Here is a 56,932-nt window from a genome sequence, read left to right as displayed (position 1 = left end):
GCGTCACCAGCAAAACGGCGGCGTCCTCATCCTTGAGCAGGGCCAGCGTTTCGTCCCGGATGCCGTCGCGCAGCCGGTTGTCGAGGCCCGAGAAAGGCTCGTCCATCAACATGATGCGCGGGCGCGGGGCGAGCGCGCGCGCCAGTGCCACCCGTTGCTGCTCCCCCCCCGAAAGCTGGTGGGGAAAGAGATCGGCATAGCGGTGCAGGTGGACCTTGGCGAGCAGTTCCTCGACCCTGCCGCGCCGTGCCTCTTTCGGACCCTTGAGACCGAACCCCACGTTGTCGGCGACGCTGAGATGCGGAAAAAGTGCGAAATCCTGGAACATCAGGCCGATGCCGCGCCGTTCGGGCGGGACACGAAAGACGGTATCGCAGATCAGCTTGCCATCGACCCAGATCTCGCCGGTATCCTGCATCTCGACGCCCGCGATCATGCGCAGCGTCGTCGACTTGCCGCAGCCCGATGGCCCCAGCAGGCAGGTCACCTGCCCCGCCGCGATGCTCAGCGAGACGTCGTTGACCACGGCGCGCCCGTCGATACGGCGCGTGACATTGCGGATTTCCAGCCGGGGCGGATCAGTAGTGACGGTCACGGGGCACGGATTCCTTGCGATCCCGAGCGGAATTGTCGGGTCCGGGCGGAGATAACAACCCCGCCCACCGCCCGCAAGCGGGCGCGTCGCGGTCAGGTCCGGAACTCAACCGCCGCCATGCCGCTCCTCAGCGGCATCCAGCAGGTCGAACGCGGCCTCTGCGCGCACCCGGCCATTCACCTGCACCTCGATCCGGTGCGTACCAGGCACGAGGCGAAAGGTCGTCGCATCGCCCTTGAGCTTGTGGCGTTTTTCAAGAACCAGTTCGGTATCCGACAGCCGCGCCTGTTTCAGCTTGTGCGTCTTGGCCGAGATACGCCCGCCGGGCCGGCGGAAATGGATGATGTAATCGACCAGAACAGGCGTGTCTTTCGGCCCGATCAGGCTGACCGTGAAATCGAGCGCGCCCCCTATGCGGGCGGACCCGTTCAACCGCAGATCTGCCGTGATCTGCGCATCAGGGTCGAAGCCCAGATGCCGCAGGGCGTCGGGATGGCCGGATTTGACAAGGCCACGCAGGGCATGGCGCGCCATCCAGGTCAGTTCATCGGGTTTTTGCCGGCCTTGCCTGCCCCATTGCCCGAGCCGGTCGATCACGAGGTCGGGTTCGTTGCGCGTCACATCGTTGAGGTGGTTGGCCACGGACCGGGTGACATAGCGTGTCGGGTCGGCGTGCAGCCGGTCCAGCAGAGGCAGCGGCGTCGAGACCGCAAGATCCACCCCCTGCCCCCATGGCAGCCGGGGGCGTGTGCCCTCGGAGACGAGGCGGCGGACATGGTAATGCGGATGGCCCACCCAGCTTTCCATCCTTGCAAGCACCGTCTCGGGGTGATCGTTGAGTAGCGGCCGGATGGCCCATTCCATCGAGAATCGCTGCGTGATTTCCTCGATGAGGTCAAGCGCCCTGTCCGGCTCCTCGCCTCCGCGGGCGGCCACCCATTCGCCGAGCGGGGCGTAGATGAAATCGCCGAAATCGCCATCGCTGAGCGTGGGATCGCAGGGCGGCGGCAAGGCCCGCAGGATGATCGGCCCGACCCGCTCCAGCGGGCCGGGGACCGCCTCGGCGAGGCAGGTCGCGATCCAGTCCATTCGGGCCTTGAGCTCCAACTCAGGCAGGCGGCTCATCACCGCCGTTTCGAAAGCGCCGTGATCGAAGGACGGATCGGCAGCCGCAAAGCGCGCCGAGAGGCTGCGCACCTTCTCGGCGTTGAACAGCTGATCCTTGAGCAGGTCGCCGGCGGCCACGCCCCTAGACCGTGAGGTTGGTTGCGCCGCCATCGAGCAGGATGTTCTGGCCGACGATGAAACCGGCATGTTGCGAACAAAGGAAAGCACAGGCCGCCCCGAATTCCTCGGCCGTGCCGTAGCGGCGGGCCGGGATGGTCGCGGCGCGCCGGTCGCGGGCCTCGTCAATGCTGATGCCCTCGGACTTGGCCACGCCGGAGTCGAGCGCGTCGGCACGGTCGGTGGCATGGATACCCGGAAGCAGGTTGTTGATCGTCACGCCATTGGGCGCGACCTGGCGCGCGGTGCCCGCGACATAGCCCGTGAGGCCGGTGCGCGCGGCATTCGACAGCCCCAGAACCGCGATCGGAGAGCGCACGGATTGCGAGGTGATGTTGACCACGCGGCCCCAGCCCCGCTCCATCATCCCGGGCAGAAGCGCCTTCATGAAGGCGATGGGTGTCAGCATGTTGGCATCCAGCGCCTTGATGAAATCCTCGCGGTCCCAGTCGGACCACATGCCCGGCGGCGGTCCGCCCGCATTGGTGACAAGGATATCGGCCGCGCCTGCCGCTTCGATCACCTGTGCCTGCCCGTCGGGCGTGGTCACGTCACAGGCGACCGTCTGCACGTCGACGCCATGCGCCTCGCGGATCGCCGCCGCAGTCTGTTCGAGCGCGTCCGAGCCGCGTGCGTTCAGCACGAGGTCGACCCCCGCAGCGGCAAGCGCTTCGGCGCAGCCCCGGCCAAGGCCCTTGCTCGACGCACAGACCAAGGCGCGTTTGCCCGATATTCCCAGATCCATCTTCGTTTCCTCCGTTCGCGGTCTCTGTTCGCGCCGAGTTGACACTGCGCGCGGGGAAATTGCCAGCACTTCACCCGAAGGACGACCGGAAATCGCCACAGTTGCAGGATAACTCGGGTCTTGCACGCCGCGCCGCGCGGTCCCACACTCAAGATACGCCACAAAGAAAGACCTGCACGTGACCGCCGTGAGCCCCGCCCAGTCCCTGCCCGTTTACCGTGCCGAGCACGTGACGGTGACGCATGGTGCGAATGAGGGCGACCGGCTTTCGGTGATGGAAGAACTCGTCCTCGACGATATCTACGGGCTCGATGCCGCGGCCTCGCCTGCGCGGCTGTCGGTCATCACCCATGGCGATGGCAGTTTCGAGATTGGAGCAGACACGGCGCTGGGGCGGCCGGGGGCGGCACTGCATCTCGATTGTGTGCTGAGCCTGATGTCACCCGATGGCCAGACGACGGATGCGCTGGTGCTGGTCGAGGTGGATGGCGACGGCTTCGTTGCCGCGATCTACCTGTTGCCGCTGGCGCCGCTGCAGACGCGGATGGATTACACGCTTGTCGGGATGGACCGCGACGGCGCGCGGCAGAAACTCGCGCAGGTGGCGTGCGTTTCCTTCACGAGGGGAACGCATATCACGATGGCGTCGGGCGCGCAGTTGCCGATCGAGGAGCTTGCCGTTGGCGACCGGGTTCTGACCCGCGATGACGGGGTGCAGCAGGTGCGCTGGATCGGGCGCAGCACGGTGCGGGCACAAGGAGCGTTTGCGCCGATCCTGATCCGGGCGCGCGTTCTCAACAACGAGAACGACCTTCTGGTGAGCCCCGATCACCGGCTCTTCGTCTACCAGCGTCGCGACGAGATCGGCGCGGGACAGTCCGAGATCCTGGTCAAGGCGCGCCACCTGGTGAACGGCGAGTCCGTCGTGGTGCAGGAAGGCGGGTTCGTCGAGTATTTCCAGATTCTTTTTGACCGGCACCACATCATCTATGCCGAGGGGATCGCAGCGGAATCGATGCTGATCGACCCCCGGACACGGCCCGCCCTGCCGCGGGAATTGCTGGAAAAGGTCTCGCCTTTGCTGGACCGGCATGGTGCGGAGGGCGAGCACGGGGTGGATGTCGGCCGCGCGCTTCTGGACCGGCCCGACGCGATCGCCCTGCTCAAACGCGCTTCGACGCGGTAAACGCTGCGTCTTGCGAGGCTCTGCCTCGCGCTCCGGGATATTTTTCGCAAGAGGAAGGTACAGGTCGCGCGCCCGTCGAGCGCGGTGGCCTGACCCGCCGTCAGTAGAAAAACTCTTCACGCACGATCTTGCCGTCCGCAACGTGATAGATACCCACTTCCTCCATCTCGGACACCGTGCCGGTCGCCTTCTCCCGGGCCGTCACACGGAAAATCACGGCAAAGCGGTCCTCTCCGTGAAGCATCGGGCCGATGATCTCGCCGTCCAGCATTTCCATGCTGCTCTCCCACCAGTCATGCTTGGCCCGGATCGCGTCGAGGCCGGAAGCTTCGCGACCTTGTCCCATATCCGCAGCTTCCATCGACACAGCGTTGGCGGCATAAAGCCTGTCCAGATTGGCGCGTGCCCGGTTTTCGCGGCAGCCCGCCACGAGTTCGTCAGCAATGGTCTTGAGATCCATCATGCGCTCCCAATAGAAAAAATGTTCCGATAATGTTCTCATCATGGCATCGAAATCCGATTCGCGCCAGCCGCGCGCCGCAGGCGCGCCCGGCCCAACGGGAAGAGGCCCCGACAGGGGTCGATGACGGGCGGGAGCCGCTCTCTCATATTGCGTGCCGGGTGCAACCTGCTATACGCGCGGGCATGCTCGATACGCCCACGAACCGCCCCCAACTGCCGCCCGAAATTGCGCGGCGCCGGACCTTTGCCATCATCTCGCATCCCGATGCGGGAAAGACGACGCTGACCGAGAAGTTTCTTTTGTATGGTGGGGCGATCCAGATGGCGGGCCAGGTGCGCGCCAAGGGCGAGGCACGGCGCACGCGGTCGGATTTCATGCAGATGGAAAAGGACCGGGGCATTTCGGTCTCAGCCTCGGCCATGTCCTTCGACTATGGCCAGTTCCGCTTCAACCTGGTGGATACGCCGGGCCACAGCGACTTCTCCGAGGACACCTATCGCACGCTGACTGCCGTGGACGCGGCAATCATGGTGATCGACGGGGCGAAGGGCGTCGAAAGCCAGACGCAGAAGCTGTTCGAGGTGTGCCGCCTGCGCGATCTGCCGATCCTGACCTTCTGCAACAAGATGGACCGCGAGAGCCGCGACACGTTCGAGATCATCGACGAGATCCAGGAGATGCTGGCAATCGATGTCACGCCCGCGTCCTGGCCTATCGGGCAAGGGCGCGATTTCATCGGCTGTTACGACCTGCTGCGCGACCGGCTGGAGCTGATGGACAGGGCCGATCGCAACAAGGTAGCCGAAAGCGTCAAGATCGAAGGCCTCGACGACCCGAGGCTGGCCGAGCACGTTCCGGCGCATCTGCTGGAGCCTTTCCTTGAGGAGATCGAGATGGCGCGCGCGCTTTTGCCCGCGCTCGATCCGCAGGCGGTGCTCGAGGGGCATATGACTCCGATCTGGTTCGGGTCGGCCATCAATTCCTTCGGGGTGCGCGAATTGATGGAGGGGATCGGGCGCTATGGCCCCGAGCCGCAGCTGCAAAGCGCCCAGCCGCGCGGGATTGCCCCCGAAGAACCCAAGGTGGCGGGATTCGTCTTCAAGGTGCAGGCGAACATGGACCCCAAGCACCGCGACCGCGTGGCCTTTGTCCGCATGGCGTCGGGCCATTTCAAACGCGGCATGAAGCTGACTCATGTGCGCACGAAAAAGCCGATGGCGGTGTCGAACCCGGTGCTGTTCCTTGCATCGGACCGGGAACTCGCCGAGGAGGCCTGGGCAGGTGACATCATCGGCATTCCCAACCATGGGCAGCTGCGCATCGGCGACACGCTGACCGAGGGCGAAGCGATCCGCGTTACCGGCATCCCGTCTTTCGCGCCAGAGCTGTTGCAGGGCGTGCGCGCAGGCGATCCGATGAAAGCAAAGCACCTGGAAAAGGCGCTTATGCAGTTTGCCGAGGAAGGCGCGGCCAAGGTGTTCAAACCCTCTATCGGGTCCGGTTTCATCGTTGGCGTGGTGGGACAGTTGCAGTTCGAGGTTCTGGCGAGCCGGATCGAGATGGAATACGGACTGCCGGTCCGGTTCGAAGGATCGCAATTCACCTCGGCCCGCTGGGTAACGGGTGACAAGGCCGAGATCGATCGTTTCGTGAATGCCAACAAGCAGCATATCGCGCATGACCATGATGGCGACATCGTCTACCTGACCCGCCTGCAATGGGACATCGACCGGGTCGAGCGGGACTATCCCAAGCTGCATCTTTCGGCGACCAAGGAAATGATGGTCTGAGCCGGGCGCCGGGCTCTCGCCGCTTTCCAGGATGTCCTTCGCGACGTTGCTTTGCGGAGGCCGAAAAAGCAATCGTGTTCGGCAGCCGCTTGCTCTTTGGCGGGCTACGTCCCTTGCCACCCTGCCCGCCGCCGCCCTAGGGTTCGGGAAAACCGGAGAGGACGGGCAGAATGGGCGTGACATGGGGCATCGTGGCGACCGTGAAAGCGCCGGCTGGTGAGATCCTGCGCTTCGTTGCGCATCACCTGGAACTCGGCGCGCACAGGGTCTTTATCTACTTGGACGAGGAAACGCCCGAGGCGCTAGAGGCCCTGAAAGCCCATCCCAAGGCGCGGGTTTTTAACTGCGATGCGGCCTATTGGGAAAAGCGCAAGCGTGATCGCCCGGACAAGCACCAAAGCCGCCAGACCGCAAATGCGACCCATGCCTATAATCGCGCGGATGTGGACTGGATTGCGCATGTCGACGTGGATGAGTTCATCTGGCCCGACGCACCGCTGGCTGAACGCCTGGCCGGCCTGCCCGACGCGTGCCCGACGGCGCGGATGCGGCCGGTCGAGTCGCTGGCCTGCGCCCCGGACCTCTACAAGGCTTTCGTTCCCGCCGGGTCCGAGCGTGACGATACGGTGCGCGCGATCTACCCCCAGTACGGCGCCTTTGTGAAAGGTGGGTTCATGAGCCATGTCGCGGGAAAGCTCTTTGCCCGTACGGGGCGCAAAAAGGCCAGTTTCCGGATCCACAACCTTTTTCATGCAGGCCAAATGGTCGAAGGCGGAACTGAGTTGGACAATGTCGAGCTGCTGCATCGGCATGCCAAGGATTGGGGCCGCTGGCTGGCCGCCTATCGCTATCGCGTGACGCGGGGCTCGTATCGGCCCGGCATGGCGCCAAATGTGCCGGTGGCGCATGGTGGGTTGTCCATGCACGAATTGCTGACAGGCATCGAGGCTGAGTATGGCGAGGCCGGGCTGCGCGCCTTCTACGACGAAATGAATGCTGTCGATCCCGTTGTCCGGCAGAACCTGGAGGAGCGGAACATGGTGTTGTTCCGACCTCTTCATCTGGATGAGAAACTGGCGCGGCACTTTCCTGATTTTGTCTGAAACCAAGCATTTGCCCGCCTGCTGCAGCGCGGAATTTGACGCTGGCGTCGGTTTTTGTTATGTCGCGCCCACGCCGCCACGGAGCGCAGGATGCGCTCGGCCATACGGGCCCGGCTTTGACTAGGACGTGCGGGCCAAGTGAAGTGTCCGCAAACTGCGGACACATATGACAAAATTTGCAGAACTGAACCTGAATCCCAAGGTCCTCAAGGCTATTGAGGAGGCTGGGTACGAAAGCCCGACCCCGATCCAGGAGGGAGCGATTCCCCCTGCCCTCGAAGGTAAAGATGTGCTGGGTATCGCCCAGACCGGAACGGGGAAAACGGCAAGCTTCACCCTGCCGATGATCACCCGGTTGGCGCGCGGTCGTGCCCGGGCCCGGATGCCGCGCAGCCTTGTGCTGTGCCCCACACGGGAGCTGGCAGCGCAGGTCGCCGAAAATTTCGACACCTACTCCAAGCATGTAAAGCTGACCAAGGCGCTGCTGATCGGTGGTGTCAGCTTCAAGGAGCAGGACGCGCTGATCGACCGTGGCGTCGACGTTCTGATCGCGACCCCGGGCCGCCTTCTCGATCATTTCGAGCGTGGCAAGCTGCTGCTTACAGGTATCGAGATCATGGTGGTGGACGAGGCCGACCGGATGCTGGACATGGGGTTCATCCCCGATATCGAACGCATCTTTTCGCTGACGCCGTTCACGCGCCAGACCTTGTTCTTCTCGGCTACGATGGCGCCCGAGATCGAACGGATCACCAACACCTTCCTGTCCGCCCCGGCACGGGTCGAGGTCGCGCGCCAGGCGACGGCGTCCGAGACGATCGAACAGGGTGTCGTTGTCTTCAAAGGCAGCCGCAAGGACCGCGAAGCCAAGGAAAAGCGCGACGTTCTGCGCGCGCTGATCGATGGCGAGGGCGAGACCTGCAGCAATGCGATCATTTTCTGCAACCGCAAGACCGATGTAGATATTGTTGCGAAGTCTTTGAAAAAGCATGGCTATGACGCAGCGCCGATCCATGGGGACCTTGACCAGAGCCAGCGCACGCGCACCCTCGAAGGGTTCCGCGAAGGCAGCCTGCGCTTTCTCGTCGCGTCAGACGTGGCGGCGCGCGGGTTGGATGTGCCAAGCGTCAGCCATGTCTTCAACTATGACGTACCCGGCCATGCCGAGGATTACGTGCACCGCATCGGTCGCACGGGCCGGGCCGGACGCAAGGGCAAGGCGTTGATGATCTGCGTTCCGCGCGACGAAAAGGCGCTGGCCGCGATCGAGTCGCTGATCCAGAAAGAGATCCCGCGCATCGAAACACCCGCCCTGCCCGAGCCGCCCAAGCGGACCCGTCGCGGCAAGGATGCCGACGAGCGCCCGCGCGAAGAACCCGTCGCCGAGGCGCAACCCGACAGCCCGGCGCAGGAGGAAAAGCCCGCCCGCAAGTCGCGCGGCCGGAAATCCGACGGCGGCAAGCCCCGGCGCGAGGATCGCGACAACAAGGTCGTCGGCATGGGCGATCACATGCCCAGCTTCATCGCCATGAGCTTCGAGGAACGGCGCGCGAGCTGATCGCGCGCTGTCAGATCGCCAGAACCAGCGTCAGGATCGACAGGCCGAGCAGCGCTATGCCGGCCAGTTCGCGGCGGGTAACGGTTTCGCGGAAAAAGAGCGTCGAAGCGAGCAGGGAAAAGATCAGTTCTACCTGTCCCAGCGCCTTGACGTATGCGGCGTTCTGCAAGGTGAAGGCCCAGAACCAGCAGAACGATCCGCCCATGCTGGTCAGCCCTACGAAGACACCGGTCGAGCGAGTCGCCCAAACCGCTCGCAATTCTTCTCGGTCACGCCACAACAGCCAGAGCCCCATTGCAATCATCTGGAACGTGGTCACCGAGGTCAGCGTCACTGCGGCGCGGAAGACGGCCTCGGCCTCGCCCAACGCCAGTGACGCCCCGCGATAGCTGACCGCCGAAAAGGCAAACAGCACCCCCGATGCCAGCCCGAGGCCCGAAGCCCTGTTCGTGAGGTGGCGCCACCAACTGCCCTGCCCGCCGGGCACGTGAGACAGAAGCAGCACCGCAACCAGCCCGATCAGGATTGCGCCCAGCGCACCGGCCGAAACGCCCTCGCCAAGGATCACGAAACCCACGAGGGCTGTCTGGATCACCTCGGTTTTCTTGAAGGTGATGCCGACAGCGAAGTTGCGTTCCTTGAACAGGGCCACGACGCAGATCGTGGCGAGGATCTGCGCCGTGCCGCCGATCACCACGAAAGCCCAGAAGCCCGGCGAGAGTGGCGGCAGAGATCGCCCCGTCGCGCCGAGGTAGAGGAAAAGCGCGAGCGCAATGAGAGGGGCTGAATAGGCAAAGCGCGCAAAGGTTGCGCCCGCCGCCGACAGCTTTACCGTGCTCAGCGATTTTTGCAGCATGAACCGCACGGTCTGAAACAATGCGGCCGCGAGGGTGACGGGTATCCAGAGGCTCATGGCCTCTCATGACCTGAAATCAGTCGCGGGGCCAGAGCGGATGCGGCACCGGATCCTTGGCGCGCCAGAAATACTCGCGGAAAATCTGGGAATAGGAGCGATAGACATAACCATCGTTCACGGCCAGATAGCGCGCCTTTCCTACGCGATACAGTGCGGGCAAAGCATACCAGGGGGCGGCCGGGTTCATGTGATGAACGACGTGGAAGTTGTTGTTAAGAAAGAGAAAAGCGAGCGGACCTCGATCCTCTATGATCACCGTGCGCCCGCGGGCCTTTTCATGTGCGCGATGCTCGAGGAAGGTGCGTATCTTGAGCAGTGACAGGCCCAGATAGGCGGCGACAAGATAAGCCCAGACGGGCATCGGCGACAGAGCGACGATCCACAGGACGGCCACCACACCAGGCACGTGAAGGACCCAGGCCAGCAGGACGGCCTGGTCGCCTTGTCGCGCAGCGCGCCACTCATCCGCCATGAAACTCAGCTGCCCGATCACCGGTCCCAGCAGCATGCGACCGGCAAGCGTGTTGTTCAGCGCGAGCAAGCGCCGCTGCCACCGCGAGAGAGTCTGCCAGCGCGCAGGGTCGAAGTAGTTGCTTTCCGGGTCGTCATAAGGGTCGGTCAGGTTGGAGTCGAGGTGATGGGCAAGGTGCAGATCGCGGAACCTGTTGTAAGGGATCGCAAGGGACAATGGCAGCGCCATCATTGCCTCGTTCAGGCGACGCGAACGGAATGGATGGCCGTGCACCACTTCGTGCGTCAGCGAGGAATGAAGAGCGATGAGAATGGCGGTGGCGGGCAAGGCCAGCACCAGTGACCATGCAGCAAGCCATGTGACGGCTCCGGCCCAACACGCATAGGTCGCAGCGATCAGAAGGAATGTCCCCCATTCGGGGTTTTCGACGACGGGAACGCGGTCGGCAACGGGCTGTTCGGCCTCGGGAATCTGGACACATGTCGATTGGTCCCGCGCTGCGGGGTTTTGGGCCGAACCCATTCTGCCTCCTGTCGCATTTGAGTGGTCACAAAACCGTTACCGCGCTTTTTCAGCGCTGAGAATTCCGAATGTGATTAACAAGTTTCACCATCTGTGATAATTATCACAACATGACGGATACTATCGACAAACGGGTTCGCGCCGAACAGTTTCGTACCAGGCTGGCCGAGGCAATGCAGGCCCGCGACGAAACGCAAAGCGGGCTGGCCCGTGCAGTGGGCGTCGACAGGTCGACCATATCGCAATTGCTGACCGACGACGGGGCGCGGCTTCCCAATGCGCATGTTGTCGGTGCCTGTGCGGCGGCGCTGGGTGTATCTGCGGACTGGTTGTTGAGCCTGTCGGACCGGCCCGAGCGCGCCGCGGAACTTTTGGCAGGCGCCCTGTCCGTCACCGAGGCGCCCCGTGCGCTGGTGGATGAACGGATATTCGAGTGGCATCGCGAGGCGGCAGGGTACAAGATTCGGCATGTTCCGGCGGCGCTGCCCGACATGCTCAAGACCCGCGCGCTGCTGGAATGGGAATATGCCCCCCATCTGGGTCGCACCGCGAACCAGGCGATCGGCGCGTCGGAGGACCGGCTGACCTGGATGCGAAGCTCGCAATCGGATTACGAGATCGCCCTGCCCCTGTTCGAAATGCACAGTTTTGTTCATGGCGAGGGGTATTACGATGGGCTTCCGCTTGAGACCCGGCTGGAGCAGATCGACCGGCTGATCGACCTGACCGAGCAGCTATATCCGCGCCTGCGGCTCTATCTTTTCGATGCCAAACGGCTTTACTCGGCCCCGATTACGGTGTTCGGGCCGCTGTTATGCGTGTTCTATGCAGGCAGCCATTACATGGCTTTTCGTGACCGGGACCGGATCGAGGTCTTTACCGGCCATTTCGACCGATTGGTGCGCGAGGCCAGCATGACGGCCAGGCAGTTGCCCGATCACCTGCGGCAAGAGCGGGCGCGGATCGCCGGTTAGAGCTTGGGGTCCGGGTTGACCGTGTGCCCGTCCACCGCGATCACCTGTCCGGAAACGAGCCGGGCAGCGTCCGAGGCCAGGAAGACCGCCATCGCGGCGACATCCTGCGCCTCGATAAACCGGCCCATCGACGTGCCCGAGGCATAGCCTTGATAGACCTGATCGCGCGTCATGCCCTTTGCCACAGCTTCGCGCGCCAGAACACCCTCCATCCTTGGCCCCTCGACTGCGCCGGGGCAGATCACGTTGCAGCGGATGCCATGCGGGCCGAGTTCCATCGCAAGCGTCTTTGCCAGCCCGATCACGCCCCATTTCGCCGCGGCATAGGGTGCGCGGTTGGGATAGCCGTACTGGCCCGCCGTCGACGAGGTGATCAGGATCGCCCCTGCGCCTTGCCGCTTCATCAGCGGGGCCGCATGTTTCGCGCAAAGGAACGCGCCGTCGAGATTGACCGCGATGCAGGTGCGCCAATCGGCAAGGTCGACATCCTCGACCCGTGCGGTGGGTCCGGCGATGCCGGCGTTGCAGCAGAGCGTATCCAGCCCGCCCCATTCCGCGTCGATCCGGGCAAACATCGCCCGCAATGCGGTCTCGTCCGTCACGTCGAGGCAGGAACGCCCCCAATCCGACGGACAGCGATCCAGTGCCACCTGGTCGAGATCCGCCACCCACACGCGCGCGCCTGCGGTTGCAAAGGCCTGCGCCATCGCATGGCCCACGCCCGATGCGCCGGCAGTGATCAGAACCCGCGCGTTCATTCCGCCATCGGCACGGGTTTGCGTATCGAACTGCCCGCACCCTGAGGATACTCCAACCCAGACTGCGCGGCGGCGATCCGTGCCATTGAATCCTCGATTTCCTGCGAAGGCGCGCAGGGGCGCCGGGTTTCAAGGCTGACATGCAGCAGGAAGCTTTCGCAGGTGGCGATCAGCTCTTCACCCTCGTACATCGAGTGGAAGAGGTGCAGCTTTTTCCCCTGTCCCAGGAGCATCTGCGTACGAACCGAGATCCGCGCCCCGGCATGGCATTCGCCAAGGTGCCGGATATGCGTTTCGGCGGTGAAATAGCTGCCACCGGACGCGATGTAGTCGGCGTCGCAGCCGATGATTTCCATGAAACGGTCGGTCGCACCGGCAAAAGCGTCGAGATAGCGGCTCTCGGTCATGTGACCGTTGTAATCGGTCCAGTCGAGCGGCACCGCCCGAGCAAGTGTCAGGATCGGCTGCGCCAGATCGGCAGTTTCGATATCCGGCATCGCATCGCGCTTGCGGCCAGCATCGTGGGCGTTGAGCACCGCACCCGCACCCCAGTCTTGTGCCTTCAGCGCGCGCATCATGGCGACGAGGTTGTTGTCGCGGATACGTTCCAATTCGCGGATCGAGTGCATGCCTGATTGCGCGTCGGACTGGTCCGCGATGAGGTCGACCAGTTCGTCGGTGAATTCGGGTACGTCCATCAGCTTGGTCCATGGCCATTTCAGCGCCGGGCCGAACTGCGCCATGAAGTGGCGCATGCCCGCCTCGCCCCCGGCGACGCGATAAGTCTCGAACAGGCCCATCTGCGCCCAGCGGATGCCGAAGCCCATGCGGATCGCCTCATCGACTTCTTCGGTGGTGGCGATACCGTCCTTGACCAGCCACAGCGCCTCGCGCCAGACCGCCTCGAGAAAGCGGTCGGCGATATGGGCGTCGATCTCTTTCTTCACATGCAGCGGGAACAGGCCGAGCGATGAGAGAAGGCCCTTGGCCCGGTCGATGAGAGCGGCCTCGTTCGCGCCGGTCGTGACGAGTTCGATAAGTGGCAAAAGGTAGACCGGGTTGAAAGGATGCGTCACCACGATCTGGCCGGGCCGGTCCGAACCTTCCTGAAGCTCTGATGGCTTGAAGCCCGACGTGGATGAGCCGATGATCGCCCCCTCCTCGCAGGCGGCCTGTATCTGGGCATAGACCTTGAGCTTGAGGTCGAGCCGTTCCGGTACGCTTTCCTGGATCCACTCGGCACCCTCGACAGCCTCGGCGAGGTCGTCGTGAAAGCTGAGCGTGCCTTCGTCCGGCAAGGGCAGATCGCTGAGCCCCGGCAGGGACCGGCGGGCATTGTCCAGCACTTCGCCGATCTTGCGCTGAGCCTCGGGATCGGGGTCGAAAACCCTGACATCCCACCCGTTCAGCAGGAAGCGCGCCGCCCAGCCGCCCCCGATTACGCCCCCGCCAATGATCGCCGCTCTTGCCATTCGTCCGTCCCGTTTTGCGTAAAGACGCCGATGGGTCCGGCCATCGGCGACTGTGTCAGTGTTGTTCAAGGCGCCTCGCGCCTTGATCGCGTGGTCTATTCGGGCGGCTGCGGCACCATGCGCAGGGCCGTCAGATCATACCCGTTCTCGCTGAAAACCTGTCGCGCGGTATCGAGCTGTTCCTGCGAGATCTCCGGGCTGCGGGCCAGCACCCAACCGGTCGAGCCTGCCGGGTTGCCGACCACCGCCATCTCGTACCCGTCGGAAACATGCAGCACCCAGTAATCGCCGTTGAGGAATGGCAACCATGACAGGAACGGCACGAAGCTGACCGACAGCTTGCCGGGACCGGCCGGCCGCGCCACGCCTTCGGCCTGTTCGACCGGCCCATCCAGCGCGCCCTTGCGGCAGGTGTTCACCACGTCGATCTTGCCATCGTCGCGCTGCGCGTATTCGGCCGTCACGCCGACACAGTTTTCCTCGAACGAGTTCGGGTAACGCGCGATTTCGTACCACAGGCCCATATAGGCCGGGATATCGAGGGCCTGCACCGTCGTCATTTCGACGGATTCGTCACGATATCCGGCGGCGGATACATCCGCTGCGGACAGGCAGAACAATACGGTGGCGGCGGTCAGGGTCGAGCGGATCATGGAACCTCTTTCTTCACGTTGCGATCGACGGGGAAACGCCTGTTGCAACCGCTGCGTTCCGCCGCGTGTGTCAGGCCGAAGCAGGAGCGCGCTTGGTCAGGCCAAGCCGGGTGCGGACCTCTTCGGCGCCGATGACACGGGCGCCCATGTTCTCGATGATCGTGCCGGCCCTTTCGACCAGCTGCCAGTTCTCGGCAAGGACCCCCTTGTCGAGCCAGAGGTTATCCTCGAGCCCGACGCGCACGTTTCCACCGGCCAGCACCGCTGCCGCCACATAGGCCATCTGGTTGCGGCCGAGCGAAAAGGCCGAGAACGTCCAATCATCGGGCACGTTGTTGACCATCGCCATGAAGGTGTTGAGGTCATCCGGTGCGCCCCAGGGTACACCCATGCAAAGCTGTACCAGCGCCGGAGCGTCGAGGATGCCATCCTTGACCAGCTGCTTGGCGTACCAGAGATGTCCGGTGTCAAAGGCCTCGATCTCGGGCTTGACGCCCATATGGGTCATCATCCGGCCCATCGCCTGCAGCATGCCGGGCGTATTGGTCATCACGTAATCGGCCTCGGCAAAGTTCATCGTGCCGCAGTCGAGCGTGCAGATCTCGGGCAGGCATTGCTTTACATGCTCGACCCGCGCGGCGGCACCGATCATGTCGGTTCCCGCCTCGTTCAGCGGCAGCGGCGACTCGGACGAGCCAAAGACCATGTCGCCGCCCATTCCTGCCGTGAGGTTGAGCACAACATCCACTTCCGCCTCGCGGATTCGCTCGGTCACTTCGCGGTAAAGCGCCAGATCACGTGATGGCGCGCCTGTTTCCGGGTCTCGCACGTGGCAGTGAACGATGGCGGCGCCGGCCTTGGCCGCGGCGATCGCGCTTTCGGCGATCTGCTTGGGGCTGCGCGGCACGTGCGGGCTGCGATCCTGCGTCCCGCCCGAGCCTGTTACGGCACAGGTGATGAAGACCTCGCGGTTCATTTCGAGCGGCATTCGGACCCTCCCTGAGATGTACAGGGATATGCAGGGGGTTATCCCCAGGCTTCTCCCCGGATTCCGATTTGTCTTGGACCGAAGAGTGCCGCAGCCTTGTCCGCATGACTTGTCGGAAAGCGAATCGAACTTGATGAAATCCGCAAAAAACATCCTTCAACCCGAGCACAAACCGCTGAAGACCGCGTTGCTGGTGCTGGACGATTGCAACACGCTCAGCTTTGCCGCGGCCGTCGACCCGATGCGCGCGGCGAACCGGCTGGCCGACCGGCATGCGTTCGACTGGGATTACGTCACCGCACAGGACCGGCCCGCGATGCTGACCAGCGGGTTGAACGTCCCGGGGATCCCGTTGGCCCGTCTGGAGGGGTGCGAACTTTTGATCGTGGTGGCCGGGTTCAACCTGGCCCGGCACGCTACGCCCTCGCTGCTGGGCGGGTTACGCCGGATCGCGGCAAGCGGCGCGGCAATGGCAGGGATCGATGGCGGGCCGTGGCTGCTGGCCGAGGCCGGACTGCTCGACGGTCACCCCGCAACAACGCATTGGGAGGACCTCGAAAGCTTCAGCGCGCGTTTCCCGGCGGTCGATCTGCGTGCCGACCGCTACGTGGTGTCGGGCAACCGTTTCACCAGCGGTGGGGCCACACCGGCCATCGAGATGATGCTGCGCATCATCGCCGCCCGGCACGGCGCAGGGTTTGCCGCACGTGTCGCGGGGCTGTTCCTTTACGATGGTCCGGCGGCGGCGCCCCGGCCACAAAGCCGCCTGGGAACACATCGGCACAATGCGCTGACGGCCAAGGCCAACGCGTTGATGGAAACCGCGATGGACGACCCCCTGCCCCTGTCGGAGATCGCCACCCGACTCGGGGCAAGCACGCGCACCCTGCAACAGCAGTTCCGCCTGCGCCTTGGGACCACACCGCAGGATCACTACCTGCAACTGCGTCTGGCCGAGGCGCGGCGACTGGTGACCGACACCGACCTGCCGCTGATGGAGATCGCGATGGCCACGGGCTTTGCCTCGCAATCGAGTTTCGCCCGCGCCTTTCGGACGGCCCATGGCATGGCGGCACGCGACCTGCGCCAGCACCGCGCGACCGCCGCCGAATAGACCGCGCGCTCACTGGACAGGGCCGCCCGTACCTGTCACCACGGGCGGCACAGGAGTCCGGAGAGAAACATGCCACCCCGCAAGATCATCATCGACACCGACCCCGGCCAGGACGATGCCGTGGCCATCCTTCTGGCCCTGGCCAGCCCGGACGAGATCGAGGTGCTGGGCCTGACCGCGGTAGCGGGTAACGTTCCGCTGGAGCTGACCGCGCGGAATGCGCGCATGGTATGCGAACTGGCCGGGCGTACTGGCGTTCCGGTCTTTGCAGGCTGTGACAGGCCCTTGTCGCGCCCGCTGGTCACTGCCGAGCACGTGCATGGCAAGACGGGGCTGGACGGGCCGGACCTGCCCGACCCGACCATGCCGCTGCAACAGGCCCACGCGGTCGAATTCCTGATCGAAACACTGCGCCGTGAACCTGCCGGGACTGTCACGCTCTGCCCGCTGGGGCCACTGACCAACATCGCCACCGCCTTCCAACGCGCGCCTGACATCGTGCCACGCGTGGCCGAAATCGTACTTATGGGCGGCGCCTATTTCGAGGTTGGCAACATCACCCCCGCCGCCGAATTCAACATCTATGTCGACCCAGAGGCGGCGCAGGCTGTGTTTGCCTCGGGCGCGCCGATGACGGTCATGCCGCTCGACGTGACGCACAAGGCGCTGGTAACCGGAGCGCGGAACGAGGCGTTTCGTGCCCTTGGGACCAGGGTCGGCGTCGCCGTGGCCCAGATGACCGATTTCTTCGAACGCTTCGACAAGGAGAAGTACGGATCGCAAGGGGCACCGTTGCATGACCCTTGCGTAACCGCCTACCTGATCCGGCCCGATCTGTTCACCGGTCGCCATATCAATGTCGAAATCGAGACCCGGTCGGAGCTGACACTTGGCATGACGGTCGCCGACTGGTGGCGGGTTACGAACCGGAAACCGAACGCGATGTTCATGGGTGACCTCGACGCGCAAGGCTTCTTCGACCTGCTGACGACACGGCTTGCGCAGCTATGAGCGCCGCCCTGCATCTTGCGAAACCCGATGATCTGGAGCGCGTGCTTGCGCTGGTCACGGCCTTTCACGCCGAAGAGGGGCTGGACAGCACCGACGAGGCACGTCGTGCGGCCCTGCTGCCCTTGCTGGAGGGCATCCCGCATGGATGCGCCTACCTGATCGGGCCGGCTCGTGCGCCGCTGGGCTATGTGGTCATCACGTTCGGCTGGTCGCTGGAATTCGGCGGAATGGATGCTTTCGTCGACGAGATCTATATCCGCCCCGCCGTGCGCGGGCGCGGCATCGCGACCGAAGTGCTGATCAGCCTGCCGAAAGCCTTGTCAAAGGCCGGGGTCAAAGCGTTGCACCTGGAAGTGGATCGTGAAAATGAAATTGCCCAGCGGCTGTATGCCCGTGCGGGTTTCAAACTGCGCGATCGCTACGTACTGATGTCGCGCGCGCTGTGACGGCGCGTTTCCGCCGAGTGAACTGCGACGCAGGGAACCTCAGGCCATCCTGCCGGTTACACTCCCGGACCCAAGAAACCCTGCATCACAAAGGCGGGCCCGGGTTCAAAGCGCCGACCAACGCCTGACAGAGGCGTCCGGCACGACGGATGACCATGTCGGCCCTCCCGACCGCATCCCATTCTGCGCAAAGCAGCATCCTGAAAACCGGTTGCGAAGGGCTCAACAGCCCTTCGCCCCCTTACCTGTCAGCACCCAAGCCGCTCGGCGAGCATGTCAAAGCCTTGGGCGACCACGGTCCAGTCGCCCGTGGGTTCGACATCTTTTCGCTGCGCCGGACCATACTCCGTGGGGCGCGGGATGAAAGCCGTTTGCAAGCCAGCGTCCTGTGCGGCCCTGAGATCGTCATTATGCGCGGCCACCATCATCACCTTGTCCGGCTCCAGACGCAGCGCATGGCAGCTTGCCAGGTAGACGCCGCGCTTTGGCTTGTAATCCCCGGCGATCTCGGCCCCAAGAATGCAATCCCATGGCAGCCCGGCATAGCGGGCAAGGCGGGTCATCAGGGCAATCGACCCGTTGGAACAAGGGGCGATGATCGCGTGCGCCCTGAGCCGTTCGAGTCCGCCAACCACGTCGGGCCAAGGATCAAGCTTTTCCCAGGCTGCATTCAGCCCCACGGGGTCAGACACCGTCACGCCGAAATCGTCCGCCACGCGATGGAGGTTCTCAAGATGCAGATCACCGAGCGGGACATAACCCCGCGCGCCTTCGCGGATCCGTGCCATCGCGGGATCGTATTCGGCCCGCCATGCCTCGGCAAATGCGATTGCATCCACTTCGGGCAGCGTACGCGCCACCTCGCGCGCGACCGAACTGCGCCAGTCCACGCAGGTTCCGAAAACGTCAAATATCAGGGCTTCTACCATGGCCCGATCATGGCGCGCGATAATCCAGAAGAAAAGTCCGAGGCACCGCGCGAATCGCCGAAACGACCCCTGCGCCGGTCGGTGCGGTGCGCCCGCTAGAGATCCATCTCGAAAAACACGAGGATGCCATCGGCGACGGGCGGCAATTCCTGGTAAGGACCGCGGCGGCGAAAGCCCATCCTGTCGTAAAGCCGTTGCGCCGGAACCATCAAGCGCCCGGTATCCATGAGGATACGCGTGCAGCCCAGCGCCCGGCAATCGGCAACCAACTGGTCCATCAGCGCACGTGCAAGCCCGGTGCCGCGTGCCTCGGGCGTGACGTAGACACGCTTGATCTCGGCGTCTTCGGGGGTGAGCGTCTGCACAGTGCCGCAGCCGACCGGCACATCGCCGTCGAAGGCCAGACGCATCTGACCGGCGGGCGGGCGGAAGTGAGTCGCACCCTTCGCCAGAAGGTCCCGATAGACCTCTTCGGAGTAAAGCGTTCGGACCACGTCACTATCCGGGCGCGGCAGGGAAAGCAGGTAGCTCCGATAATCCCAGCACAACCGGTCGAACGCGGCCATTTCGGCCTCTGTTTCCGGCGTCACGATCCTGTGCATCATCCTGTTATCGGGCCTCCCCCCACGACGCGCAGGGGGAGCCTAGCACAGGAGACCGTCAACCGCGAAGGATCGACCGCCCCGCGTATTCCGCGGTTTCGCCCAGTGCTTCCTCGATGCGGATCAACTGGTTGTACTTGGCCAACCGGTCGGACCGCGCAAGGCTGCCGGTCTTGATCTGTCCGCAGTTGGTGGCGACCGCGAGATCTGCAATCGTTGCGTCCTCGGTCTCGCCCGAACGGTGGGACATCACATTGGTGTAGCGCGCGCGATGGGCCATATCGACTGCTTGCAACGTCTCGGTGAGCGAGCCGATCTGGTTCACCTTGACCAGCATCGAGTTGGCACAGCCACGCTTGATGCCGTCGGCCAGACGCGCAGGGTTGGTCACGAACAGGTCGTCACCCACCAACTGGACCCGATTGCCGATCGCATCGGTCAGGGCCTTCCAGCCCTCCCAATCATCCTCGGACATGCCATCCTCGATCGAGATGATGGGGTAGTCGTTCACGAGGGCCTCGAGATAGTCGACATTCTCGGCGCTGGAGAGCGTTTTCCCTTCGCCCGAAAGGACATACTTGCCATCCTTGAAGTACTCCGTCGCGGCGCAATCAAGCGCGAGGTAGATTTCCTCGCCCGGCTTGTACCCCGACTTTTCAATGGATTTCAGCACGAAATCCAGCGCCTCGCGAGTGCTGGCGATATTGGGGGCAAAACCGCCCTCGTCACCGACGCCGGTGGCCAGACCCGCGGCCGACAGTTCCTTTTTCAGGGTGTGAAACACCTCGGCCCCCATGCGCACCGCATCGCGGATATTGCTTGCGGATACCGGCATGATCATGAATTCCTGAATGTCGATCGGGTTGTCGGCGTGCTCGCCACCATTGATGATATTCATCATCGGCACTGGCAGCACGCGCGCCGCCGCTCCACCAACATAGCGATACAATGGCTGGGTCGTGAAATCGGCCGCCGCCTTGGCCACGGCGAGACTTACGCCCAGAATGGCATTGGCGCCCAACCGGCCCTTGTTCTCGGTGCCGTCGAGCTCGATCATCGCGCGGTCGATCGAAACCTGCTCGGTCGCGTCAAAGCCGACAAGCTCTTCGGCGATCTCGCCGTTCACAGCTGCCACAGCTTCGAGCACGCCCTTGCCGAGGTAACGATCCTTGTCGCCGTCGCGCTTTTCGACCGCCTCGTAGGCACCGGTCGACGCTCCGGACGGCACCGCTGCGCGCCCCATGGTGCCATCTTCGAGGATCACGTCTACCTCGACTGTCGGGTTGCCGCGGCTGTCGAGGATCTCGCGCGCATGGATGTCGATAATCGTGCTCATGTCTCTGTCCCGTTGAAAAGAATTTGCCTGCCTCTTAGCGGGCAAAACCCCAATGGAAAAGGGGCGCTTAGGCCGCAGAGCCATGTTTGCGCTCACGTCTCGGGCGCTGTTGCCACAGGACGCGCTCACGCCAGACGGTGTAGATGCCCGAGGCCACGATCACCGCCGAACCGGCCAACATCAACCCGTCGGGCCGTTCGCTGAACACGACGAACCCGATGATCAGCGCAAACACGATCCGCGTATAGCGGAATGGCGTCACGAAGGAGACCTCACCCACCCGCATGGCGGCGACGATGGCGAAATAGGCGGCCGCGCCCAGCAGGACGATACCTGCGAAAAAGCCCCAGTAGAGCGGCGACGGCGGCACCCAGGTCTGGTCACTGAAGAGCGACAGGATACCGGCCGCCGGAATGAGCGTGAGAAAGGCAAGGAAGCTGAGCTGGAACGACGATGTCGAGGCGGGCACCCGGCGTGTTGCGAGGTCGCGGATCGCGAGGCCCACGACGCCCTGTACCGCGAACAGCGAGCGCGCGTCGAACCCTTCGGTTCCGGGCCGAATGATCAGCATGACCCCGAAGAACCCTGCCAGGATCGCCGCCCAGCGCCGCCAGCCGACCGGCTCACCCAGAAACAGGGCCGCCCCCAGCGTCACTGCAAGAGGTGTCGCCTGCAGGATGGCGGATGCCTGCGAAATCGGGGTGAGCGCAATGGCCGTGACGAAACCCACGGTTCCGATCAACTCGCCAAGGTTGCGAAGCAGGACCGGACCCGAAAGAACCGCTCGGGTGAACAATCGCTGACCTTTCGCAAGGGTCAAAGCGGCAAACACCATCGCCCCGCCGGCGCCAAGGACCGTGATGATCTGCCAGGTCGGCAAAAGATCGGCAGCCAGCTTGATGAACATGTCCTCGAATGCGAAGCCAAGCATCGCCAGCACCATCAAAAGCGCGCCGCGCAGGTTCTCCATCGGGGCATGTCCGTACAAGGGAAAGAATCGATGCAGTCGTGACTGGTTTGCACGACGTTGGCAAGTCACCGCCAAGGGCTGGCAAACCGCTATGCGCTTGATGCAAGGCGGTCTAGGCTGGTGGCCAGTTTACCCAGTGACAAAGGATTCCCATGATGAAGAACACCCTCCTCTTCGCGACTATCGGTGTGGCGCTGGCGGCTGGCCCTGCACTGGCACAATCGGCTTGCCCGTGGGCCGGCGGGCAGTACGAATTCAAAGAGCATGGCATCTATGGCGACTTCACCGTCAATGCCGATTGCTCGCAAATGACCTGGAGCCGGCTGAGCGACGAACCGGAAACTTCCGCAATGGTGCGCAGCAAGAACGGCTGGGAAGGTTCGCTGGACAAGGCCGATTTCGAGTTGCTCGACGATGGAACCCATCTGCGCATTACCGGCAATGGTGGGGCGATGCGGCAGACGCGGGCTAAACGCGTGAATTGATGTCGCCCGCACTGGTGTACATCGGGGCTGCAAATGCTGCGGCCCCGAACACATTCGGGTGATGACCGGCCCGGAAGCTGATCTGCAAAACCCCTGCTTGCGTAGATCCCGTATCATGCAAAAAGGAGGTTATGTCGATGCGAATGCCAGCAATCATCGCATTCATGCTTACACCACTGCCCGGTCTTGCAGGGTATGCCAGCAGTTACGAAGTCTATCCGGTTTCGCCCGAGAGCTTTGAGGTCGTGACAACGAAAGGCCCCGCAGCTGGCGATTACTGGTGCGGAGCGGGTCAGTTCACCATCGCGCAACTGGGCAGATCCTCGACGCAGGACATCTATGTTGTGCGTGGCCGCGGCGCGAGCAGTTCGGCACCTGGCGAAACCTCGGTCCTATTCTCCTTTCAACCACCTGCGGGGGGCGAGGTAGAAAGCCTGTCGAACTCGGTCGACCTGATCGGAAACGCCCTGTCTGCCGCGCAGGCGCAGGCCTATTGCTTTGACAGGACGATCAAGGACTAACCTTTGCGCCGCGGAACCCCGTACAGCTCCAGCTTGTGGCCGCGCAGCTCGTAGCCGAGCTTGGCAGCGATCTTTTCTTGCAGTGCCTCGATTTCGGGATCCACAAACTCGATCACTTCGCCCGAGGTCAGGTCGATCAGGTGGTCGTGATGATCACGTTCGGCATCCTCGTACCGCGCACGGCCGTCCCCGAAATCGACGCGTTCCAGGATGCCGGCTTCTTCGAAGAGCTTGACCGTGCGATAGACCGTGGCCAGCGAGATCTTGGGGTCGCGGGCCGAGGCGCGTGCATATAGCTCCTCGACATCCGGGTGATCCTCGCTCTCTTCGAGCACCTGCGCAATGACACGGCGCTGGCCGGTCATGCGCAAGCCTTTCGCTTCGCAGCGGTCCTGGATCGTCTCGGGCATGACACTCCTCTTGCGGCACTGTCCGGGGCGGTCCCGGGGTTACAGGTTTAGCCTGTGTACCGCTCTGCCGCCACCCGCGTTTTGGCCCTGCCGATGCGTCAGGCCGGCGCGCGTTCGAGATCGGCCCAGACGGGCAGATGGTCCGACGCGATATGGGCGGGGCGCGCCTCGTGCACGCCATGCGCCGCAGCCGCGAGACCCGGGCTCAACGCTATGCGGTCGAGGGCGCCGACGGGCTGCGCCGACGGAAAGCTGGGCCGTGGTGGCAGGAACCGCATACCCGGGGCAAGAGCCTGAAGATGCGGCCCGCGGGACCATTCGTTGAAATCACCGGCCCAGACCGTCGGCATGGGCGGCAGGGCGCGGCAATCCTCGCGCAGATGAATGACCTGCTGCTGCCGCGACCGGGCCAGCAGCCCGAGGTGAACGCCCATCACCCGCAGCGGGCCGAGCGGCGTTTCGAATTCGACCCGGACGGCGCCACGCGGCTCGAACCCGGGCAGGTCATGATGACCGGTCTCACGCAGATTGATCCCCTGCCCCCGCCAGATCACGGCATTCCCATGCCAGCCGAGGCTTCCCGCTCCGCCAAGATCGGCAACCTGCCACCCGGCCTCTTCCAGCACAAAATGGGGCAGCGCTGCGGGCCGTGGCGGCAACCGCTTGTCCGCCTCTTGGAGAACCACGATCTGGGCCCGCAGGTGGTCCAATACCTGCAGCACACGGCGCGGCTGACGGCGCAGGTCAAGGCCGACGCATTTCTGGATATTGTAAGAAGCCAGCCGCAAAGGGCCGATGTCGGGAACGCTCATGACCGATAAATTGCGCCGCGCCCGCGGCTTGCGCAAGGGTCGAGGTGGTCGCCGCGCTTGACACTTGCGCGATCTGCCTCTCCCTTGGGCGCATGAGTGAGAAACGCCCTGTTGATGCCGCCGGAGCCGTTGCCCTGATCGGCGTCGCGGCATTGCTTGCTTTCAATCAGGTGGTCATCAAGGTCACCGGCGGTGGGTTCGGTCCCATCTTTCAGGCCGGGCTGCGCTCGACTCTTGGCGCCGCCTTCCTTCTGGTCTGGATGCGCGCCTTTCGCATCCCGATGAGCCTGCCCGCGCCGGCGCGCACAGGTGCATTGTTGGTAGGGTTGTTCTTTTCGGTCGAGTTCATGATGCTGTTCATCGCGCTCGATTTGACATCGGTGTCGCGCGTCTCCATCCTGTTCTACTCGATGCCGGTCTGGCTGGCGCTGGCGGGTCACATGCTCTTGCCCGGAGAGCGCCTGACAGGACGGCGGATGGTAGGACTGGTTCTTGCAATGGCCGGTGTCGCGCTTGCCTTTTCCGACCGGCAAAGCGGTGCGCCAAGCCTGGTGGGCGATCTGCTGTCCATTGCGGGCGCGATGTGCTGGGCCGGGATCGCACTGACGGTAAGGGTCACTCCGCTTTCCGAAACGAGGCCGGAAACGCAGCTTTTGTCCCAACTGGCGATTTCGGCGCCTGTTCTGCTCGTCGCTTCGGTCTTTTTCGGAGAGTATTTCCGTGAGCCGACCGCTTTGCATTGGGGAGGGTTGTTCTTTCAGTCGATCGCCATCGTTTGCTTGGCGTTCCTGCTGTGGTTTCGCCTCTTGGCGACCTACCAGGCGAACGGTGTGGCGTCGTTCAGCTTCCTGTCGCCAGTGCTGGCGGTGTTGTTCGGCTGGATTCTGCTGGGGGAACAGATTGGCCCCGCGATCTGGGGCGCGCTGGGGTTGGTCGCGGCGGGGATCTACCTGATCAACCGCCGCTGACCCATTTGCGATCAATACGGCATGGGGTGGGCGCGATGCGCCGCTTCGATCTCCTCGACAACCTCTTCGGATAGCGAAACCTCGGTGGCGCCCAGCGCGCGCTCAAGCTGCTCGAAGGTCGTGGCGCCAAAGATGGCCGACATCATGAAGGGTCGGGTGCGGCACCATGCAAGCGCCATGTGAACCGGGTCCAGCCCGTGCCGCTTGGCGATGTCTAGATAGGCCGCTGCCGCGTCGTAGACCCGAGGGCTCTCGCGTCCGCCCAGTTCAGGGTTGAGCGACTTGCGTGAGCCTTCGGGAATGGCGCCGTTCTGGTATTTGCCGGTCAGGATGCCCGTTGCGAGCGGGGAAAAGGCCATCAGGCCAACCTCTTCCTGAACGCTCAACTCGGCCATGTCGGTGTCGTAGAGTCGACAGAGAAGAGAGTATTCATTCTGGACCGAGGCGACGCGGGGCGCGCCTGTTTCCTCGGCGAGCCGCAGCCATTGCGCGGTTCCCCAGGCGCTTTCATTCGAGAGGCCAAAGGTGCGGATGCGTCCCTTGTCGACCTCGGCTTGAAGCGCCTCGAGACAGTCGCGCATGTTGTCGACGATCTCGTCGCGGCGTTGTGGCGACGGATCGTAACGCCAATTCTGCCGGAACATGTAGCTGCCCCGGTTCGGCCAGTGAAACTGGTAAAGGTCGATGTAATCGGTCTTGAGCCGTGCGAGCGAGCTGTCGATTGCCTCGGGGATGGTCTTGGACGAGATCGGGGCGCCATCGCGGAAATGTTTCATCCCCTCGCCGGAATGCTTTGTCGCGAGAATGTAGTCGCCGCGCCGTGCGGGATTTTCCTGAATCCAGTTGCCGATGATTTCTTCGGTCCGGCCAACCGTTTCGGCGGACACGGGATTGACCGGGTACATCTCGGCCGTGTCGATGAAGTTGATACCCGCATCCAGCGCCCTGTCGATTTGGCGGTGGGCTTCGGGCTGGGAGGTCTGGGTGCCGAAGGTCATCGTGCCCAGGCACAGTTCCGAGACCATCAGGCCGGTCCGGCCCAGCGGGTTCATCTGCATCGCGTTGCTCCTGTCTTTGTTCGCGGGCAACCTAGCGGCGGCGAGCCAAGGCGCAACCCCCTTGAGCCTGTGCTCTTTTTCGGCCAGCCTCGCCACGCAACAGGAGGGACCCCGAATGCCGCAACAGATCACCAAGGGTATCAAGACATTGCTTGCCGAGGCCGAAGCCGTCGTCGAAACGATGCCGGTGAGCGATGCCAAGACGCTGTACGACGATGCCGACCACGTCTTTGTCGATCTGCGTGACATCCGCGAGATCCAGCGCAGCGGCATGATCCCCGGCGCGTTCTCCTGCCCTCGCGGGATGCTGGAATTCTGGATCGACCCCGAGAGCCCCTATCACAAGGATGTCTTTGCGCAGGACAAGACCTTTGTTTTCTACTGTGCATCGGCCTGGCGATCGGCGCTGAGTGCGAAGGCGGCGCAGGAAATGGGCCTGTCTCCGGTGAAACACCTTGAGGGCGGGTTCACCGAATGGCTCAAGCAGGACGGGCCTGTCGCACAGAAAGAATAGGCTCGGTTCGATGAAGTGCGAGATTTCTTGGCATCCGCCCCTGGTAGCCTTGAGAACAAAATAGGAACATACTACAATGAGGTCATGAGCCTCGATCTTTTGCGCCGCCGCCCCGCCCGCGACCTGCCCCATGTCGCCCCTCATCCCGAGGTAATCCTGCCGCTTGCCCGCCTGCACGAGGCCTGCGGCTCTGCCCGGCGTAGTTTCGCCTTGTGGCTGGCTGGCCGGATGGCAGGGCCGGTTCTGTGGATCGCGCCGGCCTGGAGCCCGGACCGCCTGCATCCGGACGGGATGAGCGATTTCGCCGATCCGGGCCGATTTCTGTTCGTTTCCCCGGACCGGGCCGAGGATCTGCTGTGGTGCATGGAGGAAAGCCTGCGCGCCGGGGCGGTCCCGCTGGTGGTGGCCGATCTGCCCGGGCCGCCCGCGCTGACCCCGGTTCGGCGGCTGCATCTTGCGGCCGGACAGGGCGGGCAACTGGGCTCTCCTCCGCTGGGCCTGATACTGACACCGGGGAATGGTGGTGCGCCGGGGGTCGAGACGCGGTGGCACATGGCACCAAGCCATGACGGGGGTGCGCGGTGCTGGACCCTCAGCCGTACCCGTGCCCGCACCCTGCCGCCCGCAACCTGGCAGGCGGAACAGGGGCCCGATCAATCCGGGTTGACATTGCGCCGATCCGGGAAGGAGGGGCACCCCAAGGCGTCCCCACCGCCACCCGCAATTGTTTCTGGTCAAACGATGCAGGCCGACCTAGCGTGCGGCCATGACTCACGCGATCCATGACAGCGCCTATTCCTGGCTCCGCCTAGCGATAACCCTGCTTATCGCCACGGTCGCGAATGTCGGCATATGGGCGGTGATCGTCGTGCTGCCGGATATCGAGGCGCAGTTCGGCGCAAGTCGCGGCGAGGCGTCCATGCCCTATACGATGACGATGATCGGGTTCGGGCTGGGCAACATGTGGCTTGGCCGGCTGGTCGACCGTCTTGGCGTGACTCGAGCCCTGATGGGCGCTGCCGTGCTGAGCGGGCTGAGCTACGGTGCCGCGACACTGGCACCGTCGATGGCGACGCTCTCGACCGTCCATTTCGTACTTGGGCTTGGCACGGCGATTGGCTTTGGCCCGTTGATCGCCGACATCTCGCACTGGTTCCTGCGCCGGCGTGGCATCGCCGTAGCCCTCGTGGCGAGCGGCAACTACCTGTCAGGCGCAATTTGGCCCACTCTTCTGGCCGGCATGTTGGCGGACGGTGGCTGGCAACAGGTCTATCTTGCGCTTGCCGTGATCAGCGTGGTGGCAGTCGTCCCGCTGTCGCTGCTCTTGCGCCGGCAGGTGCCGGTCGAGGCGCATGGCGTCGCTCAGGCCGCCGCGCAGATCAACGCACGCAGCGCAGGGCTTTCACCCCGGGCGTTGCAATACCTGCTGGGGCTCGCCGGGATCGGTTGCTGCGTCGCGATGTCGATGCCGCAGGTCCATATCGTGGCCTATTGCGTGGGTCTTGGCTATGGTCCGGCAGTCGGGGCCGAGATGCTGTCGCTTATGCTGCTGGGAGGCGTCGTCAGCCGTATCGTCTCCGGCCTGTTCGCGGATCGTGTGGGCGGAGTGATGACCCTGCTCGTGGGGTCAGTCCTGCAATGCGTCGCACTGTTCCTGTTCCTGCCCTACGACGGGATGGCATCGCTATACCTCGTCAGTGCGCTGTTCGGCCTTGCCCAGGGCGGCATTGTCCCCAGCTATGCGCTGGTCGTGCGCGAGTACATGCCACCCAAAGAGGCCGGTGCGCGCGTCGGGTTCGTCATGATGATGACAATTGCCGGCATGGCCCTTGGCGGCTGGATGTCGGGGTGGATCTACGACATGACCGGCAGTTACCAGTTGGCCTTCATCAACGGGATCGGATGGAACGCTCTGAACATCGCGATCATCCTGATGCTGCTTATGCGGTCGCGACCAAGGCGCGAAGCGGCGGCGGCCTGAGCCGCTTTTCGGCTCCGGCAATCAAAAATCGACATGAGACTGGCGCGAATCGCATTGCGCCTTGTTCCCAGCCGCGCATGGTAGGGGCGTCATGCGCCTGCTCATCTCATTTACCGCCCTCTTCCTTTCCGTCGTTTTGCTACAGCTTTCATCGGGCGGCCTCGGGCCACTCGACGCGCTGTCAGGGCTGGAGCTGAACTTTACCCGCGCCCAGATCGGTATCCTGGGTTCGGCGCATTTCCTCGGCTTTTTCATCGGCTGTTGGTTTGCGCCGCGCCTGATGGGCAGCGTCGGTCATTCCCGCGCCTTCGCGGCCTTCACCGCGATGGGGGCCATTGGAATGATCGCACACATGATCATCATCGACCCCTGGGCCTGGGCCGCGATGCGTGTCGCCTCGGGCCTTTGCGTGGCGGGCTGCTACACCGTGGTCGAGGCCTGGTTGCAGGCAAAGCTCACCAACGAGATGCGGGGACGCACGATGGGTGCCTACAGGGTGGTCGACATGACCGGTTCCCTGCTGGCGCAGATGGTGATCAGCGTGCTGGAACCGGCAAGCTACGTTTCCTACAACATTCTCGCCATCCTGTGCTGCGCGGCGCTGCTGCCATTGACCCTGACCCGGACGAAACAGCCCGAAACGCCCGAGGCACCCCGTTTGCGTCCGATGATGGCAGTGACCAAGTCGCCGCTGGCGGCGGCTGGTGTCATCGTTGCCGCGCTCTCTTCGGCGTCGTTCAGGATGGTCGGGCCGGTTTATGGCCAGGAAGTCGGGTTGAGCACGAACCAGATCGCATGGTTTCTTGCCGCCTTCGTTCTTGGCGGGGCGGTGGCGCAGTTCCCGGTTGGCTGGCTTGCCGACAAGTTCGACAGGCGTTGGGTCCTGATATGGCTTTCGGTCGCCGCAATCGCCAGTTCCATCATCACGGTAGGCGCACAATCGGCCGGTCATATCGCGGTGATGGGCAGTGCTTTCTTGTTCGGCGTAACGACCTTTCCGATCTATTCGGTCGCCGCAGCGCATGCGCATGACTTCGCCGCCGCCTCGGAGCGGGTAGAACTGTCGGCCGCGCTGATGTTCCATTTCGCCCTTGGTGCCATCGCGGCCCCCTTTGTCGCCTCAACGCTTATCGAGTGGTACGGGCCCCCCGCGATGTTCACTCTGATCGCTGCCGGTCACCTTGTGCTGGTTCTGTTCGGCCTGACCCGCATGCGCGCCCGCCCGGCCCCCGAGGCGCGGACGCGATATGTCTGGAGCCCGCGCACCTCGTTCACGATCGGGCGGCTTACCGGTCGCGCCCGCTCGGACGATGACGGAAACGGAAACGGGGGGTGACGGCCCTGCCCTGCTGGGATAAAGCTGCGCGCGCATCAAGACGAGAGCGGATATGGCACGGATACTCATCACCTCGGCGATTCCCTACATCAACGGGATCAAGCACCTCGGCAACCTGATCGGCTCGCAGCTTCCGGCCGACCTTTATGCCCGCTACCAGCGGGGCCGCGGCAACGAGGTCATGTTCCTGTGCGCCACGGATGAGCATGGCACGCCAGCCGAACTGGCCGCCGCCAAGGCAGGCAAACCCGTGGCCGAATATTGCGCGGAGATGCATGCCGTGCAGTCCGATATCGCGCGCCGCTTCGGCCTGAGCTTCGACCATTTCGGCCGGTCGTCGAGCCCGCAGAACCACAAGCTGACCCAGCATTTCGCCGGCAAGCTGGCCGAAAACGGGCTGATCCGCGAAGTGAGCGAGAAACAGGTCTATTCCAAGGCCGACGGCCGGTTCCTGCCCGACCGTTACATCGAAGGGACCTGCCCGAACTGCGGCTACGAAAAGGCGCGCGGCGACCAGTGCGAAAACTGCACCAAGCAGCTTGACCCGACCGACCTGATCAACCCGCGCAGCGCCATATCGGGCTCTACCGACCTGGAAGTGCGCGAGACAAAGCACCTGTATCTGCGGCAATCCGAGATGAAGGACCAACTGGACCAGTGGATCGACAGCAAGACCGACTGGCCTGTCCTGACAACCTCGATCGCCAAGAAGTGGTTGCATGATGGCGACGGACTTCAGGACCGCGGGATCACTCGTGACCTTGACTGGGGCATACCGGTCCGGAAAGGCGAAGACGACTGGCCCGGCATGGAAGGCAAGGTCTTCTACGTGTGGTTCGACGCGCCTATCGAGTACATCGCCTGTGCCGGCGAATGGGCCGAAGCGAACGGCAAGAGCGACGCGGACTGGGAACGCTGGTGGCGCACCGACAAGGGCGCGGATGACGTGCGGTATGTCCAATTCATGGGCAAGGACAACGTACCGTTCCACACCCTCAGCTTTCCGGCCACGATTCTCGGCTCGGGCGAGCCGTGGAAGATGGTCGATCACCTCAAGTCGTTCAATTACCTGAACTACGACGGCGGCCAGTTCTCGACCAGCCAGGGCCGTGGCGTGTTCATGGACCAGGCTCTGGACATCCTGCCCGCCGACTATTGGCGCTGGTGGCTTCTGTCTCATGCCCCCGAAAGCAGCGATGCCGAATTCACTTGGGAGAATTTCCAGGCCAGCGTGAACAAGGATCTCGCCGACGTTCTGGGCAATTTCGTGAGCCGTATCACCAAGTTCTGCCGCTCGAAATTCGGCGAGGCCGTACCCGAAGGCGGCAACTGGGGCGAACGGGAAGAAGCGCTGATCGCCGAGCTTACCACCCGCATCCGTGAATACGAACGGCAGATGGAGGCGATGGAGGTCCGCAAATCTGCGGCGACGCTGCGCGCGATCTGGGTGGCAGGAAACGAATATCTGCAAAATGCGGCCCCCTGGACGGTGTTCAAGACCGATCCCGAGCAGGCCGCGGCGCAGGTGCGTCTGGGTCTGAATCTCATTCGCCTTTACGCCGTCCTGAGTGCGCCGTTCATTCCCGAAAGCGCTGCCAGGATGATGGTGGCAATGGGCAGCGATGACTGGTCATGGCCGGGCGACGCGACCCAGGCACTTGGCGCGCTTCCAGCGGGTCACGCATTCACCGTGCCCGAGGTTCTCTTCGCCAAGATCACCGACGAGCAGCGCGAGGAATGGCAAGGGCGGTTCGCTGGACAGCGAACCTGACGCCCGCCTGTTCTCAATCGACGATCGGTTGGGAGATGATGTAGGTTTTTGGCTGCTGCGTGACACCACCACTGGCATCGCGCACGGCATGCCCGATTTCGGCACATGTGTCGAAATCGCCACCGGCGCAGGCTGGTTTCTTGCTCTGCAGATCTTCGGGCAGAGAGCGGACCGGGTTGCCGCAGCCCGCAAGCATCAAGAGGATCATGGCAGGTGCGATCGCGTAATTCATCGATTGGGTCCCTCGCGTTCGTTTCTGCCATTCTGCGGCAAATCACCGGGAAATCCAAAGGTTTCCTCGAAATGGCGCCGATACCGTTTCAGGATCGGCGCCAATGATATGTCGACAGGCCGACCGTCATCCGGGGGTCAAGCGAGTGCAGCCTCTATCGCGTCACCCAGACGGTCGGCTATCAGTGCCGCTTCGTCGTCCTCCATGATGAAGGGCGGTGCCAGCAGCACATGGTCGCCGTTCCGACCATCACGGGTTCCCGGCATGGGATAGCAGATCAAGCCGCGGGCCATCGCCTCTGTCTTTATGCGACCGGCCAGCTTGCGTGACGGGTCGAACGGTGCCTTGGTGCCGCGATCCGCGACCAGTTCGACGCCCCAGAACAGCCCCCTGCCACGAATGTCTCCCAGATGCTCGTGTTGTCCCAGCCGGTCACGCAAGGCGCGTTCCATCAACGGAGCGAGGGCACGAACCCGCGCCGGCAGGTCGCGCTCCAGCATCTGGCGTACAACGGCCAGCCCCGCCGCAGTTGCCACCGGGTGGCCGATATAGGTATGTCCGTGCTGGAAGAACCCGGTGCCTTTTGCGATGGCATCGTAGATAGCGCCGGAGCACAGCATTGCGCCGACAGGCTGGTAGCCTGCACCAAGTCCTTTGGCGATGGTGACGATATCCGGTCGCACGCCTTCACCCTCGCAGGCAAAGAGATGCCCTGTCCGCCCCATGCCGCACATCACCTCGTCGAGGATCAGAAGAACGCCGTACCGGTCACAGATCTCGCGGATCCGGGCGAAATAGCCTTCGACGGCAGGAACAGCACCGAGTGTCGCGCCCACGACAGGCTCGGCTATGAACCCCATGACCGTCTCGGGACCGAGGCGCAGAATCTCGGCTTCGAGCTCATCGGCGGCGCGCTGTCCATAATCCGCCAGGCTCTCGCCCTCTTCCCGTTCGGCGTATTCGTAACAGGGCGCAATATGGCTGACGCCAATCAGAAGGGGATCGAACTGCGCGCGCCGCCATGCATTGCCGCCCGCCGCAAGCGCGCCCAACGTATTGCCGTGGTAACTCTGCCGCCGTGCGATCAGGTGTCGCCTCTCGGTCTGCCCGACCTCCAGGAAATACTGCCGGGCCAGCTTGATCGCGGCCTCCACCGCCTCGGAGCCGCCGGAGACGAAATAGACCCGGTCAATCCCTTCGGGCGCATTGGCGATCAAAAGGTCGGCCAGCGCCTCGGCCGGTTCCGATGTGAAAAAGCCGGTGTGCGCGAATGCGAGCTGATCGACCTGATCCTTGATCGCGTTCTTGATCGTTTCGTCGGAATGCCCAAGGCAGGACACCGCCGCACCGCCCGAGGCATCGAAATAGCGTTTGCCCTGCGTATCGATAAGATAGCAGCCGTCGCCCGCGACCGCAGTCGGCAAGGTCGCGTGACAGTGGCGGGGAAATACGTGGCTCATGCGGCCCTCCATTCGAGCTCGTTGCGCAGCGAGGTTACCGCGGCGGCGTTATCTGTCCAAGATGTACCATCGGGGGCGGTCAGGTTGTTCTCGAACCCCACACGCAGGATCTCGGCGCCCGAGCGGGCGGCCGCTGCAAGGCAGCTCTGCTCCATCGGGCCAAAGGCGCACAGACCAAATCGAAGTGACCCGATCAGCGGCAGCAAACCGGCCAGATCCTGCGGATGCCCCGGACGCGGCGGTGCGTAGGCACCGAGCACGACGATCACCTCGTCCTGCGTCTTGCGTACGATCCCTTCGGAGCGCCATCGCGAGAGCAGTTCGAGATCGAACCCGTCATAGGCGATATGCTGCACCCGTATCCCCTCGTCGGCACAAAGCGAATAAACACGTGGCGCGATATCGGGGTCACGGTTGATTTCGCGGACCGAAACGCTCGCCCATCCGGGACGCAGCCGTGCAAGACACTCATACTGCTCCTCCGGGGAATAAAGGCCCGCGGACTCGGTCGTGATCTGTACCGCGAGCCCTTCGATGGCCGCCAAAGCGTCGAGCGCCTCGGCATAGCGCGCGGGATCGAGCGAGTGACGGCCCTCATCGTCGCGGACGTGCAGATGCAAAGACGAGGCCCCGGCGACTTGACAGTCACGGGCAGTTGCGATGATTTCGTTCAGACTGATCGGCAGCGCGGGGTGGTCGGATTTCTGGCGCCGTGCCCCGTTCGGGGCCACCATGATATGCGGGAAGGTCATGCGAACTCCTTGATGTTGCCCGCCTTATCGGTGTGTTCGTCCAGAAGCACCCGCGCGAATCCGACATGACCCCCACGCGGTTCGACATGCTCACCGGCGCGAACGTGGCCGGTCGAGCGACGGGGCGTGCCCGAACACGCGCTTGTAGACGCGCGCAAAAGTATCCGGTGTGAAGCCGTAGTCCAATGCGATCTCGGTCAAGGGACGATGCCCCGCAATCACCTCTTCACGCGCGTTTTCCAACCGCAGCCGGGCATAGACACGGCTGGGCGGTTGGCCGAACTCCTGGTCGAAGAGACGCTCCAACTGGCGTTGCGAAACGCGTTGAGACTCGGCGATCCAGGCTATCGGGACCGGCTCGAACAAGTTCGCGCGCATCATTCGCAGGCTGGCGAATACGGTCGGATTGACCGTCTGGTACCTCATGTCGAGCATGCGGCGCTGGCTGGCACGTCCATCACGTACCACGTCGATCACGAGGCGCGCTGCGATCTCTTCGGCTATTTCTGTGCCATGGCTTTTGCCAACGACCCACAACATCAGGTCGGACGCTGCCTGCCCGCCGGCACAAGTGGCAATGGCACCATCAATCTCGAAGAGCGAAGGACTTACCTGTATGTCCGGGAAATGCTCATGCAGATAGGGCACGTCCTCCCAGTGGGCGGCGACGCGTCGACCGGACAGCAGGCCTGCCTCGGCCAGGCGGACGACACCTGACGAGACACCCCAGACCGGATGCCCACCTCTTGCAAGGCGCCGCACCAAACCGGTCAAACCCGGCGCATTTGTGCGGCTTGCTCCCGCCCCGGCGACCACGACGATCGTTGCGTCGCGCGGAATGGAGTCCAGCCTGGTATCCGGGACCAGCTGGAATCCGTTCGATGCCCGCACTGGCCCACCCGAGAAGCTGACAGCTCCATAGCCGGGCGCGGGTTCCTGTATCACCCTTGCCAGCAGGCGAAGAACTTCGACCGCAGACGAAAAGGCCTGCATGGTGAATCCTTCGTCGAGTAGAAAGAGAAAATTGTGGGCCCTGTCCAAGTCATGCTCCTGCGGCATAGAGCGCAGACTAGCCTGCCTCCCGCCAGATGAAATAACGAAAAAGTTTGTCGCACTTGCAAGCAACCGACCAGAAAGCCTTGAGATACTGTCGGCTTCCGGTCATCCTCACGATGAGTTTGCAACCAACCGCACCACGCGGCGTTCCGCGATATTTGATCGAGGTCGTTCATGCCCCTTCCCCGCCAACTTTATTTGCTTGTCTGTGCTAGCCTTATGCTGTCGCTGCCTGCCCTGACGCCCTCGACTGCACAGGAGGGGGAGCCGCCGAAAGTCTCGATTGCCGCGGCCTATACGCAGGAGATCGTCGAGGAGGCGACATTCATCGGGCGAGGCGAAGCTATCGACAAGGTGGAAATCGTGGCCCGCGTCAACGGCTTCCTTCAGGAAACACTGGTCGGTGACGGTGCCGTCGTTGAAAAGGACCAGTTGCTGTTCCGCATTGAACCCGATCTGTACGAGGCGACACTGCAGGCACGGCGCGCCGACCTCGACAGTGCAAAGGCCAACCTGGAATTGACCAGCGTCGACCTGGCCCGAAAGGAGGAACTGGTCTCGCGCGGGGCGACGCCTGAGTCCGAACTGGATGTGGCCCGTGCGAACGAACTGGTCGCCGAAGCACAGATCAAGAGTGCCGAAGCCGCAATACGGCAGGCCGAGCTGGACCTGAGCTATACGGAGATAAAGGCACCATTTCCCGGGCGCATCGGACAAGTCGCAATAAGCGAGGGCGATGTGGTTGGTCCGAGCAAGGGACCGCTCGTCGCATTGGTCCGAGAGGAGCCAATCGACGTCGCCTTCTCGCTCAACGAAAAGCAATTCGTGGATGTTCTGGAACAGCTTGAGCAGACGGCGGCCTCGCTCGCCGAAAGCGGTAAAAGCCCCGTGGTGCGGCTGACCCTGCCGAACGGCACGGAACTGGATGAAACCGGAGAGATCATTTTCGTCGACAACCGCATCGACCCTCAGACCGGGACGATCGCGATGCGGGCGCGGTTTGAGAACAAGTCGCGCTTCATCCTCGACGGCGCCTTTGTCCATGTCCGCATTCAGGCGCTGCAACCTGTTACCCGGGTGTTGATCCCACAGGCCGCGATGCAACGTGACCAGCGCGGCCCCTTCGTGCTGGTCGTGACCAGTCAGCAGATGGTCGAACAGCGCTACATCCAGACGGGCGATACCGTGGACTCCGCCATCATCGTTCTGGATGGTCTGCGTGAAGGCGAAAGCGTCATCGTGGAAGGCCTGCAACGCGTCAGGCCCGGTGTTGCCGTCGATGCGGTAATGGCATCGGACGGAGAGTAAGCGCATGTTCTCATCGCTTTTCATCAGCCGGCCAAAGCTGGCGCTCGTCATCTCCCTTGTTCTGACCATCCTCGGCGGTATCGGGTACCTCGTGCTGCCGGTCGCCCAGTTTCCGGACATCACACCGCCGGTGGTCAACGTTTCGGCCAGCTACACCGGCGCCAGTGCCGAAACCGTCGAGAATACCGTTGCCGCCCCGATCGAGGCGCAGGTCAACGGCGTTGATGACATGATCTACATGACATCCACTTCGGCAGATAACGGGCTCTATTCGCTCAGCGTGACCTTCGAGGTCGGCACCGATCCGGATATCGCCAGCGTGAACGTCCAGAACCGGGTGGCTCAGGCGATGGCCTCGCTGCCGACAGAGGTGACGACATCCGGCGTGGTGACGCAGAAATCATCGACCAACATGCTGATGGTGGTCACGCTCACCTCGCCCGGCGAGACTTACGACAGCGTTTTCCTGTCGAACTATGCCTCCATCAACCTGAAAGACGCGCTGGCCCGCGTCGCCGGCGTTGGCAAGGCCGACGTCTTGACCGACCTGCAATACGCGATGCGCATCTGGATGGACCCGGACAAGATGGCCGCCCTGTCGGTATCTCCGGGCGATCTCATCAATGCGGTCAGGGAACAGAATGCCGAAGTGTCGGCCGGATCTATCGGTGCGCCACCGGTGCCCGAGGGGCAAGCGTTTCAGTATACGATCAAGACCAAGGGCCGATTGACAGCGGTACAGGAGTTCGAGGACATCGTCGTTCGCACCGGCGATGCCGGATCGGTTGTTCGCGTGCGCGACGTCGCACGTGTGGAACTTGGGGCCCAGTTCTATTCCGCCTCGGGCTTTTTCGAAGGGGAACCGGCGACGGTTCTGGGTATCTACCAAGCGCCGGGTGCAAACGCGCTTGCCGTATCCGAACGTGTGTTGGCCGAGCTTGAACGCCTGTCGCTCGCCTTCCCCGAGGATGTCGCATACCAAGTTCCGTTCAACACGACCGACTTCGTGGAACAGTCTCTCAATGACGTTGTGTCGACCCTGATCCTTACCTTCGTGCTCGTGATATCGGTCGTGTTCGTGTTTCTCGGCAGTTGGCGGGCCACGATCATCCCGGCGGTAGCCATCCCGGTTTCGCTGATCGGGACATTCGCGTTCCTTCTTGTCTTCGGCATGTCGCTAAACACCATCTCCTTGTTCGCGCTGGTCCTTGCGATCGGCATCGTGGTGGACGACGCGATCGTCGTGGTGGAGAACGTCGAGCGGATCATCGCGGATGAAGGCCTTTCGCCGGCCGAGGCGACGCGCAAGGCCATGGGCCAGATCACGGGACCGGTCATCGCAACCACACTCGTGCTGCTTGCCGTGTTCGTTCCGGTAACCTTCATGCCCGGCATCACCGGCCGGCTTTATTCGCAATTCGCGGTAACGATCTCGACCGCAGTCGTGATCTCTTCGATCAATGCATTGACCCTGTCGCCCGCGCTCTGTGCGCTTGTGCTCAAGGCACGATCCGGCCCGCCGCGCGGTCTGCTCGCGCTGTTCGAGCGCGGCATCGGCACCGTGCGTGGCGGATATCTTGGCATTGTGCGGCGGTTGCTGCGTGTGCCTCTTCTGGGGCTTGCGATCATCGCCGCTTTCGCAATCGGGATGGGGTCGATTTTCTCTTCGACCTCCAAAGGCTTTCTTCCGCTTGAGGATAACGGCTATCTGTTTGTCGATGTTCAGCTCCCCGATGCTGCGACCCTGTCCCGCACCGAAACCGTGACGGACCGTGTTGTCCGCCAGGTCGAGGAGATCCCCGGCGTGGCGAACACCGTTCTGGTCAACGGATTCTCGTTGCTTAATGGCTTGGCCTCGAACGGTGCGATGATCATCGTCAACCTTGAAAACTGGGAAGAACGGCAGACCCCGGAGTTGAGTGCAAACGGCATTCTCTCTCAGATACTCGGCATCGCCAATGGCGAGGCGGCGGCATCGATCGTGGCCTTCAACCCGCCCCCAATTCAGGGTCTCGGCATGTCCGCCGGCGTCGAGATGCAGGTTCAGCAGACCGGCGGCGGGTCGCCGCAGGATCTGTCTCAGGCGGTCGGTTCGCTTGTCTACTCTGCCAACCAACGCCCGGAAATCGCGCAGTCCTACACGACCTTCCGCGCGAACGTTCCGCAACTCTTCGTCGACCTTGACCGCGAAAAGGCAAAGACCCTTCAGGTCTCCATTGCCGAAGTGTTCCAGACGATGCAGGCGCAGCTTGGGTCATACTACATCAACGACTTCAACCTGTTCGGCCGCGTCTACCGCGTGATGGCGCAGGCTGATGGGAGCTATCGGGACAAGGTCGATGATATTTCGAATCTTTACGTCAGGTCGCAGACCGGGCAGATGGTGCCTCTTGGCACTTTGGTCGATGTCGAAAACGTCCTTGGGCCAGTTCTGCTGAAGCGGCACAACCTGTTCCGTGCAGCCACCGTCACCGCCGTTCCCGCGCCGGGATTGTCGACGGGTGACGCGATCAGGGTCATGGCCGAAGAGGTCGAGACCGCTTTGCCCCCCGGATACACCTACGAGTGGACAGGCACGGCCCAGCAGCAGTTGGATTCGGGTGGCCTCGTGGTCATCATCATGGCGATGGCTATCTTGTTCGGCTACCTGTTCCTGGTCGGACAGTACGAAAGCTGGTCGATGCCGGTCTCCATCCTGCTTTCGGTCATTGTGGCGCTGTTCGGCGCGGTGGCGGCGGTTGCCATCGTGGGATCCGATATCAACCTCTACACGCAGATCGGAATGATCATGCTGGTCGGCCTAGCCTCTAAGAACGGGATCCTGATCGTCGAATTTGCAATGGAGCAGCGGGCCAAGGGCCTGTCGATCCGTGAAGCGGCATCCGAGGCCGCGCACCAGCGTTTCAGGGCCGTCATGATGACGGCACTGTCGTTCCTGCTGGGCGTCGTCCCCTTGCTCGCAGCAAACGGTGCGGGAGCATCGAGCCAGAAGGCCATCGGCGTCGCGGTATTCGGCGGGATGCTGGCGGCGACCGTATTCGGCGTGATCCTTGTTCCGGTGCTCTATGCCGTGATGCAGGGGGCCCGTGAATGGATCAAGGGCTCCCCCAACCCTCCGGCAGAAGCCGAACCGCCGTCAGCATGACGGATGATTGTGTGTGATGCCTTGTGCGCAGCCCAATTCGGGCTGCGCGAAACGCCAAGGTTTGTATGCGGGTGTGTTGGCCGACGTTCAACCTAGCCCCTACCGGCATTGCGCGAAATGAGGGGCACCCTGCGCTGATCAGCGCTTTAATCGTCCCAGACCGGTGCGAGCCCCTTTGGCTCGACAATTCGGCCATCCGGCCGCCTCAAAGCGTCGATCCTGGCAATGTCTTCCCTGCTGAGCTTGATCTCGGCGGCGGCGAGGTTCTGGCGTAGTCGTTCCGGATTCGCAGTTTTGGGAATCGCGATTCCGTTCGGGTGCGCAAGTATCCACGCAAGAGTAACCTGAGCCTCCGACACACCATGCGCGTCAGCGATTTCCTGCAGCGCGGGATTTCCCAAAACGTTTCCTTGGGCCAGCGGAGAATAGGCCTCGAAAGGGATGCCGTTCGCCACCATATGCTCCATCAGACGGGTCTGGTCGATGAACGGGTGAACCTCGACCTGGTTCGCTGCAAGCGGACTGCCAAGCGCTTTGCGCGTTTCTTCGAGCATCTGGATGTTAAAGTTCGACACCCCGCCGTGACGCACTTTCCCGTCTGCTATCAGGCCATTCATTGCGCCCAAAGTATCCGCCAGTGGAACCTCTTTGGACGGCCAATGCAGTAAAAGGAGATCTACATAGTCCGTTCCCAGATCAGACAGCGACTCTTCTAGCTTGCGGACGAAGGTTTGCGGCGCAAAGTTCTCGGGAAGAATCTTCGTGGTAAGAAAGATCTGGTCCCGCGGCACGTCGGAACGGGCGATCCCCTTGCCGACCGCGGCTTCATTATCGTAGGCCTGTGCAGTGTCGATATGCCGAAATCCCTCGGAAAGGGCGGCGTCAACCATGTCGGTCGCGTCGTCTCCTTTGAGCTTGAAAGTGCCAAAGCCCAAGGCAGGTATCGCGGCCGGGCCGATCGCGGAAATGGTCATCAGTGACTCCTTTGGTGTCGTACATCCCGGCACCAACGCGCGCATCGCGCCGCGGTTGCACAGGAAGCATCACCAAAGGTCACCGTTCGCCCATGAACGTCCCCGCTGCGCTATAGCCGAAGCCCCCGACGTCGAAACTCCCCAGAACACCCTGGTCAGGCCCCAAAGGTCCGCGCGCAAAGGATCCCGTGGCAGAGCCGCTCAGACCGTCACCTGAAAGCGGCCCGTCAAACCGGTTCAGAGCATCGCCTACCCCGGAACTGCCCATGGGGCCCGAAAAGCTGCGCCCGTCGAAATTGTCGATGCTGAGGGTCCCGACACGCTCTGCAAAGTCGAAATCCATCGCCATGTCGCCCACGGCGACGTAGCGCCGCGTGCCGAGTTCACCATCAACGGCGACGTTACCGATCGCGTGCCCGCGCCACTCTCCGCGGCCCGACATGGGCAGTTCGGCCGCGGTCGGGATGTCAGCGGTCACAAAAGTCCCGAGGTGCACCATGTCTGTCCTGCTGCCGCCGGTGAGCGAACTGTCACGAAACTCCGTCTGCGTTCCCCACCAGCCCCATTGCATGAAATCGCAGCGGCAAGGCGACACATCTGCACCCGAAAACAGATTGTCCTGTGGCACCAGCCCGGCCGAGACGACATATGTCCCCGGATCGCGACCCGTGAAGCCGATTTCGGGATCATAGGGCTGATGCGCGATCACCTCTTCGGTGCGCGAAAACATGAACGTCGTATTGCCACCTTGAACATTCGATGGTCCGGTCGAATTCGCCGCGAAACGTGTGCTGTCGAGGAATGCGGAGCGCGCGGCCGGAAACTCGCCTTCCCCGTCAAAGCCGAACCCGTAGGAAAAGGCGAACGCTGCCGGGTGAGTTCCGGTCGTGTCCGCCACATCGATCGTTCCGCCCAAAGAGGCGGTAACCGGATCGAAGGCAATGAAGGCTCCGCCGGGATAAATTGAGCGGAAGGGCGTTGCAGATCCCTCCTGACCTTCGACCATGCCGGCGGCGAAACCGTGGACCAGCCTGTCGTCGGTGATCGTGCGATCGAACCCATCGAGGCGCTCGCTCATCGTCAGGAAGGCCGGAACCGTTGCCGAGCTGTATCGCTGAGGATCGGCCGGTGAAGCAATCGGGTCCATCAGCCCCGCGTCGATAAACGTGTTCTCGTCGGCCCAGTTGTTTCGGGCAAGCCCGCCGTTCAAGCCCGAACCGTATACGAACGCTTCGGCATTCCGACCCGCTATCGCGGTAAAGATCGTCGGACTCTGGATCTGGTTCGATCCGGTGCCACCACGCATGAAGTTGATTTCTTCCTGAGCGCTGAACCTGTAAGAACCGCGGCGGGTTCCACCGATACCCAAGGCATCCTCGCCAGTGCCGGCAAGGTTGCCGAAGACGAAGCCGGTGTCGCTGACAATCATCGAACGCTGATCGGCGCCCTGCCCTTCAATTCGAAGGGCGCCATAGAGAGTTGTCGGCGCATAGCGCGATTGACCCGTTTCGATCACGTAGAACGGAGTTTCCGCTGCAGCCGACAGAAATTCGTTGCCGAATTCGAACGCGACCTGCGGGTTGAGCAGCGGGACGTCAGACCTGAGGCCCATGCGCGTGCGGGCGTAATCCTCGCCCAGCTCGTAAGTTCGCAAATCCGCAGGTTGATCGGTCGAGGGAAAGAAGACTTCGCGCGGCGTCGGCTGCCCGACCACGACATCGAGAGATCCCGGCGACTCGGTCTCGTAGTCGGAAAGCGCAAGATGATAGATGGCGATGCCGTCCGGTCCACGCAGGATCGTCCCCCCAACGACGTCGCGCTGGTACGTTTCGGAATAGCGCGGTTCAATCGGCGTTTCGCCCTCTTCGACGGGATATGGCAGAGAGATATCGCCCAATTCGATCCCGACCGGTTCACCGTCCTCGCGCAGGACCTGCACGGTGACCGTCTCTGGCGGCACGATGCGCGAGATGCCCTGCGCCCATGGATCCTCGATGACGACACCGCTGGGCGTCGTGTAACTATCCGGCGTGCCGAAGACGCCGGTCAGCGTTGCACGGTCGTAGATCGGCCCCTCCGGCTCCGAGCCGACATCCTCGCGGATGAAATCGGATTGCGCCTCGTCCAGAACCGAAACGGCCAGTTGCCGATCCGTGCTGGCGATGCCAGGTTCGTCCGGGTCAGGTGCAATCGCTGTCGAGACCATTTCCAGACCGGGATTGAGTCGCAGCGAATAGGGGCTTCGATCCGAGTTCTCCCGAGGAATCCCGCTCTCCGCGACATCCCTGTCTGTGGGTATTTCGATCGCCCCGCCGTTCTGGCCACTCTGACCTTGCAAACGCCTCTGGAGCGTACCGCGGTCAAGCGTCTTGAGCTGCACGATGCGCGCATTTACGCCCTGCCCCGAGCGCGAGATCACAAAGGAATGCCCGGGTTGGTAGATGCGCGACCTGCGACCATCCGGGCCGGTAAATGTCAGTTCGTCACCGAAGACGAGGTTCGCGACGAGGTCCGGGCACTCGCCGCTGGACAGACAGGCGGGTTCGAGATCGATCTCGGCAATGGCTCCACGCACACCGAGAATGCCGACCGGCGTCTTGAAGCGGACCGGCTCTTCGTTCTTCGAGAGTTTGCCACCCACGAAACGCAATGCGCCCCGCGTGACCTCGGCGGTGAGAGAACCCGTTCCGTCGGACGGATTGTAGACGAATTCGTCGATCACGACCCTGGAATTCGAGCCCACCGTGAACGTGGATCCGTCCACGAACAGAACCTGAACCAGACCGTCGCGGTTGGTGATGATACGGTCCTTGAACGCGATGTCATCTCCGATAACGACTGTGCGCTGGCTTGCGCCGCGCTCAAGCGTCGAGGCGGTATTGACGGCTGCGGACGTGCCGATGCTCTCCTGGGCCAATGCAGCAGTGGATACCAATGCCGTGCCGGCCATCAGGGCCGCAAGCAAGGGGCGGTGAAGCATATCGCGCATGGTTCAGAACCTCTTCTTCACACCGTATGTGAGAGTGACCCCGTCATAGTCTCGGGTCGGGTAGTTGGAGTTCTGCCTGTAGTACTGCCCCGTCACGTAGGCGGAGAATTGATTTTCAAGTGGAATGCCAAGACTCGCCTCAAGCCAAAGACCCCTGTCGTCTTGCGCGTTCACGGGGTCGATCAACGGATCGGGACCGGCAAAATCGCGCGAGATGCCACCTACGGCAAGCAGCAGCGACCAAGGCTCGTTATCCGCGAGGATGCCATCGGTTGGCCCGCGAAAATCGTGGTTGAGCTTCGCAGTCAGGCCGTAGCCGCGAAAGGTGTTGAAATCGGTCTCCCCGTCGACCTGGCGAGCCTCGAATGCAAAAGAGCCGGTCCAGCCCGGACTTAGAGACCGGATTAGCTGCGCCCGGAACCGGTAGGTATTGCCGTCCTGCAAGGTCGCATTGGGATAATCTGCGGTATTCGAGTAGTTGATCGACCGCGCCTCGATCTGGGTCTCTAGCAGGGTTCTGTTGTCAATCTGCGTGCGCAGCCGCAACCCAGCCCCACCGATCGTCGAATAATGGCTTCCACCAAGTGTCGATCCGCCGACAATGCCGTAGACGCCAAGCCGCGACTTGTCCCATCCCCAGCGACCTAGATTGAAGGACGGGCCGAACGCAACCTCGAGGAAATTCAGATCGAGACGGCTCAGTTCAAAGAACTTCGACGCGTAGAGTGTCCCATCAACTTCGAACAACGCACCTTGTGCCGGCAGGTCATAGGTGTAGTGGATCTGGCCAAGGGCGAACACACTGGCGTCCGACTGCGCCTTCGCGCCGGGCCCAAGGTTGATCGGGACGCCACCGATTATGATCGAGTCGCGGTCGGGTGCGAAATTGGCGTTGGAATAGGCCTGCATACCGAAATCAATCGAAGCTGAGAAGCGATACGGCTTCGACGCCTCTTCGACCGAGAGGGAAAACTCGTCCACCTTGGCCCGGACGGCGGGCGGCAAGTCCTGACCTCGGACAGCCTCAAGATAGTGTTGCGCGGTCTCGATGGCCCCGATGCGGTAATACAAGACCGCCAGTTCCAGCTGCACCCTGGGCAAACCCGGATTGAAGACGAGTATTCTCTCCATCGTAGAAATTGCAGCTTCGATATCGCCAACTCTTGCAGAGATCAAAGCATACTCGAACGCGATGTCGAGATCGACCGGATTGGAGAGCGTTGCCTGAAACAGCGCCGCCCGCCGCGCTTCGAGCGCGGCGAAGGTTTCGGCAGACGTGTCGGCCTCCTGCGCACCGGCGGGCGCCGCGAGACAAAGACCAAGAACAACACCCTTTGCAAAATAAAGAAAATTGCGTCTCTTGGGTAATAAATGCCATGCTGCCAGCATAACTGGTGAACTTTCTGAAAATGAACCCCTTACTCTCCACGCATAGACGCCTTCCGCAACAAATTCAATTTTGCAAACCTCGGGCTGCCTTCCGTTCCGTCAACGCCAGTGAAGCTGTGACCGTCGGGCAACATTTGCCTGCGCTATCTGCCAAGGAAATAGGCTGAGATGACCACGGGCGATCATCGGGTCAGTCGACGTCGGCGTGCCCTGGGACGTTTGTTGCCGCTGACCATCCTGACGGTCTCGGCCCTGCTGTTCGGCGCTGCATGGAGGATTGCGGAACCCGAAGCGGCAGGTCATCTGCGCAACATCGCGTATGACGAATACCAGAAATGGCACCCGCGCAACTTCGATCCCGACCTGCCGGTCCGCATTGTGGCGATTGACGAGGCCTCGCTGACGCGATTGGGTCAATGGCCTTGGCCACGCAGCCGGCTTGCCGAACTCGTCATGAAACTGGGTGCGCTCGGCGCGGCGACTGTGGCGCTCGACATCGTGTTGGCCGAGCCCGACCGGATGTCGCCGGACCAGATCGCATCGCTGGTTGACGACGATGCGGAGCGTGCGCGGGTGACACGAGCCCTTGCTGCCTTGCCGGATGGTGACGCGCGCATGGCAGACGCGCTTGAATCGGTGCCTTCCGTCCTTGGGATCGCACTCACGAACGAGGCCCCCCGCCAAAGCCCCGGGGGACTGCCGCCCAAGGCGGGCTTTGCGGTGGCTGGCGATCCGCCGCAGGAGTTCTTGCCCGTCTTTTCCGGGATGACAGCGCCGTTGCCCGGCCTTGCCAATGCGGCCACCGGACTGGCCGCGCTGAACTGGATGCCCGGGCGCGACCAGATCGTCCGCGACGTTCCACTGCTTTTTGCGCTGCCCGACGGCCGATTGGTGCCAAGCCTCGCCGTCGAGGCGTTGCGCGTGGCACAGGGCGCAAGCACCTTCGTCGTTCGAAGTTCGAATGCCAGCGGGCAGAGCGCGATGGGTGCCAGAACCGGGGTAAACGCTTTGCGTATTGGTGCTTTTGACGTGCCGACCTCGCCCCGAGGATCTCTTTTGCTGCACTACACACCTCCGCAACCCGAGCGGTTCATTCCGGCCTGGCGCGTTGCGCTTGACGATGTTTCGTCTGACGAGATCGCGGGTCGTATCATACTGATCGGCGCCACGGCGCCGGGGCTGTTCGACATACAGTCGACCCCGACGGCGAGTTCGGTGCCCGGCATCGAGATCAACGCCCAGGTCATCGAGCACATCATCACGGGAACAGAGCTTGGGCGCCCGGACTGGGCCGAAGGGTTGGAATTCATGGCTTTCGCCACGCTGGTCCTCTTCTGCGCCGTGCTCGCGGCCTTTTTCTCTCCAACGACCGCCGTGATGACGGGCGTCGTCACGCTGGCAGCCGTTTCGATTGCCAGCTACCTGGCATTTGCACGGCTCGATCTGTTCATCGACCCGACATTTCCCGTCATCGGTTCAGCGATCACTTTGTTTTCCACCACGAGCCTTGTCGCGATCCGCGAAAGAGCCGAGCGGCGATGGGTGCGCGAGGCTTTTGGCCATTATGTCTCACGCGACCTTGTCCGCGAACTCGAAGACGACCCCGAGGCCTTGGCACTTGGCGGAGACCTGCGCCCGATGAGCGTTCTTTTCTCGGACGTTCGAGGCTTTACCACTGCCGCCGAAGGCATGAGTGCCGCGCAACTTACCGAGTTCGTGAACGCGCTCTTCACGGCACTGACCGATGTCATCATCGAAAACCGTGGCACCATAGACAAGTTCATGGGCGATGCCGTGATGGCATTTTGGAACGCACCGCTGAACGAACCCGACCATGCCGCGCGTGCCTGCCAGACCGCGCTCGAAATGCTGGATGCGCTTGAACGCTTCAATGCCGAAAACGCGCATCGCTTCCCTGAAACGGGCATCGGAATAGGCATCAATACCGGTGAATGCTACGTGGGCAATTTCGGATCACATCACCGTTTCGATTATTCGGTCATTGGAGACGAGGTGAATGTCGCGTCGCGCCTTGAAGGTCAGACCCGCCCCTATGACGTTCCGATCCTCGTGGGCGGTGCCACGGCCAAGGCGGCCCGGTCGCGCGGCTACGTTCTGACGATGGTCGACGAGGTGCAGGTGAAAGGCCGGATCGAACCTGTCGAAATCTACGCTCTTTTGGGTGGGCCCGACCACCCCGTGGACCAAGCGAGACTGGAGGCCGGCGAGATGGTAGAGCGGATCGCCCTGGCCCGTGCCCAAGGCAACCTCGAAGCCGCGCGTGAGGCGTTGGGCGCTGCTCGCCATACCGAATTCGCCGCAGCCTTGGCGATCCATGCCGACGCTCTTGCAGCCATGTCTCGCAATGAAGGCTCGACGCTGGCGGGAAACACCGGCTAATCTACCCATACGAACCGCATGAAAGCGGTCAGAACAGGGAGAGAACCACGTGAAAACGCTTGCAGCAGCCGCCTGCGCCATCGGGATTGTCGCCGCACCCGTCGCCGCCGAAGAAACGCTTCGTGGCGTGACGGCCTTTGCCCAAGGCACGACCTTCTCGAGGCCCTTCGAGGCCTTCGTCGAACGAGTTAACGAAACCGGAAAAGGCGTCATCCAGATCGAATATGTTGGCGGACCAGAAGCGGTGCCGCCATTCGAACTGGGGAATGCCGTCTCGAGCGGTGTTGTGGACATCGCGAACGTGACCAGCGCGTTCTATCCCAACTTGCTGCCCACGGGCGATGCGTTGCACCTGGCCACCAACACCGTTCAGGATCAACGCGAAAACGGGTGTTTCGACAAGATAGACGCGTTGCATCAAGAACAGATGAACGTGAAGTTCCTTGCCCGGACGGGCGACCACATCCAGTTCCACCTTTATACCACCAAGCCGGTAGAGGGGCTGGACCTGAGCGGATTTACCATCCGTACAACGCCCGTTTATCGCGCCCTGCTCGAAGAACTTGGTGCGACACCCGTGCGTACGGCACCGGGCGAGGTCTACACCGCATTGGAACGCGGTGCGATCGACGGGTATGGCTGGCCTGTGCAGGGCATCCTCGACCTGGGATGGGATGAGCAGACCAAGTATCGTATCGACCCGGGATTTTTCCAGGTGGACGTGAATTTCCTGGTGAACCTCGACCGGTGGAACGATCTGTCGGACGAAGCCCGCGCTGTTCTGGAAGAGGCCGCGCTCTGGACCGAGGCCCGCAACGAGGACAACATCCGCGTCAACGAGGAAGAGGCCGCAAAACAGCTTGAGGCGGGGATCGAGGTGATCACGTTCGACGAACAAACCGCCGCGAACTACTTGGAAACGGCCCAGAATGCCGGCTGGGCCATCGTCGAGGGGATAGACGCCCAGATCGCATCGGATCTGCGCGCCTGCCTGAACGACTGACAAAGGGACCGCCGCGGCCCCCACGGCCCGGCGGATTCTGATGACCAGCTTGAACAGTGCATTTGACAGGGTTCTGCTCGCCTGCGCGATCTTCGCCGCGGGTATATTCGGGGCGACCGCGGTTTTGATTTCCGTAAACGTGGTTTTGCGAAATCTTGGTGCTGCAACGATCTACGGACTGCTGGATGCGGTCGAATATGGATTGCTGGCGGCAACATTCCTTGCTGCTCCTTGGGTCCTTTCCCAAAAGGCGCATGTGTCGGTCGATCTTGTCACATCCGTCCTTCGTCCAGCGACATCCCGCAGGTTGTCGCGTGCGGTTTCACTGACGGGTTTCACGGTTTCGCTCGTCTTCCTGCGATACGCGGTCGAGGCGGCATGGCGTTCGGCCGAGCGCGGATCGATGATCCGAACTGCTTTCACGATTCCTGAATGGTGGGTGCTTGCGATCGCTCCCGTTGCGTTCGTTCTGATTTGCATCGAGTTCCTGCGACAGGCCGCGCATCCCGACGAGCGGGCCGAGAAAGCGTCCGGGCTTTGATGGACTGGCCGCTGTTTCTTACACTCATGATGGGTGGTCTTGGCGCCATGCTCCTTGCCGGGTTGCCGGTTGCATTTGCCTTTCTGGCCGTGACGATCATCGGAGCGTGGGAGGTTCTGGGCGGTGAGCGCGGCGTGATCCAACTTGCTCGCAACGCCTCGACGACAGTTGCAAACTTCCAACTGGCGCCTATCCCGCTTTTCATCCTGATGGGCGAATTGCTGTTCCAGACCGGCGTTGCGCACAAGGCAATCGACGCGGTTGAACGGGTTGTCACCCGAATACCGGGGCGATTGTCCGTGGTTACGGTGTTGGGCGGCACGATCTTTGCCGCGCTTTCGGGTTCAACCATTGCCAACACCGCGATGCTCGGCTCGACGCTTCTACCCCAGATGCTGAAGAAGGGATATGCCCCTACCATGGCGATGGGGCCTATCATGGCCTCGGGCGCGATTGCGATGCTGATCCCCCCTTCCGCACTCGCGGTTCTCGTGGGCTCGCTTGCCGGCATCTCGATCGCCGGATTGCTGGTTGCCGGGATCCTGCCAGCGCTCATCCTGGCAATTCTCTTTCTCGGCTGGATCGTTCTTTCCGCCATTCGCAACCCCGACTTGGCCCCTGCGGATGAAAGCGTGATCGACATGGCGCCAGCAGAACGCTGGCGGCCATTCCTGATCTACGTCGCCCCATTGTCCATTCTTTTCGCCGTCGTGATCGGCAGCCTGCTTTTGGGCTTTGCCACGCCAACGGAAAGCGCCGCTCTTGGCTCTATCGCGGCACTGGGTGTCGGGGCCGGATATCGCGCTCTGACATGGCAGAAGCTGGCGCGTGCCATGCTCGAGACCGTAAAGCTCAGCGTGATGATCCTGTTCATCATCGCCGCCAGCCAGACATTCGCGCAGGTTCTATCTTTCTCCGGGGCTACCGGAGGGTTCATCCGCCTGATCGAAAGCTTCGATCTCACGACCTTTCAGATCACGCTGGGCATGATCGCCCTGTTGCTGCTTCTTGGATGTTTCATTGACCAGGTTTCGATGCTGATGGTGACGGTCCCGATTTTCGTTCCGCTTTCACAGGCCGCCGGGATCGATCCGCTCACGCTTGGTGTGCTCTACCTGCTGACAATGGAGATTGGCCTGCTGACCCCGCCATTTGGACTTCTGCTTTTTGTTATGCGGGGAGTGGCTCCGCCACAGATCGGCATGCGCACCATCTACGCGGCTATCCTTCCCTACATCGTCATGAAAATCGCGGTTCTGGGGCTTGTCATCACTTGGCCGCCAATCGCGACCTGGCTGCCCGGGTTGCTGAACTAGAGCTTGCGCAAATCGGCCTTGCGCGAAATGTGGGAAAGCACGTACGTCGCAACTGTTGCCAAAAGCCCGAGGCAGAGTATCTTACGCGAACCGCATTCCGGAGAGGAAACCCGAACTTACCTGCACGGTGGCATGACAAGACAATTTTTCCTGCCCCTGAGGTTCATCGGTCCGGAAGCCGTAGTCCAAGGGAGAAAACATGAAAAATCAAAGCATTCGGATGGTCGCCGCGATCGGCGCAACAGTGTTGGCGACAGGCGCGTTCGCCGGGAGCCATGAAAACCGCGACGGCTGGCCCGAGAGCTTCACGGTCGGCACCGCCTCGCAGGGCGGCACCTATTTCGCTTACGGGTCGGGCTGGGCAAACCTCGTTTCCGAGGAGCTCGGCATCACCGGCGGCGGCGAAGTTACCGGTGGCCCAATGCAGAACATGGCGCTGGTTCATACCGGCGAGGCCCAGTTCGGCATGACCACGATGGGCCCGGCAGCGGAATCGCTGGGTGGCACCAACCCGATCGCGCCTGGTCTGCAGATGAACAAGGCTTGCGCGATGTTCCCGATGTACCAGACGCCGTTCAGCGTGACTGCATTGTCATCCTCGGGCATCGCTTCGGTCGCCGACATTCCAGATGGTGCGCGTATCGGGTTCGGTCCGGCCGGTTCGACCTCGGACACCTATTTTCCGCGCATGATGGAAACGCTGGGTGTGAATTTCGAGCGTCGCAACGGCGGCTGGTCGGATCTCGGCGGGCAGCTTCAGGACGGCCTGCTGGACGTGATCGCTTTCGCCGCAGGCGTACCGGTGCCGGCGGTCAGCCAGCTTGAGGTTCAGACCGACGTGAACATCATCGAGTTCACCGAAGAGGAGCAGGCCAAGATCATGGAGGCCTTCCCGGTATCCGAGTTCGAGATTGCCGCCGACACCTATACCACGCTCGAAGCACCGGCCAGGTCGGTTTCGATGTGGAATTTCGCAATCGCCAACTGCGACCTGCCCGAAAACTTCGTCAAGGCGGTGGTTGACGTGGTCATGTCGGACAACGAGCGAATGGTGAATATCCACCGTGCAGCCCGTTCGACCCTGCCCGAGAACTGGGACAAGAACAAAGTCATGATGTGGCACCCAGGTGCTGCCGCCTGGTTCAAGGAAAACGCGGGCGCCGACATTCCGGATGACCTGGTGTATTCCGGCGGCTGATTGCGGCCTGCCAATGGCATGAAGAAACGCGTCCCGGATCAGCTCGGGGCGCGTCATACCAAAATCGGCCGATGACAGGCCGCAACAATAAATGACTGGGGGATTGTCGGCCATGTCTGACGAAAAAGCGGATCACATCGAACCGGTTATCGCCGAAGGTGTGGATGATGAACCCGTAGAGGTGAACCGCCGCCAATATGTCGGCACCATGGCCTGGGTCGCGGCAACCTTTTCAATTCTCTACGCCGCGTTTCACATGGCTGCGCTGAACGGCGTCTCGATCTCGGACTACACGGGGATAGAAATCCCGTTCCTGCCGCAATTTCCGCTGGAAACCTGGAATTTTCGCATCGTGCATATCGCTGGCGCCCTTTTGCTGGGTTTCCTGTTGTTCGCTGCCTACAGTTTCCCAAGCGGCGACGAGGACCCTCGCACCACGCCACTTCTCACGATCGCGGGTTACGCGTTGCTACTGCCGGTTGCGGTATCCTTCTGGACGGTTCTGGGTTTCATCGCTCGTCTGAACAGCGGCGACCTGCCCGAAATGGGCGGTCTTGTCACCTGGCCCGCGTTCCCGGGCACCGAGATCTATGGGCTTGAACTCTGGTGGTTCGGAACGCCGTTGTTGATTGCAACTCTTGGGGCGATCCTTCTGAGCTGGTTCGAAAGACGCCCGCGCGGCGCGCTTGCCGCGTCGGACCTGGTGTTGGCGCTGTGCGGCATCGTCGTGGCGCTTTACCTCATTCCGATCTATTCCACCGCCGCGCGCAACTCTGTCGGGACACCATTCGTACCGATCGGTGTCGCGTTTGCTGCTACCGCCGGATCCGCCCTCATCCTGGAACTGACCCGGCGTGTCGCCGGTCTGGCACTGGTCATCATCACCGGCATATTCCTCGCCTACACGTTCACGGCCCACCTGTTGCCCGGCATCCTCGCCGTGCAGTCGGCCTATACATGGCAGCGTTTCTTTGGACATGTCTATTCGGACGCCGGTATCCTCGGGCCGACCACGGCGGTCAGTTCGACTTATATCATCCTTTTCATCATCTTCGCGGCCTTTCTTCAGGCCAGTAAGGTCGGCGACTATTTCGTGAACTTCGCATTTGCCGCTGCCGGACGGGCGCGCGGAGGTCCGGCCAAGGTCGCGATCTTTGCAAGCGGTTTGATGGGCATGATCAACGGCACCAGTGCGGGCAATGTCGTCGCCACCGGGTCGCTGACCATCCCGCTGATGAAAAAGGTCGGCTACAGGCGCGAGACCGCCGGCGCGATCGAGGCTGCGGCCTCGACCGGCGGGCAGATCATGCCGCCGATCATGGGTGCTGGCGCCTTCATAATGGCCGAGATCACCGGCATTCCCTACACCGAGATCGCAGTTGCCGCTGTCATCCCGGCGATCCTGTACTTCGTGTCGATCTATTTCATGGTCGATTTCGAAGCCGCCAAACTGGGTATGCGCGGCATGCGTGACGATGAGCTTCCGAAGCTCAACCAGATGCTGCGCCAGATCTACCTGTTCATCCCGATCATCATTCTGATCGTCGCCTTGTTCATGGGCTATTCCGTGATCCGCGCTGGCACACTTGCCACGATATCCGCAGCGGTCGTCAGCTGGCTTACACCCCACAGGATGGGAATACGTTCCATCCTGAAGGCGCTGGAACTTGCCGGGCACATGTCGATCCAGATCATCGCGGTATGTGCCGCAGCGGGCATCATCGTGGGCGTGATCAGTCTGACGGGTGTCGGTGCGCGATTTTCGGCGCTGCTGCTGAATCTCGCGGGCCTTAGCCAGCTGTTGGCGCTCGTTTTTGCGATGTGCATTGCGATCCTGCTGGGCATGGGCATGCCGACGACGGCGGCCTACGCCGTGGCCGCCTCTGTCGTAGCGCCGGGCCTTGTTGAGATCGGCATACCGCAACTCACCGCCCATTTCTTCGTCTTCTACTTCGCCGTCGTATCCGCGATCACGCCACCGGTTGCGTTGGCCTCTTACGCGGCAGCGGGCATTTCGGGCGCGAACCCGATGTCGACTTCGGTGGCCTCCTTCAAGATCGGGATTGCAGCTTTCATCGTGCCGTTCATGTTCTTCTACAACAGTGCACTGCTGATGGATGGCAGCTGGGCAGAGATCCTGCGCGCAGGTGCGACGGCCGTGTTCGGTGTCTTCCTTCTCAGTTCCGGTGTTCAGGGCTGGTTCGTCGGAGCGCGCCCGGCGTGGTTCCTGCGCGCGGCGCTGATCCTTGCAGCCTTGTTCATGATCGAGGGTGGGCTGATAACCGACCTGATCGGAATCGGAACGACGCTGGCCGCCTACTTCGTTCAGAAAATCCTGGCGCCACCACCGGATGCGCAGATCGAGGTGCGCGGGGCGGACTAACGCCTCGCCAAGTCTTTCCGCGTCCTCTCAGGGGCGCAAGGAAACACCAGCGGCTTCGAACTGCGACGAACTTTCGCCGACGGCCAGCCGCCCTGCACTATCCTGTGTCAGGGTCGACGTGAACAATATGATACCGACAGTCAAAACAAGGGTCGCGCCGACAAGGCGCGCTCCATTCTGAAAGCCGGTAAGGCGTTGCGCGTCATCGCCAATTCGACGTTCCACCTGCGCACGCCCCCAAAGCGCCGCTACCCCAAGCGCCGACATGGCGATGGCCATACCCAACGAAATCGCGCAAACCATGATAACGGCCGGAACGATCAGATCGTTCGCAAGACCGTAGAGCATCACGATAAGTGCCCCCGTACATGGCACCACCCCGACCGCAAGAGCCAGCCAGCCCTCGGATCGACGCCCCCGCGCTGCGGCAGCGGCACATGCCGAACATCCGGCATGGTGGTCGTGGTGGTGATGGTGGCCACCTTCGACCGTGCGTGTCGAGCGCCACGCCGCGACCGCCCGCCAAAGCATGACCGTTCCGATAGCCATGATCGTGGCGTAACTGGCAAGCCGCACCATCCGGTAGTCTGCCGGGGCCGCACCGGTCAACTGCCGGACAGTCAGGTCAAACGCCACGACGCAGATGACCGCCGAGAAGACATGCACGACGGCGATGCGGGCGCCCATCAGCATGCCACGACCAAGGTTGCCGCCCTCGCCTACGAAATATGAAATCACGACCGTTTTGCCGTGCCCGGGTCCAAGTGTGTGCAAGAACCCGTATCCCAGCGACAGAAGCAGCGCGAAAAAAGTGGCTATGGAAAACCCATCCCCCCTGCCAAGAGCCGACATGGATGACGTGAACAGGGACGAGACCCAGACCTGCATGCGCGCAATCCATGAAAGGTTCGGGTCGGAGTAAGTCACCTCGGTGAGGTTTCCCGGAATACCGGTGATCTGTGCTGCGTCGAGGCCGTAGGACGCCATCACTGCTTGGCTTCCGTCTATCAGAAACAAGTCATGCGCAGCGGGGCTGTGCCTGAGGGTGCCTTGTAGGCGCACCGGCTCAAAGCGCTGTTCGACCGCCAGCCCCTGGGGATAGTTCACATGAATAATCTGGTTGGGCGGCGGCGGGGGCGTGTGAATACAGGCGCCCACCCACGGCACAAGAAGGAACTCCACCACGTTCTCTCCGTCCCATTCCAGCGGCAACACGTAGCCGTCCATCAGTATCTCGCGGTCCACAAGGGCCGTCGAAACACTGGTGGCCGCAGCTCGCCGACGTTCCATGACGACAAGACGCTGTTGCAAAAGCTTCTCCGGGTCGAGCCCGTAAACGGAGAGCCTGTCGCGCGCCGACTCCGCTAGTTCGCGCATTTCGTCAGTGGCTTCGCCGATTTCGAGCGACTGTTGATAGCGCAGCACATCACGCAAGTCAGACCGCTGGCCAAAAGTCATCTCGATGAACGGATCATCATAAGGCGCTACCTCGGGAACCAGTTCCTGCCAGGTCGCGAATTGCGGCGCGGCCCGCGCGCCCTGGGGCAGAAGCGCGCCAAGCAGCATCAAGGTCAACGCAGCGAAAAGCACCCCGTGCCAAAACCGTGTCTGGTGCTGCATCGCTTGCTCCTTGTTCCGCAATCGCCTTAATCATACAGCGGAAGACCGAAAAACCGAAGACGAACTCGCCTGAAAGGCGATCCGACATCAGGAAACCCTAATTCCCATTCCAATCGTTCGTAGCGAGCGAACATCGCGGCGTGCATCAGGTCGCTGGTAGCGCCTTACAGACGGTCAGCCGCCCATTCCGCGGCGTCGCGATGAATTGGAGTTTGCGTTGAACGCTGCATCGGCTTCGTAAACGCGGGCCGCTACGCCAAGTCGTTTTGGTACAGGCTCCAAGGCTTTGGCGGGCATGCTGCACCTTGATCTGCGTCACCGCGAGCCCGATCAAGAAAAAGTTGCCTAACCTCCCTGATCACTTAAGGTAACCATGATGTAGCGCGCTATTTTCCGCGGCTTTTCTGAACTTGAGGGACGGCAAGGGATGGCAAGAGACGAATTGGACCGCGAAGGACTTGAGCTCGGCAGCCTGACGCAATCTCAAGTTCGGGACCTGATCATCGACACCGCGCCCGAAGTCCTCCTGATCGAGACCGCCGGCCTGAGCCAGGTGCGGCTTCCCGAAGGATCCAGCTTGGAGTTTCCGCTGCTGCTGGACGACGCGTTGATCCTCGTTCAACCAGACGGAACGCTAATCATTCTGATCGGCGCCGAAGAGGCGTCGCTTCGGATATCGGCGGATGCGACGACGATCCCACTTCAGCGACTGTTCGACGTCGCGACTCCCTCTTCGGATTGGGAAGTTCTCGGTGACGTGGTCCGCGTCCCATTGCACTTTATCGCCAACCCGGGAACACCGGTCAAAGGATCGGCTTTCGAAACCGCCGTCTCGATAAACGATCCCCTGATCGGTCTCGACATCAACCCGCTTCTTCCACCTACCGATTACGCGTTGCCCGAACGGTTCGACCGTCTTTACGCAGGTAACCGGAATGACGGATCCGGCCCCGCCAACCTGATCATCGTTCCGCGCCCGGTCACGGCCATCGAAACCGACGGCCCCGTAACCGTATCACTGAAGGATTCATTGATCTTTGTCGGGGATCCTTCGGAAGTATCTGCAATACAATCCGTTTCCTTCGAATTACCGGGTCTCCCGGCAGGTTCGGTTGCCACCGACGGCACATTGACGCCTGTTGCCGATGGCACCTTTATCCTTTCCTTTTCCGGCACCCTTTCCGGGTTCGACGCGCTCCAGGTCATTTTCCCAAGAGACTTCTCCACACAAAGTCGTTCCGACGCAGCGGAGGGTCCGCTTCCCGGTAAGGTCACCGTCGAAGACCGGGACGGCGAACTGACCGAATTGCCACTGCCAATCCGCGTCACGCCCGAGGGGGATGTGACGATCGATGACAGCCTGCCGGACACGGTGCCGGACGAGACCGACGATCCGACGCCGCTGGTGCCGGCGGAGCTGCTC

At 62.4% G+C, this 56,932-nt stretch carries 50 protein-coding genes (1 of these 50 cut by a window edge); 25 read left to right on the top strand and 25 right to left on the bottom strand.

Features of this window, described 5'->3' with window-relative positions; genetic code table 11:
- From ACFORG_RS18945 to ACFORG_RS18935, 3 genes are all read right to left on the bottom strand, one after another.
- Positions 1 to 595, bottom strand: partial view of an ABC transporter ATP-binding protein gene (locus ACFORG_RS18945; protein WP_386737118.1) — the 5' portion only. Its footprint begins 494 nt before the window's first position; only the first 595 of its 1,089 coding nucleotides appear in the window; its start codon is at positions 593 to 595; its stop codon lies off the left edge, out of view.
- Positions 596 to 700: 105 nt separating this feature from the next.
- Entirely contained in the window at positions 701 to 1,840 is a 1,140-nt protein-coding gene (locus ACFORG_RS18940; RefSeq protein ID WP_386737117.1) for a hypothetical protein, read from the bottom strand.
- A 4-nt stretch (positions 1,841 to 1,844) separates the two neighbouring features.
- A complete protein-coding gene (locus ACFORG_RS18935; RefSeq protein WP_386737116.1) occupies positions 1,845 to 2,624 on the bottom strand; it encodes an SDR family oxidoreductase in 780 nt (259 codons plus the stop codon).
- A 172-nt stretch (positions 2,625 to 2,796) separates the two neighbouring features.
- Here ACFORG_RS18935 and ACFORG_RS18930 point away from each other — a divergent pair, with 172 nt between their 5' ends.
- Entirely contained in the window at positions 2,797 to 3,810 is a 1,014-nt protein-coding gene (locus tag ACFORG_RS18930) for a Hint domain-containing protein (protein WP_386737275.1), read from the top strand.
- 100 nt (positions 3,811 to 3,910) lie between these two features.
- Here ACFORG_RS18930 and ACFORG_RS18925 read toward each other — a convergent pair whose 3' ends face one another.
- Positions 3,911 to 4,270, bottom strand: a complete 360-nt coding sequence (locus ACFORG_RS18925; protein WP_386737115.1) for a SnoaL-like domain-containing protein — start codon at positions 4,268 to 4,270, stop codon at positions 3,911 to 3,913.
- Positions 4,271 to 4,455: 185 nt separating this feature from the next.
- Between ACFORG_RS18925 and ACFORG_RS18920 the strand changes: the two genes are divergently transcribed.
- The 3 genes from ACFORG_RS18920 to ACFORG_RS18910 all read left to right on the top strand — a co-directional run bounded on the left by ACFORG_RS18920 (position 4,456) and on the right by ACFORG_RS18910 (position 8,724).
- A complete protein-coding gene (locus ACFORG_RS18920; RefSeq protein ID WP_386737114.1) occupies positions 4,456 to 6,063 on the top strand; it encodes a peptide chain release factor 3 in 1,608 nt (535 codons plus the stop codon).
- A gap of 170 nt (positions 6,064 to 6,233) precedes the next feature.
- Positions 6,234 to 7,166 (top strand): glycosyltransferase family 2 protein, encoded by a 933-nt coding sequence (locus ACFORG_RS18915; protein ID WP_386737113.1) that lies wholly within the window; start codon positions 6,234 to 6,236, stop codon positions 7,164 to 7,166.
- Positions 7,167 to 7,332: 166 nt separating this feature from the next.
- Positions 7,333 to 8,724 carry a DEAD/DEAH box helicase gene (locus ACFORG_RS18910; RefSeq protein WP_386737112.1) on the top strand — a complete coding sequence of 464 codons (1,392 nt, stop codon included), beginning with the start codon at positions 7,333 to 7,335 and terminating at the stop codon, positions 8,722 to 8,724.
- A gap of 10 nt (positions 8,725 to 8,734) precedes the next feature.
- On the opposite strand, the gene ACFORG_RS18905 is transcribed toward ACFORG_RS18910, so the two are convergent.
- The gene (locus ACFORG_RS18905) at positions 8,735 to 9,637 is read right to left on the bottom strand and encodes an EamA family transporter (protein ID WP_386737111.1); all 903 of its coding nucleotides are present in this window, start codon (positions 9,635 to 9,637) and stop codon (positions 8,735 to 8,737) included.
- A 19-nt stretch (positions 9,638 to 9,656) separates the two neighbouring features.
- Positions 9,657 to 10,634, bottom strand: a complete 978-nt coding sequence (locus ACFORG_RS18900; protein ID WP_386737110.1) for a fatty acid desaturase — start codon at positions 10,632 to 10,634, stop codon at positions 9,657 to 9,659.
- Between the two features lie 110 nt (positions 10,635 to 10,744).
- Between ACFORG_RS18900 and ACFORG_RS18895 the strand changes: the two genes are divergently transcribed.
- Positions 10,745 to 11,608, top strand: coding sequence for a helix-turn-helix domain-containing protein (locus ACFORG_RS18895; protein ID WP_386737109.1), 864 nt, complete (start codon positions 10,745 to 10,747; stop codon positions 11,606 to 11,608).
- Here the strand turns inward: ACFORG_RS18895 and ACFORG_RS18890 are convergent.
- The 4 genes from ACFORG_RS18890 to ACFORG_RS18875 form a co-directional block, all read right to left on the bottom strand.
- Positions 11,605 to 12,366 (bottom strand): SDR family oxidoreductase, encoded by a 762-nt coding sequence (locus ACFORG_RS18890; protein ID WP_386737108.1) that lies wholly within the window; start codon positions 12,364 to 12,366, stop codon positions 11,605 to 11,607. The genes ACFORG_RS18895 and ACFORG_RS18890 overlap by 4 nt on opposite strands.
- On the bottom strand, positions 12,363 to 13,838 hold the full coding sequence (locus ACFORG_RS18885; RefSeq protein ID WP_386737107.1) for a carnitine 3-dehydrogenase: 1,476 nt from the start codon (positions 13,836 to 13,838) through the stop codon (positions 12,363 to 12,365). The genes ACFORG_RS18890 and ACFORG_RS18885 overlap by 4 nt, the downstream gene beginning before the upstream one ends.
- A 95-nt stretch (positions 13,839 to 13,933) precedes the next feature.
- The gene (locus ACFORG_RS18880) at positions 13,934 to 14,491 is read right to left on the bottom strand and encodes a lipocalin family protein (RefSeq protein ID WP_386737106.1); all 558 of its coding nucleotides are present in this window, start codon (positions 14,489 to 14,491) and stop codon (positions 13,934 to 13,936) included.
- Between the two features lie 70 nt (positions 14,492 to 14,561).
- Positions 14,562 to 15,479 carry a BKACE family enzyme gene (locus ACFORG_RS18875; protein ID WP_386737105.1) on the bottom strand — a complete coding sequence of 306 codons (918 nt, stop codon included), beginning with the start codon at positions 15,477 to 15,479 and terminating at the stop codon, positions 14,562 to 14,564.
- Between the two features lie 133 nt (positions 15,480 to 15,612).
- On the opposite strand from ACFORG_RS18875, the gene ACFORG_RS18870 reads away from it, so the two are divergent.
- From ACFORG_RS18870 to ACFORG_RS18860, 3 genes are all read left to right on the top strand, one after another.
- A complete protein-coding gene (locus ACFORG_RS18870) occupies positions 15,613 to 16,593 on the top strand; it encodes a GlxA family transcriptional regulator (RefSeq protein ID WP_386737104.1) in 981 nt (326 codons plus the stop codon).
- A 69-nt stretch (positions 16,594 to 16,662) separates the two neighbouring features.
- A complete protein-coding gene (locus ACFORG_RS18865) occupies positions 16,663 to 17,604 on the top strand; it encodes a nucleoside hydrolase (protein WP_386737103.1) in 942 nt (313 codons plus the stop codon).
- The gene (locus ACFORG_RS18860; protein ID WP_386737102.1) at positions 17,601 to 18,050 is read left to right on the top strand and encodes a GNAT family N-acetyltransferase; all 450 of its coding nucleotides are present in this window, start codon (positions 17,601 to 17,603) and stop codon (positions 18,048 to 18,050) included. Before ACFORG_RS18865 ends, ACFORG_RS18860 begins: the two co-directional genes overlap by 4 nt.
- A 248-nt stretch (positions 18,051 to 18,298) precedes the next feature.
- Here the strand turns inward: ACFORG_RS18860 and ACFORG_RS18855 are convergent, their stop codons facing one another.
- The 4 genes from ACFORG_RS18855 to ACFORG_RS18840 form a co-directional block, all read right to left on the bottom strand.
- A complete protein-coding gene (locus ACFORG_RS18855; RefSeq protein ID WP_386737101.1) occupies positions 18,299 to 18,979 on the bottom strand; it encodes a haloacid dehalogenase type II in 681 nt (226 codons plus the stop codon).
- Between the two features lie 95 nt (positions 18,980 to 19,074).
- Complete coding sequence (locus ACFORG_RS18850; RefSeq protein ID WP_386737100.1) at positions 19,075 to 19,584, bottom strand: GNAT family N-acetyltransferase; 510 nt, start codon at positions 19,582 to 19,584, stop codon at positions 19,075 to 19,077.
- 55 nt (positions 19,585 to 19,639) lie between these two features.
- The gene (gene eno / locus ACFORG_RS18845) at positions 19,640 to 20,917 is read right to left on the bottom strand and encodes a phosphopyruvate hydratase (RefSeq protein ID WP_386737099.1); all 1,278 of its coding nucleotides are present in this window, start codon (positions 20,915 to 20,917) and stop codon (positions 19,640 to 19,642) included.
- 67 nt (positions 20,918 to 20,984) lie between these two features.
- The gene (locus ACFORG_RS18840; protein WP_386737098.1) at positions 20,985 to 21,887 is read right to left on the bottom strand and encodes a DMT family transporter; all 903 of its coding nucleotides are present in this window, start codon (positions 21,885 to 21,887) and stop codon (positions 20,985 to 20,987) included.
- A 152-nt stretch (positions 21,888 to 22,039) separates the two neighbouring features.
- Between ACFORG_RS18840 and ACFORG_RS18835 the strand changes: the two genes are divergently transcribed.
- A complete protein-coding gene (locus ACFORG_RS18835; protein ID WP_386737097.1) occupies positions 22,040 to 22,372 on the top strand; it encodes a hypothetical protein in 333 nt (110 codons plus the stop codon).
- A 137-nt stretch (positions 22,373 to 22,509) separates the two neighbouring features.
- Positions 22,510 to 22,893, top strand: a complete 384-nt coding sequence (locus tag ACFORG_RS18830; protein ID WP_386737096.1) for a hypothetical protein — start codon at positions 22,510 to 22,512, stop codon at positions 22,891 to 22,893.
- On the opposite strand, the gene ACFORG_RS18825 is transcribed toward ACFORG_RS18830, so the two are convergent.
- Positions 22,890 to 23,303 (bottom strand): Fur family transcriptional regulator, encoded by a 414-nt coding sequence (locus ACFORG_RS18825; RefSeq protein WP_386737095.1) that lies wholly within the window; start codon positions 23,301 to 23,303, stop codon positions 22,890 to 22,892. The genes ACFORG_RS18830 and ACFORG_RS18825 overlap by 4 nt on opposite strands.
- A 98-nt stretch (positions 23,304 to 23,401) precedes the next feature.
- Positions 23,402 to 24,115: an endonuclease/exonuclease/phosphatase family protein gene (locus ACFORG_RS18820; protein WP_386737094.1), complete on the bottom strand. Its 714-nt coding sequence runs from the start codon at positions 24,113 to 24,115 to the stop codon at positions 23,402 to 23,404.
- 92 nt (positions 24,116 to 24,207) lie between these two features.
- Between ACFORG_RS18820 and ACFORG_RS18815 the strand changes: the two genes are divergently transcribed.
- Positions 24,208 to 25,083, top strand: coding sequence for a DMT family transporter (locus ACFORG_RS18815; protein ID WP_386737093.1), 876 nt, complete (start codon positions 24,208 to 24,210; stop codon positions 25,081 to 25,083).
- An 11-nt stretch (positions 25,084 to 25,094) separates the two neighbouring features.
- Here the strand turns inward: ACFORG_RS18815 and ACFORG_RS18810 are convergent, their stop codons facing one another.
- Positions 25,095 to 26,141 carry an aldo/keto reductase gene (locus ACFORG_RS18810; RefSeq protein ID WP_386737092.1) on the bottom strand — a complete coding sequence of 349 codons (1,047 nt, stop codon included), beginning with the start codon at positions 26,139 to 26,141 and terminating at the stop codon, positions 25,095 to 25,097.
- 115 nt (positions 26,142 to 26,256) lie between these two features.
- Between ACFORG_RS18810 and ACFORG_RS18805 the strand changes: the two genes are divergently transcribed.
- From ACFORG_RS18805 to metG, 5 genes are all read left to right on the top strand, one after another.
- Positions 26,257 to 26,655: a rhodanese-like domain-containing protein gene (locus ACFORG_RS18805; protein ID WP_386737091.1), complete on the top strand. Its 399-nt coding sequence runs from the start codon at positions 26,257 to 26,259 to the stop codon at positions 26,653 to 26,655.
- An 84-nt stretch (positions 26,656 to 26,739) separates the two neighbouring features.
- A complete protein-coding gene (locus tag ACFORG_RS18800) occupies positions 26,740 to 27,441 on the top strand; it encodes an ImuA family protein (protein WP_386737090.1) in 702 nt (233 codons plus the stop codon).
- Positions 27,422 to 28,636, top strand: a complete 1,215-nt coding sequence (locus tag ACFORG_RS18795; protein WP_386737089.1) for an MFS transporter — start codon at positions 27,422 to 27,424, stop codon at positions 28,634 to 28,636. The genes ACFORG_RS18800 and ACFORG_RS18795 overlap by 20 nt, the downstream gene beginning before the upstream one ends.
- 91 nt (positions 28,637 to 28,727) lie before the next feature.
- A complete protein-coding gene (locus ACFORG_RS18790; protein ID WP_386737088.1) occupies positions 28,728 to 29,972 on the top strand; it encodes an MFS transporter in 1,245 nt (414 codons plus the stop codon).
- Between the two features lie 52 nt (positions 29,973 to 30,024).
- Entirely contained in the window at positions 30,025 to 31,743 is a 1,719-nt protein-coding gene (metG, locus tag ACFORG_RS18785; RefSeq protein ID WP_386737087.1) for a methionine--tRNA ligase, read from the top strand.
- A gap of 13 nt (positions 31,744 to 31,756) precedes the next feature.
- On the opposite strand, the gene ACFORG_RS18780 is transcribed toward metG, so the two are convergent.
- The 4 genes from ACFORG_RS18780 to ACFORG_RS18765 form a co-directional block, all read right to left on the bottom strand.
- Positions 31,757 to 31,975 carry a hypothetical protein gene (locus tag ACFORG_RS18780; protein WP_386737086.1) on the bottom strand — a complete coding sequence of 73 codons (219 nt, stop codon included), beginning with the start codon at positions 31,973 to 31,975 and terminating at the stop codon, positions 31,757 to 31,759.
- Positions 31,976 to 32,112: 137 nt separating this feature from the next.
- Positions 32,113 to 33,435 carry an aspartate aminotransferase family protein gene (locus tag ACFORG_RS18775; RefSeq protein ID WP_386737085.1) on the bottom strand — a complete coding sequence of 441 codons (1,323 nt, stop codon included), beginning with the start codon at positions 33,433 to 33,435 and terminating at the stop codon, positions 32,113 to 32,115.
- Complete coding sequence (locus ACFORG_RS18770; protein ID WP_386737084.1) at positions 33,432 to 34,187, bottom strand: BKACE family enzyme; 756 nt, start codon at positions 34,185 to 34,187, stop codon at positions 33,432 to 33,434. Before ACFORG_RS18770 ends, ACFORG_RS18775 begins: the two co-directional genes overlap by 4 nt.
- A gap of 90 nt (positions 34,188 to 34,277) precedes the next feature.
- Positions 34,278 to 35,228 (bottom strand): GlxA family transcriptional regulator, encoded by a 951-nt coding sequence (locus ACFORG_RS18765; RefSeq protein WP_386737083.1) that lies wholly within the window; start codon positions 35,226 to 35,228, stop codon positions 34,278 to 34,280.
- A 189-nt stretch (positions 35,229 to 35,417) separates the two neighbouring features.
- On the opposite strand from ACFORG_RS18765, the gene ACFORG_RS18760 reads away from it, so the two are divergent.
- Entirely contained in the window at positions 35,418 to 36,551 is a 1,134-nt protein-coding gene (locus tag ACFORG_RS18760; RefSeq protein WP_386737082.1) for an efflux RND transporter periplasmic adaptor subunit, read from the top strand.
- Between the two features lie 4 nt (positions 36,552 to 36,555).
- Positions 36,556 to 39,696 (top strand): efflux RND transporter permease subunit, encoded by a 3,141-nt coding sequence (locus ACFORG_RS18755; RefSeq protein WP_386737081.1) that lies wholly within the window; start codon positions 36,556 to 36,558, stop codon positions 39,694 to 39,696.
- A 146-nt stretch (positions 39,697 to 39,842) separates the two neighbouring features.
- On the opposite strand, the gene ACFORG_RS18750 is transcribed toward ACFORG_RS18755, so the two are convergent.
- The 3 genes from ACFORG_RS18750 to ACFORG_RS18740 all read right to left on the bottom strand — a co-directional run bounded on the left by ACFORG_RS18750 (position 39,843) and on the right by ACFORG_RS18740 (position 45,048).
- The gene (locus ACFORG_RS18750) at positions 39,843 to 40,670 is read right to left on the bottom strand and encodes an aldo/keto reductase (protein WP_386737080.1); all 828 of its coding nucleotides are present in this window, start codon (positions 40,668 to 40,670) and stop codon (positions 39,843 to 39,845) included.
- Between the two features lie 79 nt (positions 40,671 to 40,749).
- Complete coding sequence (locus ACFORG_RS18745; protein WP_386737079.1) at positions 40,750 to 43,659, bottom strand: FecR family protein; 2,910 nt, start codon at positions 43,657 to 43,659, stop codon at positions 40,750 to 40,752.
- Positions 43,660 to 43,662: 3 nt separating this feature from the next.
- Positions 43,663 to 45,048, bottom strand: a complete 1,386-nt coding sequence (locus ACFORG_RS18740) for a tetratricopeptide repeat protein (RefSeq protein WP_386737078.1) — start codon at positions 45,046 to 45,048, stop codon at positions 43,663 to 43,665.
- A gap of 168 nt (positions 45,049 to 45,216) precedes the next feature.
- Here ACFORG_RS18740 and ACFORG_RS18735 point away from each other — a divergent pair, with 168 nt between their 5' ends.
- The 6 genes from ACFORG_RS18735 (at position 45,217) to ACFORG_RS18710 (ending at position 53,889) form a co-directional block, all read left to right on the top strand.
- The gene (locus tag ACFORG_RS18735) at positions 45,217 to 47,448 is read left to right on the top strand and encodes a CHASE2 domain-containing protein (RefSeq protein WP_386737077.1); all 2,232 of its coding nucleotides are present in this window, start codon (positions 45,217 to 45,219) and stop codon (positions 47,446 to 47,448) included.
- A gap of 49 nt (positions 47,449 to 47,497) precedes the next feature.
- Entirely contained in the window at positions 47,498 to 48,451 is a 954-nt protein-coding gene (dctP, locus tag ACFORG_RS18730) for a TRAP transporter substrate-binding protein DctP (protein WP_386737076.1), read from the top strand.
- A gap of 40 nt (positions 48,452 to 48,491) precedes the next feature.
- The gene (locus ACFORG_RS18725; RefSeq protein WP_386737075.1) at positions 48,492 to 48,992 is read left to right on the top strand and encodes a TRAP transporter small permease; all 501 of its coding nucleotides are present in this window, start codon (positions 48,492 to 48,494) and stop codon (positions 48,990 to 48,992) included.
- Positions 48,992 to 50,308 (top strand): TRAP transporter large permease, encoded by a 1,317-nt coding sequence (locus ACFORG_RS18720; protein WP_386737074.1) that lies wholly within the window; start codon positions 48,992 to 48,994, stop codon positions 50,306 to 50,308. Before ACFORG_RS18725 ends, ACFORG_RS18720 begins: the two co-directional genes overlap by 1 nt.
- 199 nt (positions 50,309 to 50,507) lie before the next feature.
- Positions 50,508 to 51,506 (top strand): TAXI family TRAP transporter solute-binding subunit, encoded by a 999-nt coding sequence (locus tag ACFORG_RS18715; RefSeq protein ID WP_386737073.1) that lies wholly within the window; start codon positions 50,508 to 50,510, stop codon positions 51,504 to 51,506.
- 112 nt (positions 51,507 to 51,618) lie between these two features.
- Positions 51,619 to 53,889 (top strand): TRAP transporter permease, encoded by a 2,271-nt coding sequence (locus ACFORG_RS18710; protein ID WP_386737072.1) that lies wholly within the window; start codon positions 51,619 to 51,621, stop codon positions 53,887 to 53,889.
- Between the two features lie 27 nt (positions 53,890 to 53,916).
- Here ACFORG_RS18710 and ACFORG_RS18705 read toward each other — a convergent pair whose 3' ends face one another.
- A complete protein-coding gene (locus ACFORG_RS18705) occupies positions 53,917 to 55,509 on the bottom strand; it encodes a HoxN/HupN/NixA family nickel/cobalt transporter (protein WP_386737071.1) in 1,593 nt (530 codons plus the stop codon).
- Positions 55,510 to 55,936: 427 nt separating this feature from the next.
- Here ACFORG_RS18705 and ACFORG_RS18700 point away from each other — a divergent pair.
- Positions 55,937 to 56,932, top strand: a 996-nt coding sequence (locus ACFORG_RS18700) for a hypothetical protein (protein WP_386737070.1), incomplete at its 3' end; no start/stop codon positions are given.

It is taken from the genome of Lutimaribacter marinistellae (assembly GCF_042648365.1).
Classification (GTDB): domain Bacteria; phylum Pseudomonadota; class Alphaproteobacteria; order Rhodobacterales; family Rhodobacteraceae; genus Lutimaribacter_A; species Lutimaribacter_A marinistellae.
This window is presented reverse-complemented; position numbering and strand designations above follow the sequence as displayed.

What these genes read in the sequence shown, in the direction of transcription:
- ACFORG_RS18905 (WP_386737111.1), bottom strand. Translation starts at nt 9,637, where the DNA reads ATGAGCCTCTGGATACCCGTCACCCTCGCGGCCGCATTGTTTCAGACC.
- ACFORG_RS18920 (WP_386737114.1), top strand. Translation starts at nt 4,456, where the DNA reads ATGCTCGATACGCCCACGAACCGCCCCCAACTGCCGCCCGAAATTGCG.
- ACFORG_RS18705 (WP_386737071.1), bottom strand. Translation starts at nt 55,509, where the DNA reads ATGCAGCACCAGACACGGTTTTGGCACGGGGTGCTTTTCGCTGCGTTG.
- ACFORG_RS18740 (WP_386737078.1), bottom strand. Translation starts at nt 45,048, where the DNA reads ATGCTGGCAGCATGGCATTTATTACCCAAGAGACGCAATTTTCTTTAT.
- ACFORG_RS18790 (WP_386737088.1), top strand. Translation starts at nt 28,728, where the DNA reads ATGCGCCTGCTCATCTCATTTACCGCCCTCTTCCTTTCCGTCGTTTTG.
- ACFORG_RS18755 (WP_386737081.1), top strand. Translation starts at nt 36,556, where the DNA reads ATGTTCTCATCGCTTTTCATCAGCCGGCCAAAGCTGGCGCTCGTCATC.
- ACFORG_RS18925 (WP_386737115.1), bottom strand. Translation starts at nt 4,270, where the DNA reads ATGGATCTCAAGACCATTGCTGACGAACTCGTGGCGGGCTGCCGCGAA.
- eno (WP_386737099.1), bottom strand. Translation starts at nt 20,917, where the DNA reads ATGAGCACGATTATCGACATCCATGCGCGCGAGATCCTCGACAGCCGC.
- ACFORG_RS18810 (WP_386737092.1), bottom strand. Translation starts at nt 26,141, where the DNA reads ATGCAGATGAACCCGCTGGGCCGGACCGGCCTGATGGTCTCGGAACTG.
- ACFORG_RS18795 (WP_386737089.1), top strand. Translation starts at nt 27,422, where the DNA reads ATGACTCACGCGATCCATGACAGCGCCTATTCCTGGCTCCGCCTAGCG.
- ACFORG_RS18825 (WP_386737095.1), bottom strand. Translation starts at nt 23,303, where the DNA reads ATGCCCGAGACGATCCAGGACCGCTGCGAAGCGAAAGGCTTGCGCATG.
- ACFORG_RS18860 (WP_386737102.1), top strand. Translation starts at nt 17,601, where the DNA reads ATGAGCGCCGCCCTGCATCTTGCGAAACCCGATGATCTGGAGCGCGTG.
- ACFORG_RS18780 (WP_386737086.1), bottom strand. Translation starts at nt 31,975, where the DNA reads ATGAATTACGCGATCGCACCTGCCATGATCCTCTTGATGCTTGCGGGC.
- ACFORG_RS18875 (WP_386737105.1), bottom strand. Translation starts at nt 15,479, where the DNA reads ATGCCGCTCGAAATGAACCGCGAGGTCTTCATCACCTGTGCCGTAACA.
- ACFORG_RS18880 (WP_386737106.1), bottom strand. Translation starts at nt 14,491, where the DNA reads ATGATCCGCTCGACCCTGACCGCCGCCACCGTATTGTTCTGCCTGTCC.
- ACFORG_RS18710 (WP_386737072.1), top strand. Translation starts at nt 51,619, where the DNA reads ATGTCTGACGAAAAAGCGGATCACATCGAACCGGTTATCGCCGAAGGT.
- ACFORG_RS18745 (WP_386737079.1), bottom strand. Translation starts at nt 43,659, where the DNA reads ATGCGCGATATGCTTCACCGCCCCTTGCTTGCGGCCCTGATGGCCGGC.
- metG (WP_386737087.1), top strand. Translation starts at nt 30,025, where the DNA reads ATGGCACGGATACTCATCACCTCGGCGATTCCCTACATCAACGGGATC.
- ACFORG_RS18870 (WP_386737104.1), top strand. Translation starts at nt 15,613, where the DNA reads ATGAAATCCGCAAAAAACATCCTTCAACCCGAGCACAAACCGCTGAAG.
- ACFORG_RS18935 (WP_386737116.1), bottom strand. Translation starts at nt 2,624, where the DNA reads ATGGATCTGGGAATATCGGGCAAACGCGCCTTGGTCTGTGCGTCGAGC.
- ACFORG_RS18850 (WP_386737100.1), bottom strand. Translation starts at nt 19,584, where the DNA reads ATGATGCACAGGATCGTGACGCCGGAAACAGAGGCCGAAATGGCCGCG.
- ACFORG_RS18725 (WP_386737075.1), top strand. Translation starts at nt 48,492, where the DNA reads ATGACCAGCTTGAACAGTGCATTTGACAGGGTTCTGCTCGCCTGCGCG.
- ACFORG_RS18865 (WP_386737103.1), top strand. Translation starts at nt 16,663, where the DNA reads ATGCCACCCCGCAAGATCATCATCGACACCGACCCCGGCCAGGACGAT.
- ACFORG_RS18805 (WP_386737091.1), top strand. Translation starts at nt 26,257, where the DNA reads ATGCCGCAACAGATCACCAAGGGTATCAAGACATTGCTTGCCGAGGCC.
- ACFORG_RS18855 (WP_386737101.1), bottom strand. Translation starts at nt 18,979, where the DNA reads ATGGTAGAAGCCCTGATATTTGACGTTTTCGGAACCTGCGTGGACTGG.
- ACFORG_RS18815 (WP_386737093.1), top strand. Translation starts at nt 24,208, where the DNA reads ATGAGTGAGAAACGCCCTGTTGATGCCGCCGGAGCCGTTGCCCTGATC.
- ACFORG_RS18885 (WP_386737107.1), bottom strand. Translation starts at nt 13,838, where the DNA reads ATGGCAAGAGCGGCGATCATTGGCGGGGGCGTAATCGGGGGCGGCTGG.
- ACFORG_RS18835 (WP_386737097.1), top strand. Translation starts at nt 22,040, where the DNA reads ATGATGAAGAACACCCTCCTCTTCGCGACTATCGGTGTGGCGCTGGCG.
- ACFORG_RS18760 (WP_386737082.1), top strand. Translation starts at nt 35,418, where the DNA reads ATGCCCCTTCCCCGCCAACTTTATTTGCTTGTCTGTGCTAGCCTTATG.
- ACFORG_RS18770 (WP_386737084.1), bottom strand. Translation starts at nt 34,187, where the DNA reads ATGACCTTCCCGCATATCATGGTGGCCCCGAACGGGGCACGGCGCCAG.
- ACFORG_RS18775 (WP_386737085.1), bottom strand. Translation starts at nt 33,435, where the DNA reads ATGAGCCACGTATTTCCCCGCCACTGTCACGCGACCTTGCCGACTGCG.
- ACFORG_RS18910 (WP_386737112.1), top strand. Translation starts at nt 7,333, where the DNA reads ATGACAAAATTTGCAGAACTGAACCTGAATCCCAAGGTCCTCAAGGCT.
- ACFORG_RS18715 (WP_386737073.1), top strand. Translation starts at nt 50,508, where the DNA reads ATGAAAAATCAAAGCATTCGGATGGTCGCCGCGATCGGCGCAACAGTG.
- ACFORG_RS18830 (WP_386737096.1), top strand. Translation starts at nt 22,510, where the DNA reads ATGCGAATGCCAGCAATCATCGCATTCATGCTTACACCACTGCCCGGT.
- ACFORG_RS18800 (WP_386737090.1), top strand. Translation starts at nt 26,740, where the DNA reads ATGAGCCTCGATCTTTTGCGCCGCCGCCCCGCCCGCGACCTGCCCCAT.
- ACFORG_RS18840 (WP_386737098.1), bottom strand. Translation starts at nt 21,887, where the DNA reads ATGGAGAACCTGCGCGGCGCGCTTTTGATGGTGCTGGCGATGCTTGGC.
- ACFORG_RS18720 (WP_386737074.1), top strand. Translation starts at nt 48,992, where the DNA reads ATGGACTGGCCGCTGTTTCTTACACTCATGATGGGTGGTCTTGGCGCC.
- ACFORG_RS18750 (WP_386737080.1), bottom strand. Translation starts at nt 40,670, where the DNA reads ATGACCATTTCCGCGATCGGCCCGGCCGCGATACCTGCCTTGGGCTTT.
- ACFORG_RS18890 (WP_386737108.1), bottom strand. Translation starts at nt 12,366, where the DNA reads ATGAACGCGCGGGTTCTGATCACTGCCGGCGCATCGGGCGTGGGCCAT.
- ACFORG_RS18820 (WP_386737094.1), bottom strand. Translation starts at nt 24,115, where the DNA reads ATGAGCGTTCCCGACATCGGCCCTTTGCGGCTGGCTTCTTACAATATC.
- ACFORG_RS18895 (WP_386737109.1), top strand. Translation starts at nt 10,745, where the DNA reads ATGACGGATACTATCGACAAACGGGTTCGCGCCGAACAGTTTCGTACC.
- ACFORG_RS18735 (WP_386737077.1), top strand. Translation starts at nt 45,217, where the DNA reads ATGACCACGGGCGATCATCGGGTCAGTCGACGTCGGCGTGCCCTGGGA.
- ACFORG_RS18900 (WP_386737110.1), bottom strand. Translation starts at nt 10,634, where the DNA reads ATGGGTTCGGCCCAAAACCCCGCAGCGCGGGACCAATCGACATGTGTC.
- ACFORG_RS18915 (WP_386737113.1), top strand. Translation starts at nt 6,234, where the DNA reads ATGGGCGTGACATGGGGCATCGTGGCGACCGTGAAAGCGCCGGCTGGT.